At 59.9% G+C, this 53,488-nt stretch carries 49 protein-coding genes and 5 tRNA genes; 22 read left to right on the plus strand and 32 right to left on the minus strand.

The features are described 5' to 3' along the window. Positions 1-82: 82 nt before the first annotated feature. The 3 genes from PHW99_RS01645 to PHW99_RS01655 are packed head-to-tail and all read right to left on the minus strand — an operon-like array spanning position 83 to position 3,419. Positions 83-1,495: a sensor histidine kinase N-terminal domain-containing protein gene (locus PHW99_RS01645; RefSeq protein ID WP_300173135.1), complete on the minus strand. Its 1,413-nt coding sequence runs from the start codon at positions 1,493-1,495 to the stop codon at positions 83-85. After that, entirely contained in the window at positions 1,492-2,172 is a 681-nt protein-coding gene (locus tag PHW99_RS01650; protein WP_300173138.1) for a response regulator transcription factor, read from the minus strand. Before PHW99_RS01650 ends, PHW99_RS01645 begins: the two co-directional genes overlap by 4 nt. Next, on the minus strand, positions 2,169-3,419 hold the full coding sequence (locus PHW99_RS01655; protein WP_300173141.1) for a class I SAM-dependent methyltransferase: 1,251 nt from the start codon (positions 3,417-3,419) through the stop codon (positions 2,169-2,171). The genes PHW99_RS01650 and PHW99_RS01655 overlap by 4 nt, the downstream gene beginning before the upstream one ends. Positions 3,420-3,565: 146 nt before the next feature. On the opposite strand from PHW99_RS01655, the gene PHW99_RS01660 reads away from it, so the two are divergent. The 3 genes from PHW99_RS01660 to PHW99_RS01670 are packed head-to-tail and all read left to right on the plus strand — an operon-like array spanning position 3,566 to position 6,562. Further along, complete coding sequence (locus tag PHW99_RS01660; protein WP_300173144.1) at positions 3,566-4,525, plus strand: tripartite tricarboxylate transporter substrate-binding protein; 960 nt, start codon at positions 3,566-3,568, stop codon at positions 4,523-4,525. A gap of 19 nt (positions 4,526-4,544) precedes the next feature. Next, the gene (locus PHW99_RS01665; RefSeq protein WP_300173147.1) at positions 4,545-5,066 is read left to right on the plus strand and encodes a tripartite tricarboxylate transporter TctB family protein; all 522 of its coding nucleotides are present in this window, start codon (positions 4,545-4,547) and stop codon (positions 5,064-5,066) included. Next, positions 5,066-6,562: a tripartite tricarboxylate transporter permease gene (locus tag PHW99_RS01670; protein ID WP_300173149.1), complete on the plus strand. Its 1,497-nt coding sequence runs from the start codon at positions 5,066-5,068 to the stop codon at positions 6,560-6,562. Before PHW99_RS01665 ends, PHW99_RS01670 begins: the two co-directional genes overlap by 1 nt. 51 nt (positions 6,563-6,613) lie before the next feature. On the opposite strand, the gene PHW99_RS01675 is transcribed toward PHW99_RS01670, so the two are convergent. Further along, complete coding sequence (locus PHW99_RS01675; protein ID WP_300173152.1) at positions 6,614-8,179, minus strand: methyl-accepting chemotaxis protein; 1,566 nt, start codon at positions 8,177-8,179, stop codon at positions 6,614-6,616. A 197-nt stretch (positions 8,180-8,376) separates the two neighbouring features. Here PHW99_RS01675 and PHW99_RS01680 point away from each other — a divergent pair, with 197 nt between their 5' ends. The 3 genes from PHW99_RS01680 (at position 8,377) to PHW99_RS01690 (ending at position 12,078) form a co-directional block, all read left to right on the plus strand. Further along, positions 8,377-9,201: an HDOD domain-containing protein gene (locus tag PHW99_RS01680; RefSeq protein ID WP_300173155.1), complete on the plus strand. Its 825-nt coding sequence runs from the start codon at positions 8,377-8,379 to the stop codon at positions 9,199-9,201. An 87-nt stretch (positions 9,202-9,288) separates the two neighbouring features. Further along, positions 9,289-10,575, plus strand: a complete 1,287-nt coding sequence (locus PHW99_RS01685) for an HD domain-containing phosphohydrolase (RefSeq protein WP_300173158.1) — start codon at positions 9,289-9,291, stop codon at positions 10,573-10,575. Positions 10,576-10,623: 48 nt separating this feature from the next. Next, a complete protein-coding gene (locus PHW99_RS01690) occupies positions 10,624-12,078 on the plus strand; it encodes a bacteriohemerythrin (protein ID WP_300173161.1) in 1,455 nt (484 codons plus the stop codon). Positions 12,079-12,080: 2 nt separating this feature from the next. Here PHW99_RS01690 and hemH read toward each other — a convergent pair whose 3' ends face one another. Genes hemH through hpnC form a run of 5 tightly spaced genes read right to left on the minus strand, consistent with a single transcriptional unit; the run spans position 12,081 to position 18,704 of the window. Beyond that, positions 12,081-13,187 carry a ferrochelatase gene (gene hemH, locus PHW99_RS01695; protein ID WP_300173164.1) on the minus strand — a complete coding sequence of 369 codons (1,107 nt, stop codon included), beginning with the start codon at positions 13,185-13,187 and terminating at the stop codon, positions 12,081-12,083. 25 nt (positions 13,188-13,212) lie between these two features. Beyond that, positions 13,213-15,618, minus strand: a complete 2,406-nt coding sequence (locus PHW99_RS01700; RefSeq protein ID WP_300173167.1) for a penicillin acylase family protein — start codon at positions 15,616-15,618, stop codon at positions 13,213-13,215. A 23-nt stretch (positions 15,619-15,641) separates the two neighbouring features. Continuing rightward, on the minus strand, positions 15,642-16,955 hold the full coding sequence (hpnE, locus tag PHW99_RS01705; RefSeq protein WP_300173253.1) for a hydroxysqualene dehydroxylase HpnE: 1,314 nt from the start codon (positions 16,953-16,955) through the stop codon (positions 15,642-15,644). Positions 16,956-16,975: 20 nt separating this feature from the next. Further along, complete coding sequence (gene hpnD, locus PHW99_RS01710; RefSeq protein ID WP_300173169.1) at positions 16,976-17,815, minus strand: presqualene diphosphate synthase HpnD; 840 nt, start codon at positions 17,813-17,815, stop codon at positions 16,976-16,978. A 34-nt stretch (positions 17,816-17,849) separates the two neighbouring features. Further along, the gene (hpnC, locus tag PHW99_RS01715; RefSeq protein WP_300173171.1) at positions 17,850-18,704 is read right to left on the minus strand and encodes a squalene synthase HpnC; all 855 of its coding nucleotides are present in this window, start codon (positions 18,702-18,704) and stop codon (positions 17,850-17,852) included. A gap of 113 nt (positions 18,705-18,817) precedes the next feature. Between hpnC and PHW99_RS01720 the strand changes: the two genes are divergently transcribed. Together PHW99_RS01720 and PHW99_RS01725 are read left to right on the plus strand one after the other, a co-directional pair. Next, positions 18,818-20,017: an efflux RND transporter periplasmic adaptor subunit gene (locus PHW99_RS01720; protein WP_300173173.1), complete on the plus strand. Its 1,200-nt coding sequence runs from the start codon at positions 18,818-18,820 to the stop codon at positions 20,015-20,017. A gap of 7 nt (positions 20,018-20,024) precedes the next feature. Next, positions 20,025-23,201 carry an efflux RND transporter permease subunit gene (locus tag PHW99_RS01725; RefSeq protein ID WP_300173175.1) on the plus strand — a complete coding sequence of 1,059 codons (3,177 nt, stop codon included), beginning with the start codon at positions 20,025-20,027 and terminating at the stop codon, positions 23,199-23,201. Between the two features lie 16 nt (positions 23,202-23,217). Here PHW99_RS01725 and PHW99_RS01730 read toward each other — a convergent pair whose 3' ends face one another. Genes PHW99_RS01730 through PHW99_RS01750 form a run of 5 tightly spaced genes read right to left on the minus strand, consistent with a single transcriptional unit; the run spans position 23,218 to position 27,410 of the window. Beyond that, positions 23,218-23,856, minus strand: a complete 639-nt coding sequence (locus PHW99_RS01730; RefSeq protein ID WP_300173177.1) for a tetratricopeptide repeat protein — start codon at positions 23,854-23,856, stop codon at positions 23,218-23,220. Between the two features lie 3 nt (positions 23,857-23,859). Beyond that, on the minus strand, positions 23,860-24,663 hold the full coding sequence (locus PHW99_RS01735) for an SDR family oxidoreductase (RefSeq protein ID WP_300173179.1): 804 nt from the start codon (positions 24,661-24,663) through the stop codon (positions 23,860-23,862). Next, positions 24,654-25,325: an iron-containing redox enzyme family protein gene (locus PHW99_RS01740; RefSeq protein ID WP_300173181.1), complete on the minus strand. Its 672-nt coding sequence runs from the start codon at positions 25,323-25,325 to the stop codon at positions 24,654-24,656. Before PHW99_RS01740 ends, PHW99_RS01735 begins: the two co-directional genes overlap by 10 nt. Beyond that, a complete protein-coding gene (locus PHW99_RS01745) occupies positions 25,312-26,802 on the minus strand; it encodes an AMP-binding protein (RefSeq protein WP_300173183.1) in 1,491 nt (496 codons plus the stop codon). Before PHW99_RS01745 ends, PHW99_RS01740 begins: the two co-directional genes overlap by 14 nt. Beyond that, positions 26,799-27,410: a thermostable hemolysin gene (locus PHW99_RS01750; RefSeq protein ID WP_300173185.1), complete on the minus strand. Its 612-nt coding sequence runs from the start codon at positions 27,408-27,410 to the stop codon at positions 26,799-26,801. Before PHW99_RS01750 ends, PHW99_RS01745 begins: the two co-directional genes overlap by 4 nt. A gap of 170 nt (positions 27,411-27,580) precedes the next feature. Here PHW99_RS01750 and PHW99_RS01755 point away from each other — a divergent pair. From PHW99_RS01755 to PHW99_RS01800, 10 genes are all read left to right on the plus strand, one after another. Next, positions 27,581-27,667: transfer RNA gene (locus PHW99_RS01755), tRNA-Leu, on the plus strand. Between the two features lie 20 nt (positions 27,668-27,687). Beyond that, positions 27,688-28,998 (plus strand): trigger factor, encoded by a 1,311-nt coding sequence (tig, locus tag PHW99_RS01760; protein WP_300173187.1) that lies wholly within the window; start codon positions 27,688-27,690, stop codon positions 28,996-28,998. 124 nt (positions 28,999-29,122) lie between these two features. Beyond that, the gene (clpP, locus tag PHW99_RS01765) at positions 29,123-29,743 is read left to right on the plus strand and encodes an ATP-dependent Clp endopeptidase proteolytic subunit ClpP (RefSeq protein ID WP_300173255.1); all 621 of its coding nucleotides are present in this window, start codon (positions 29,123-29,125) and stop codon (positions 29,741-29,743) included. Positions 29,744-29,748: 5 nt separating this feature from the next. Next, positions 29,749-31,011, plus strand: coding sequence for an ATP-dependent Clp protease ATP-binding subunit ClpX (gene clpX, locus PHW99_RS01770; RefSeq protein ID WP_300173189.1), 1,263 nt, complete (start codon positions 29,749-29,751; stop codon positions 31,009-31,011). 121 nt (positions 31,012-31,132) lie between these two features. Beyond that, complete coding sequence (gene lon, locus PHW99_RS01775; RefSeq protein ID WP_300173191.1) at positions 31,133-33,574, plus strand: endopeptidase La; 2,442 nt, start codon at positions 31,133-31,135, stop codon at positions 33,572-33,574. A gap of 64 nt (positions 33,575-33,638) precedes the next feature. Beyond that, positions 33,639-33,714, plus strand: a tRNA-Gly gene (locus tag PHW99_RS01780). Between the two features lie 36 nt (positions 33,715-33,750). Continuing rightward, positions 33,751-33,826, plus strand: a tRNA-Gly gene (locus tag PHW99_RS01785). 46 nt (positions 33,827-33,872) lie between these two features. Then, a tRNA-Cys gene (locus tag PHW99_RS01790) sits at positions 33,873-33,946 on the plus strand. An 80-nt stretch (positions 33,947-34,026) separates the two neighbouring features. Further along, a tRNA-Leu gene (locus PHW99_RS01795) sits at positions 34,027-34,119 on the plus strand. Between the two features lie 15 nt (positions 34,120-34,134). Beyond that, positions 34,135-34,767 carry a DUF6806 family protein gene (locus tag PHW99_RS01800; RefSeq protein WP_300173194.1) on the plus strand — a complete coding sequence of 211 codons (633 nt, stop codon included), beginning with the start codon at positions 34,135-34,137 and terminating at the stop codon, positions 34,765-34,767. Positions 34,768-34,894: 127 nt separating this feature from the next. Here PHW99_RS01800 and PHW99_RS01805 read toward each other — a convergent pair whose 3' ends face one another. The 6 genes from PHW99_RS01805 to lexA form a co-directional block, all read right to left on the minus strand. After that, positions 34,895-36,169 carry an acyl-CoA dehydrogenase family protein gene (locus PHW99_RS01805; RefSeq protein WP_300173197.1) on the minus strand — a complete coding sequence of 425 codons (1,275 nt, stop codon included), beginning with the start codon at positions 36,167-36,169 and terminating at the stop codon, positions 34,895-34,897. Positions 36,170-36,217: 48 nt separating this feature from the next. Further along, positions 36,218-37,306 carry a phosphotransferase gene (locus tag PHW99_RS01810; protein ID WP_300173199.1) on the minus strand — a complete coding sequence of 363 codons (1,089 nt, stop codon included), beginning with the start codon at positions 37,304-37,306 and terminating at the stop codon, positions 36,218-36,220. Positions 37,307-37,321: 15 nt separating this feature from the next. Next, complete coding sequence (locus tag PHW99_RS01815) at positions 37,322-38,035, minus strand: Crp/Fnr family transcriptional regulator (RefSeq protein ID WP_300173202.1); 714 nt, start codon at positions 38,033-38,035, stop codon at positions 37,322-37,324. An 87-nt stretch (positions 38,036-38,122) separates the two neighbouring features. Further along, positions 38,123-39,130 (minus strand): D-2-hydroxyacid dehydrogenase family protein, encoded by a 1,008-nt coding sequence (locus PHW99_RS01820; RefSeq protein ID WP_300173204.1) that lies wholly within the window; start codon positions 39,128-39,130, stop codon positions 38,123-38,125. 110 nt (positions 39,131-39,240) lie between these two features. Next, complete coding sequence (locus PHW99_RS01825) at positions 39,241-39,558, minus strand: hypothetical protein (RefSeq protein ID WP_300173207.1); 318 nt, start codon at positions 39,556-39,558, stop codon at positions 39,241-39,243. A gap of 43 nt (positions 39,559-39,601) precedes the next feature. Next, complete coding sequence (lexA, locus tag PHW99_RS01830; RefSeq protein ID WP_300173210.1) at positions 39,602-40,276, minus strand: transcriptional repressor LexA; 675 nt, start codon at positions 40,274-40,276, stop codon at positions 39,602-39,604. Positions 40,277-40,378: 102 nt separating this feature from the next. Between lexA and PHW99_RS01835 the strand changes: the two genes are divergently transcribed. After that, positions 40,379-41,371, plus strand: coding sequence for an asparaginase (locus PHW99_RS01835; RefSeq protein WP_300173212.1), 993 nt, complete (start codon positions 40,379-40,381; stop codon positions 41,369-41,371). Between the two features lie 22 nt (positions 41,372-41,393). On the opposite strand, the gene PHW99_RS01840 is transcribed toward PHW99_RS01835, so the two are convergent. The 8 genes from PHW99_RS01840 to PHW99_RS01875 form a co-directional block, all read right to left on the minus strand. Further along, entirely contained in the window at positions 41,394-41,810 is a 417-nt protein-coding gene (locus tag PHW99_RS01840) for a hypothetical protein (RefSeq protein WP_300173215.1), read from the minus strand. A 16-nt stretch (positions 41,811-41,826) separates the two neighbouring features. Beyond that, the gene (locus PHW99_RS01845; RefSeq protein ID WP_300173217.1) at positions 41,827-42,246 is read right to left on the minus strand and encodes a hypothetical protein; all 420 of its coding nucleotides are present in this window, start codon (positions 42,244-42,246) and stop codon (positions 41,827-41,829) included. Positions 42,247-42,411: 165 nt separating this feature from the next. Continuing rightward, positions 42,412-43,068, minus strand: a complete 657-nt coding sequence (gene adk / locus PHW99_RS01850) for an adenylate kinase (protein WP_300173220.1) — start codon at positions 43,066-43,068, stop codon at positions 42,412-42,414. A gap of 131 nt (positions 43,069-43,199) precedes the next feature. Continuing rightward, positions 43,200-43,955: a 3-deoxy-manno-octulosonate cytidylyltransferase gene (kdsB, locus tag PHW99_RS01855; RefSeq protein ID WP_300173222.1), complete on the minus strand. Its 756-nt coding sequence runs from the start codon at positions 43,953-43,955 to the stop codon at positions 43,200-43,202. Next, positions 43,952-44,134 carry a Trm112 family protein gene (locus PHW99_RS01860; RefSeq protein WP_300173225.1) on the minus strand — a complete coding sequence of 61 codons (183 nt, stop codon included), beginning with the start codon at positions 44,132-44,134 and terminating at the stop codon, positions 43,952-43,954. Before PHW99_RS01860 ends, kdsB begins: the two co-directional genes overlap by 4 nt. After that, entirely contained in the window at positions 44,115-45,155 is a 1,041-nt protein-coding gene (gene lpxK / locus PHW99_RS01865) for a tetraacyldisaccharide 4'-kinase (RefSeq protein ID WP_300173227.1), read from the minus strand. The genes PHW99_RS01860 and lpxK overlap by 20 nt, the downstream gene beginning before the upstream one ends. 10 nt (positions 45,156-45,165) lie before the next feature. After that, entirely contained in the window at positions 45,166-45,591 is a 426-nt protein-coding gene (locus PHW99_RS01870) for a biopolymer transporter ExbD (protein WP_300173229.1), read from the minus strand. A 6-nt stretch (positions 45,592-45,597) separates the two neighbouring features. Beyond that, positions 45,598-46,224, minus strand: a complete 627-nt coding sequence (locus PHW99_RS01875; RefSeq protein WP_300173232.1) for a MotA/TolQ/ExbB proton channel family protein — start codon at positions 46,222-46,224, stop codon at positions 45,598-45,600. A 333-nt stretch (positions 46,225-46,557) separates the two neighbouring features. Between PHW99_RS01875 and xseA the strand changes: the two genes are divergently transcribed. Both xseA and PHW99_RS01885 read left to right on the plus strand, forming a co-directional pair. Beyond that, positions 46,558-47,880 (plus strand): exodeoxyribonuclease VII large subunit, encoded by a 1,323-nt coding sequence (gene xseA, locus PHW99_RS01880; protein WP_300173235.1) that lies wholly within the window; start codon positions 46,558-46,560, stop codon positions 47,878-47,880. Between the two features lie 48 nt (positions 47,881-47,928). Continuing rightward, positions 47,929-48,510, plus strand: a complete 582-nt coding sequence (locus PHW99_RS01885) for a Fe-Mn family superoxide dismutase (protein ID WP_300173237.1) — start codon at positions 47,929-47,931, stop codon at positions 48,508-48,510. A 111-nt stretch (positions 48,511-48,621) separates the two neighbouring features. On the opposite strand, the gene PHW99_RS01890 is transcribed toward PHW99_RS01885, so the two are convergent. Next, positions 48,622-49,023, minus strand: a complete 402-nt coding sequence (locus tag PHW99_RS01890) for a DUF192 domain-containing protein (protein ID WP_300173257.1) — start codon at positions 49,021-49,023, stop codon at positions 48,622-48,624. Between the two features lie 144 nt (positions 49,024-49,167). Further along, positions 49,168-49,386, minus strand: a complete 219-nt coding sequence (locus PHW99_RS01895) for a hypothetical protein (protein WP_300173240.1) — start codon at positions 49,384-49,386, stop codon at positions 49,168-49,170. Positions 49,387-49,596: 210 nt separating this feature from the next. On the opposite strand from PHW99_RS01895, the gene icd reads away from it, so the two are divergent. Beyond that, positions 49,597-50,850, plus strand: coding sequence for an NADP-dependent isocitrate dehydrogenase (icd, locus tag PHW99_RS01900; RefSeq protein WP_300173242.1), 1,254 nt, complete (start codon positions 49,597-49,599; stop codon positions 50,848-50,850). A gap of 87 nt (positions 50,851-50,937) precedes the next feature. On the opposite strand, the gene PHW99_RS01905 is transcribed toward icd, so the two are convergent. Then, positions 50,938-51,198 (minus strand): cupin domain-containing protein, encoded by a 261-nt coding sequence (locus tag PHW99_RS01905; protein WP_300173259.1) that lies wholly within the window; start codon positions 51,196-51,198, stop codon positions 50,938-50,940. 70 nt (positions 51,199-51,268) lie between these two features. Next, positions 51,269-53,386 (minus strand): glycoside hydrolase family 3 protein, encoded by a 2,118-nt coding sequence (locus PHW99_RS01910; protein WP_300173245.1) that lies wholly within the window; start codon positions 53,384-53,386, stop codon positions 51,269-51,271. Positions 53,387-53,488: the final 102 nt, after the last annotated feature.

Raw genomic sequence — 53,488 nt, forward strand, 5'->3', positions numbered from 1 at the left:
TTGCAGTACAACCGGGCGGCGGGGGCAAGCGGGACAAGACTTCATGGGGTGTCGGGGCCAACAGGGTAGGACAGGCACCAGTTTATCTGCTGGCCAACGGCAGCCGCACGGTGGCGTCCACCCCCACCACCTGGCCGTGATGGCTGCGGTTGACCAGTTCGATGCTGCCGCCCAGGGTGCGGGTGATCTCGGCGCAGATCGCCAGCCCCAGACCCGAGCCGCTGCCGGCCTGCCCGGCGGAAAAGGGTTGGAACAGGCGTTTTTGCAGCTCGGCGGAGATACCCGGGCCGTCGTTGCTGATGACCAGCGCTGCCGACTGCTTGTCACACAGCAGCCGGATGTGCAGCTGGCCATGCGGAGGGCTGTAGCGGATGGCGTTGTGCAGCAGGTTGCGCGACAACTCGCGCAGCATCCAGTCATGGGTCTGGATCGGGGCGGCCGTGGTTTCGATGTCAAAGTCCAGCTCGTGTTCGGCAATCAGTGGGGACAAGTCCAGCGCCACATCACGCAGCACGCTGGCCCAGTCAATGGTGGCGCCCGGGCTTTCGTGCGCCAGCTGGGCCACCTTGGCCAGCGACAACATCTGGTTGGCCAGGGTGGTGGCCCGCTCGACCGTGTGGCTGATTTCTTCCAGCGCCTGGGCTGGCTCGACATCACCGCGGCGGGCCGACTGCACCTGCACCTTGAGCACAGCCAGCGGCGTGCGCAACTGGTGCGCGGTGTCGCGCACGAACCGTTTCTGGTTTTCCAGCAAATGGTGCAGCCGGCTCATGGTGGTGTTGGTGGCGTCCATCAGCGGCAGCAGTTCCAGCGGTGCATCGGCCACCGCCAGCGGCGTCAGGTCATCGACCCGGCGCTCGCCGAGCAGACGGCTCAGGCGGCGTACCGGCCGGGTGGCCCGCTGCACCACCACCACCACCACCAGCGCAATGACGGTCACCAGCGCCAATTGCCGCCACAGGGTGTCAAACAGGATCTGGCGTGCCAGGGTGCGCCGCAATTCCAGGGTCTCGGCCACCTGCACCACGGCCATAACCCGTGCCCGCTGCATCGCCACGGGCTGCAGCAACACGGCCACTCGGACAGCGTCGCCGCGGTAGTGGTCGTCATAAAAATCAACCAGCGCGGCGTAGGGACCGAGTTTGGGCAGTTTGCCACGCCAGGCCGGGAGGTCTTCAAAGCCGTCGATCAGCGCGCCGGAAGTGCTGGAGATGCGGTAGATCATGCGGCTGCGGTTGTCGGCCTCGAACACTTCCAGCGCGGCATAGGGCACGGTGGCGCTGAGTTGCGCTGCATCGGCTTCACCCTGGGCGGTGATGTGTTCACCAATGGCCTTGGCTGAAGCCAGCAGGGTGCGGTCATAAGCGGTGTTGACGGCGGTCAGTGCCTGGCGGTACAGCACCACGGTATCCACCAGGATGAACAGTGCCACCGGCAGCAGGATGCCCAGCATCAGGTAGCTGCGCAGGGACAGTCGGCGCCAGAGTGGGCTCATGATGGCAGTTTGAGCAGATAACCCAGGCCGCGCAGTGTGGTCAGGGTGGCGCCGGTGTTGTGCAGTTTTTTGCGCAGCCGGTAGGCCACGACTTCAATGGCCTCGAACTGCACCTCCTGCTGGCCCGGAAACACCAGTTCAAACAGCCGCTCCTTGGCCACCGCTTGGCCGGGGCGTGTCAGCAGGGCCTTGAGAAAGGCCAGTTCCCGTGGCGCCAGTTCCAGCACCTGACCCGCATGGTAGATAGCGCCGCTCTCTTTATCGTAGCTAAGTTCGCTTTGTTTATGCGGGCTGGAGGCTGTTTTTTCATAATTTTCTGCCTTGCGCCGGTGCAGGGCGTGCAGGCGGGCTTCCAGCTCGTCCAGATCAAACGGTTTGGGCAGGTAGTCGTCGGCACCGGCCTTCAGGCCCACAACGCGGTCACCCACGGTGCCGCGGGCGGTGAGGATCAGCACCGGGGTGCTCAGCCCATCGTCGCGTGCCTGCGCCAGGATCTGCAGGCCGTCGCGACCGGGCAGGGTCAGGTCCAGCAGCACCACGTCGGGCTTGAGGGCGCGCCAGCGGGCCAGTGCGGCGCGGCCATCACTGCACACTTCAACCTCCCAGCCCAGCCGGGTGAGGCTGCGCGTCAGGGTGGTGTACAGGGCCACATCGTCTTCAACCAGCAGCAGCTTCACGCCCGGGGCTCTCCTTGGGTTGTTTGGGGGGGCGTGATCAGGGCCAGACGCCACAACGAGGTTACTTCCTGGGCGCGGGCGTGGTGCAGGGCGTCATTTTTGTCGCTGGCCTTGGGGTGCAGCGGTTTGGCATCAATGCGGCTGACCACCCGCAGGCCGTTGCGTGTGAACAGGTCCAGCAGTTCTTCGCGGCGGCGCAGGCCCAGCAGTTCGGCCAGGTTGGACAAAATCAGCCAGCCTTCTCCCTTGGGGGCCAGATGGGCGCGCAAACCCTGTACAAAGCCACTGAGCATGCGGCCGCCCTCGTCATAGACGGCGTGTTCCAGCGGTGAGCCCGGGCGCACCGGGAGCCAGGGCGGGTTGCACACAATCAGTGAGGCCTGACCGGGTGGAAACAGATCAGCCTGCACAATGTCCACCTGGTCTTGCAGGCCCAGCTGCGCGATGTTGGCGCGGGCACAGGCCAGCGCACGGGCATCCTGGTCGGTGCCCACCACGTGGCCGACACCCCGGCGGACCAAGGTCGCAGCCAGCACGCCGGTGCCGGTGCCGATGTCGAAGGCCACGAGCTTGTCCTGTCCCTTGGGTGGTTTGGGCAGGTGCGCCGTGGCGACCAGTTGGATGTATTCGCCGCGTATCGGCGAAAACACACCGTAATGGGGGTGGATGCGGTTGTTCGGCGCAGCGCCGAGCGCAGGGATTTCCACCCCAACGCGGCGCCATTCGTGGGCGCTGCTGATGCCCAGCAACTCGCGTAGGGAGGCCACCGATGTGCCGGTACCCGCTGGTGCACCAAGGTCAGCGGCGCCCCAGGCTTCGGTGCAGGCCAGCTTGAAATCGGGTGCCCGGCGCAGCGGGATGCTGTAGTCGGCATTCAATTCCATCAGCAACATGCCCAGCAGTCTGGCGCGTTGGGACTGCGCTTGCCGATGCTGGTTGAACGCTTCTGCCACGGCCACCGGCTGGCTGGTTGGACGGCGCTTGCGTCTGGGCAGCTGGTCAGCCCGGCGGGCCAGTGCCTGCAGCATTTGCCGGGCATTCTGAAAGTCGCCGCGCCAGAGCATGGCAGTGCCTTCACAGGCCATTTGGTAGGCCAGGTCGGCCGTGGTCCGGTCATCGACCAGCACCACCCGGCTGGGTGGCGCCGCGCCGCGTTCGCTGCGCCAGCGTGCGCAGTGCGCCTGCTCGGATTCCAGCCAGTGGATGTCGGCGGGCGCCAACGTGGCGGTTGTAGGGTGAGGGAGCATGGCAGCGGTACTGAAGTGAATGACAGGGTTGTAACAGATCGTGGCAAGCCCCGGGGACTTGGTAGTTTCCCTAGGATGAACGGACAGGCGTTTGACAGGCTGGCGGCGCACCATTGCCGGGTGTTCAAACCAACAGGAGATGTGTGATGCGTCGTGATACCTTTTTGAAATCGCTGGCAGCTCTGGCAGCCAGCAGCAGCCTGCCCATGTCAGCGTGGGCGGCGACCAATATCAAGATGATGATTCCGGCCAACCCCGGTGGTGGCTGGGACGCCACTGGACGTGCCCTGGGCAAGGCCCTGCTGGAAGCCAAGGCGGCTGACACGGTCACGTTTGACAACAAGGGTGGTGCTGCCGGTGCCCTGGGCCTGGCGCAGTTTGTCAACGCCAGCAAGGGTGACCCGAATGCCCTGATGGTGATGGGCGCGGTGATGCTGGGTGGCATCATCACGGGCAAGCCGCCGGTGTCGATCACGGCAGCGACCCCGATTGCCCGCCTGACCAGCGAGTACAACGTGTTTGTGTTGCCGGCCAATTCGCCGTTCAAGACCATGGCCGATGTGGTGGCACAGCTCAAGAAGGACCCCGGCAGCGTCAAGTGGGGCGGCGGTTCGCGTGGCTCCACCGAACACATCGCCGCAGCCATGATTGCACGTGAAGTGGGGGTGGACCCGGCGCGCATCAATTACGTGGCATTCCGTGGAGGTGGTGAGGCTACCGCAGCCATTCTGGGTGGCAATGTGACGATTGGCGGCAGCGGTTACAGCGAGTTTGCCGAGTACATCAAGGCCGGCAAGATGAAGGCCGTGGGAGTGACCTCGGGCGCACGCCTGAAGAGCATTGATGTGCCGACCCTCAAGGAGCAGGGCATCAATGTCGAGATTGGCAACTGGCGCGGTGTTTACGGTGCCCCTGGCATCACCCCCGAGCAACGCAAGGCATTGACCGAGGTGGTGCTGAAAGCGCTGAAGACCAAGTCCTGGTCTGAAGCATTGGTGAAAAATGACTGGACTGCGGCCGTGTTGTCGGGGCCGGCATTCGAGAAGTTTGTTGACGACGACTTTGCCTCGCTGCGCGCGACCATGGTCAAGTCCGGCATGATCTGACCCCGAGGAGCCCAAGCCCATGCGTCAACACGGTCCGGCGTCTCATTCGCCCTTTTTGCAGTCTTTGGTGGGTGTCGGGGTGGTGTTGCTGGCCCTGGGCTTGGGGGTGGGGGCCTACCTTATCCCCTCCAACGCGGGGTATGCCGGCGTGGGGCCAAACTTTTTGCCATGGTTGGTCACGCTGGCGTTGCTGGCGTGCGGTGTGCGGCTGGTGTGCAAGGCGCGCCGAGGTGGTTTTCGCAACATGGAAGAGCACTCCGGTGAACATCCCGATTGGCAGGGGTTTGCCTGGTTGTCTGCCGGGCTGCTGCTGAACGCCGCTTTGATCACCACCATCGGTTTCATTTTCAGTTGCGCCCTGTGTTTTGTGCTGGCCGCGCGGGGTTTGCGCCTGGCTGAGGGCCGGCCGCCGGGGCAGGGCTGGGCGTCGGTAGGTCAGGACACCTTGACCGGGCTGCTGATAGCGGCGCCGGTGTTTTGGGCATTCACGAAATTTCTGGGCATCAATCTGCCTGGCCTGACACAAAGCGGGTGGTTGTGATGGAAGTATGGGATTTGTTGTTGCAGGGGTTTGCCACGGCAGGCACCCCGGTCAATCTGTTGTGGGCGTTCGTCGGCTGTGCGCTGGGCACGGCCGTGGGTGTGTTGCCGGGCATCGGACCGGCCACGGCGGTGGCCATGTTGCTGCCCATCACCACCCAGGTGGAGGCCACGGCCTCGATGATTTTTTTTGCGGGGATCTATTACGGCGCCATGTATGGCGGTTCCACCACCTCGATCCTGCTCAATACGCCAGGGGAAACCGCCACCATGGTCACGGCCATGGAAGGCAACAAGATGGCCAAAAGTGGCCGGGCCGGTGCGGCCTTGGCGACATCAGCCATTGGTTCGTTTGTCGCTGGCACGATTGCCACCGTGCTGGTGACGCTGTTTGCGCCGGTGGTGGCCGAGTTTGCGGTCAAATTGGGGCCGCCGGAATATTTCATGCTGATGTTGCTGGCTTTCACCACGGTGAGTGCTGTGCTGGGGCAAAGCACGGTGCGTGGCCTGACGGCCTTGTTCATCGGGCTGGCGATCGGGCTGGTGGGCATGGACCAGATCACCGGCCAGGTGCGCTACACCGGGGGGGTGCCCGAGTTGCTGGATGGTGTTGAGATTGTGCTGGTGGCGGTGGGCCTGTTTGCCGTGGCCGAGGCCATGCATGCCGTGTTGTTCGAGGGCAAGGTGGTTGAGACCGAAAACCGCATGAGCCGGGTCACCATGACCTTGAGCGACTGGAAACGCTCAATCCCGGCCTGGTTGCGCGGTACCCTGATTGGGGCGCCGTTTGGCTGCATCCCGGCTGGCGGGACCGAGATCCCCACCTTTTTGAGCTACGCCACCGAAAAAAAGCTGGCCAAAGGCGAGAACCTGGCTGAGTTTGGTACCAAAGGGGCGATTGAAGGGGTGGCCGGTCCGGAGGCCGCCAACAACGCGACGGTGACGGCGGCGATGATCCCGCTGCTGACACTGGGCATTCCCACGTCGAACACCACGGCCATCTTGCTGGGGGCGTTTCAAAACTATGGCATCCAGCCTGGCCCCCAGTTGTTCTCCAGCTCGGCCGCCTTGGTGTGGGCGCTGATTGCCTCGCTTTACATCGGCAATGTGATGCTGCTGGTGCTGAATCTGCCGTTGGTGGGGCTGTGGGTCAAGTTGCTCAAGGTACCCAAGCCACAGCTGTATGCCGGCATTCTGATTTTTGCCACGGTGGGAGCCTACGGCATGCGCCAGAGTGCGTTTGACCTGTTTCTGCTCTATGGCATTGGTTTGCTGGGTCTGCTGATGCGGCGTTTCAACTTTCCGACCGCACCGGTCTTGGTGGGCATGATTCTGGGGCCGCTGGCCGAGGCCCAGTTGCGCAATGCCATTTCGATCGGCGAAGGCAGCGCCATGATCTTTTTGCAACGTCCGATGTCGGTGACGATTCTGGTGGTGGTGGTGGTGATCCTGTTGTTGCCGCGCCTGTTGAAATGGCACAGCGAGCGCTTGCGCTGAAGTCGCGCCGCGCCCTGTTGGGACCACCACAGGGCGCGAATAAATCAGCCCTTATGACTTGCCAATGAGGGCTTGTGTCCCGGCTTCGCTGACCTTGAATGTGCCAACCACCCGTTCCAGATGCGCGGCCTGGTCCTGCAGTGACTGCGCTGCGGCAGCGGCTTGCTCCACCAGGGCGGCATTTTGCTGGGTGACCTGATTCATCTCGTCAATGGCGTCACTCACACGTTCAATACCGCCTGACTGATTGGCACTGGCTTCGGCAATCTCGCCCATGATGTCTGTCACATGGCGGATGCTCTCCACAATGTCGTTCATGGTGCTGCCAGCCTGGTGCACCAGGCTGCTGCCGGCCTCGACCTTGCTGACCGAGTCGCTGATCAGGCCTTTGATTTCCTGGGCTGCATCAGCCGAGCGTTTGGCCAGACTGCGCACTTCGGCCGCCACCACGGCAAAACCACGACCCTGTTCACCGGCGCGGGCGGCTTCCACGGCGGCGTTCAGCGCCAGGATGTTGGTCTGGAAGGCAATACCGTCAATCACCGCAATGATGTCCACAATCCGTTTGGACGAGTCGTTGATGGAGGCCATGGTGTCAATCACGCCGGTGACTACTTGGCCACCGCGTACCGCCACTTCAGAAGCAGACTGTGCCAGCTCATTGGCACGGCGGGCATGATCGGCGTTCTGGTTGACTGCCGCCGTGACCTCGGCCATGGAGGCCGCTGTTTTTTCCAGGGAGCTGGCCTGTGTTTCAGTGCGGTTGGACAAGTCCAGATTGCCGCTGGCGATGTCGCTGGAGGCGCTGTAAATGGTGTCCGTGCCAGAGCGGACCTGTTCGACAATTTTGACCAGGCTGGTATTCATGTCGTGCAGGGCTTGCTGCAAGTGTCCCATTTCGTTGTGGGAACTTACCTGTACTCGTTGCGTCAGGTCACCTTGGGCAATATTGCGTGCGATGGTCACACAGTATTCCAGGGGTTGGGTCACCACCCGACGGATGAACGGGTAAATCAGCATCAATACCGGTATACAAGTGATCAGCGCGGCCAGAATGGATTTGAGCCGCTGGTCGGCCAGACTGGCGTTCACCTTGTTCAATGACACCTTCATGCTCACGGCGCCCAGAACGGTGCCTTCCGGAACCACGTGGCAGGTGGTGCAGTCCTTGCCCAGCGAATTCTTGAGCGCCAGTGCTGGACGCACCGCCCGCAGGTATTCACCCTGTTGGTCAGACTCGACCACGACCACCGGTTTGCCGCTGCCAAGTACCTGTTGTTCGATGGCGTCCGGCTTGCTGTCGTCTTTTTCGGTACCGGCGCCAAACACCTTGGTCACGGCTTCGGCGCGCAGCACCCGCATATCGCGGATGGAACCAAGCTGCTTGACCTGGTCCAGAAACACATCACGTTGACCAACGGTTCCGGTGACCATCATGCCGGTCAGTCCGGCCATGGTGGCGTCATGCATGCTGCTGGAAAAGTCGGTGGCCTGTTCCAGCGCTGCCTGTCTTGTCACGTGGCCTTGCCAGATGATGACACCCGTCCAAACCACCAGTAGCGCGGCAGCAATGGTCGCCAGGAGTTGAATCCAGATTTTGTATTTGCTGTTTTGCACAAAAGTTCCTTGGTGTCCGACAGTTGGCAATATACCTCCGATTGACTTGTTTTCAGTAGGGTTCCGGTCCACTTCCGCTTGGTTAAAAGTGGACAACTGAAGTAAAGTGCGTCGTGAATGGGCTGTTTCCTACCGGCCAGTGTTCTGGCTGGCGCTTGATGTAGAGGTGTATGAGTGTCCTGAGTCCGGATCTTTACATGCGACTGGTTGCTGCCGTGGACGGCATGCCGGCTTTTCCGAAAAGTGTCCAGAAAATCCTGGAACTGACCCGGAATATGGCTTGTTCACCCAAGGATCTTGTCGCCGTGATCGACAAGGACCCGGTGGTGACCGTCAAGGTTCTGCGGGTGGTCAACTCTGTCTATTACGGGCTGGCCACGCGCATCACCTCGATTGATCAGGCGGTGGTGTTCCTGGGGTTCAACACCATCAAGAATCTGGCGCTCAGCATCGCGGCCATTGGTATGCTGCCGGGACATCCCCTGGCCGGATTTGACGGGCAACGCTACCTGATGCATTCATTGACTTGTGCTGGCGTGGCCAGACAACTGGCGCATCGTTTGCCCGACGCGGACCCTCATGATGTTTTTATCGCCGGACTGCTGCATGATTTTGGCAAGGTGGTGGTGGCCCAGTTCATGCCGGTTGAATTTCGGCGGTCGCTGGAGATGAGTCTCTGGCGGGAAATCCCCCTGCATGAGGCTTTGTGTGAAGTGATTGGTGTTGACCATGCAGCGGTTGGTGCCATGCTGGCGGAAAAATGGCGCTTTGCCAAGGAGCTGGTGGATACCATCCATTACCAGCATGAACCACAGACTTGTGATACCGCCATGATGGCCTGTGTTTTTGCGGCCAACCAGATCAGCAAGCGGTTGGGGTACGACTATGGTGGCAGTCTGATGGTGCAGGAATTGCCACCAACGGTTTTACAGCGTTTGGGCGGTAAACTGGCAGACGTGATGGCCTCACTGGGAGACCTGACGGGGTTGGTGAATGAAGCCAGATTATTTGCAAAAAACTGACGTGATTTGCCCAGACGGAGCCATATGGATATGACCGAGACACCGGCAGCGGTTGCAACGGATGGCCTAGTTGGAACCATCTTGTGCGTGGATGATGAACCCAGCATTTTGTCGGCCTTGCGCCGGCTGTTTCGCGCCAAGGGCTTTCAGGTCAAGGTGGCTGAAGGTGGGCAGGCGGGACTGGAGATGTTGGAGAATGAGCCGGTTGACTTGGTGATTTCCGACATGCGCATGCCGGAGATGGATGGGGTGACATTTCTGGAGCAGGTACGCCAGCGTTGGCCCGATACGATGCGGCTGCTGTTGACCGGTTATGCGGACATCACTTCGATCATGGGGGCCATCAACCGGGGCGAGATTTATCGCTATATCGCCAAGCCATGGGATGACAACGACATCATTTTGATTGTCCGCGGCGCATTGCAGCACCATGCGTTGGAGCTTGAACAGAAACGCCTGCAGGCGCTGGTACAGCAGCAGAATGAAGAGCTGAAGACGCTCAACACCAGTCTTGAAATCAAGGTCGAAGAACGTACCGCCGAGCTCAAGCGGGCCAATACGGCCTTGCACGGTGCCAATGAACGACTGAAGAACAACTTCATCACCTCCATCAAGGTATTCACCAGCCTGATCGAGTTACGCAACAGTCATATTGCCGGGCATTCACGTCGAGTGGCTGACCTGGCGCGGCGACTGGCCATCCAGCTTGAACTGGATAACAAACAGGTGCAGGAAATCTTTGTCGCGGGTTTGTTGCATGAGGTGGGCAAGGTCGGTTTTGACGACGAGATGCTGGAGACACCGATCGTGATGCTCAACACCCGGCAACTGGTGGAGTTTCGCAAACACCCAGCGCGTGCAGCGCAATTGTTGCTGCCGCTGGGTGAACTCAAGGGGTCCGTGGAAATCATTGGTGCCCAGCTGGAACGGTTTGACGGTGCCGGGTATCCGAATCAGCTCAGTGGAACCAACATCCCCATCGGGGCCAGGATTCTCAGTGTGGCCTGCGACTATGACAGCCTGCAAATTGGTGTTTTGGCGCAACGTAAACTGGATGTGGTTCAGGCACAGAACGCGGTTGTTCAAGGCAGTGGACGCCGTTTTGACCCCGACGTGGTGGAAGCTTTGGTGGTACTGCATGGGGTGCAATCCCGCGAGCAGCTGAAGAAGAACCAACCTCAGGAGCGCACCATGAGTTTGTATGATCTGGAACCGGGTATGGTGTTGTCGCGTGATCTCGTGACACCCAGTGGTTTGCTGATGTTGACGGCGGGCCATGTGCTCGACGATCTGGTCATCCGCAAGATCCTTGAGTTCCAGCGCTCCAGCGATTTGAAACTGACCGCTGATGTCTGGCAGGACCCCAAGGTGTAGGCCATCACCAAGAAGTTGACGCTTGCCAATGACTCAAGGGGAAATCACATGGCACTTATGGCTTGGACGCCTTATTTCGAGACGGGATTGGACTTGGTTGACGCCCAGCACCACGCGCTGGTGGATATGGTCAACAACGCCGCCCCCCATCTGGCGCTCGATGATGAAGCAGCCAAACAAGCGGTTGGCCCCTTGTTGGACAACCTGACGCGTTATGCCGCCATCCACTTCCGTGACGAAGAGCGCATGATGGTACAAAAGGGCTTGGTTCCGGACTACTTGCGGCACCACCATCAAACACATCAGGCGTTTGTGGATGAGGTGACGCAGATGCGGCGTCAGTACGAGCAGGAAGGCAGCCTGCCGGGTGCCGATCTGCTGCGGTTTTTGGGCAGTTGGCTGAGCTTTCATATCCTGGTGGAGGACCAGCGCATGGCCAACCAGATGGCCGAAATTGACGCCGGGCAATCTGCTCAGCAGGCTTACGAGCATGTCAGTGAACCGCAGGATGCCGCCCATGCCGTGTTCAACAGCTCGTTGCTGGACATGTTCACGCTGCTGACCGAACGCAATCAAAAACTCGCACAGGCCAATGAAGAAGTGCACCGTGTCAAGGTCGCGCTGGAGCTGGCCAACCAGTCTTTGGAGCAGCGTGTGCAGGAACGCACCAGTGAACTGGCTGCCTCGATGGCACATCTTGAGCGCGCGCAAAACCAGTTGTTGCAGTCCGAAAAAATGGCTGCGGTCGGGCAGTTGGCTGCCGGTGTCGCTCATGAAATCAACAACCCGGTGGGGTTTGTGACTTCCAATCTGGGTGCCTTGTCCGACTATGTGACGCAATTGCTGGAGCTGTTGGACACCTACGAGCAGGTCGCTGCGACGCTGCCGCAGGCGCAACGTGAGCAGGTGGTTGCTGCACGGAAAAAAATTGACCTGGACTACCTGCGCGAAGACATCCCCAACCTTCTGCATGAATCCAAGGACGGGCTGGCGCGTGTCAAACGTATCGTGGGTGATTTGCGTGATTTTTCACACAGTGATGAGGGACACTGGGCGGCTGCGGACCTCAACCAGGCGGTGGAGAGTGCGCTCAATGTGGTTCGCAACGAAACCAAATACAAGGCGGAGATTGTCAAGGCATTGTCGCCCTTGCCACCCGTGGTGTGCATCGTGGCCCAAATCACCCAGGTGCTGGTGAACCTGTTGGTCAATGCGGCCCAGGCCATCGCGGTCAAGGGCGCCATCACGGTGCGCAGCGGTGTGTTGGGGGAACAGGTCTGGCTGGAGGTGAGTGACAGCGGGTCAGGCATGCCGGAGGAGGTCAGGAAGCGCATTTTTGAACCTTTTTACACCACCAAACCGGTTGGCAAGGGAACAGGTTTGGGCCTGTCCATCACCTGGGAAATCATTCAGCGTCACCATGGCTCGATTGACGTGCAAAGTGCGCCGGGACAGGGCAGCACTTTTCGCATCACCTTGCCGCTACTACAGCCGCAGGCCTGACGCTATTTTGTGGCGCCCAGCGCCAGTGCCCGGTCACGGCAGGCCGTGAGCTCTGCCATGTGGTCACCGGCTTGGGTTGGCCAGCCTTGCAGATGCTGCTGTGTGATGTCGGCCAGCGCCGTGATCCAGGCCGGGTCATCGTTCAGGCATGGGATGTAATGAAACTCCTGGCCGCCTGCCTGCAAAAACGCTGCACGCCCCTCCTGGTCGATTTCTTCGAGTGTTTCCAGGCAGTCACTGGTGAAGGCCGGGCACACCACATCCACCCGTTTGACACCGGCTTTGGCCATGGCAATCAGGGTTGGCTCGGTGTAGGGCTCCAGCCACTTGGCTCGTCCCAGCCGGGACTGGAAGGTGACCTGGTATTGCTCCCTGGTCAGTCCCAGGCGCTCGGCCAGCAGGCGGGCAGTCTTGAAACATTCACAGTGGTAGGGATCGCCCAACTGCAGGGTGCGTTGCGGAACCCCGTGAAAACTCATCACCAGCATGTCGGGACGTCCATTGTGCCGCCAGGCCTGATGCACCCGGCCCGCCAGCGCGGCAATGTAACCTGCATCATCGTGGTAATGGTTGACAAAACGCAGCTCCGGGATGGCACGTACCCTGCCGGCCCACTGGTAAACCGCGTCCCACAGGCTGGCGGTGGTGGTGGCTGAATATTGCGGGTAGGCCGGCACGATCAGCACCCGGGTGGTGCCAGCGGCCTTGAGCGCGTCCAGTTGTGATGCGATCGAGGTGCTGCCATAACGCATGGCGTAGCGCACCTGCACATCATGGCCGCGTTGTGCCAGCCAGCCTTGCAGCAGCTTGGCCTGCTTGTCAGTCCAGACCTTCAGGGGCGACCCGTCCTGGGTCCAGATGCTGGCGTATTTGGCTGCGGATTTGGCGGGTCGCAGACGCAGGATGATGCCGTGCAGGATCAGCAGCCACAGCAGTCGTGGGATTTCCACGACCCGTGGGTCGCCCAGGAATTCAGCCAGAAAGTGCCGAACGTCCGTCGTACTGGCGCTGTCCGGGGTGCCCAGATTGCAGTACAGCACCGCGGTACGTGCTGGCTGGCCATGGCTAAACGGGGGTTCTTTGGCGAAAGCAGAGGTGACTAAAGGCATGGTTTATTTTCGCCGACTGGCGTCGTCAGGGTGCCCCGGGCTTGAGGGTGAGTGTGTCACGCGTGTTGGCGACCACATCAGACTCCTTCAGGTACTGCTGCATGTACCCACCAACCACATAGGCCGCGGCCTGGTCGCTGTAGTGGCGATCAAACGGCACACCACTTTGGCCCACGGGGTTGATGCCCCGCGCCTGGCTGGCATCGGCAAAGTCGATGATGCGCCGGGTCGATGGGCCATAAATCACCGACCAGGGGGCCGGGCCAATCGAGATGGCCAGATTGTTGGGTACCTCGCGTGAGCCGGGTGCGTCAAAGGGGCCGACGTTGAACAACCAGTCAAACGGCTTTTGTGTCGCCATCGGGTGGCTGTGGGTCAAGCGGTGCGCCGGGCCCCAGCCCCAGTCGTTGGGGCTTTTCCCCAGCGCGGCTTTCAGGTGGGCGATGGCAGCGTGCCAGGCAATGCGCACCATGTCCCGGCGAGTTTCCACCGCTGGGGTTCTGGCATCGTCCCACCAGGGTGAGTGGGTGTCTGCCGCCAGACGCGGCAGGGCAAAATCCAGCGCCCGTGTTGCCAGCAGGTTCTTGAATTGCAGGCCACCGAGTTCATCGGACAGGGTGGCTTTGGCCAGTTCATACAAAAACTGGGTAAACACCGTGGGTGGGATGTTGGGCTTGGTGTATTGCCCGTCCCACTGGGTCAGGCTGTCAAAGACCGAACGCTCCAGCGGGTCGCGCACCACCTCGCTGAGATCTGGCAGCAGTGGCTCCAGCACCCGCCAGAAATAGGCCGTCTGGGTGCTGAGTTGCAAGGATTGGCTGTTGAGTGGGTTCCACTGGATGGCATCGTTGCCCAAGCGGTCTTCCAGCGCCTGGGCGCGGTCATACAAGTTGTAATACCCGGGGATGGGCAGGCCGCTGGCTGGCTTGGGCTGATGGTTGGCCGAGACGATGTAACCACGCGGCGGGTTTTCTTCCTGCGGGTTGTCGGTGAAACGGTAAAACCCCAGTTTGTCCGCTTCGGGTTCTGCGCCGTCCAGAATAAAGACTGGGTTGACCCCCGGCGGGCGTATCGGCAACCGGGCCGCCGCCCACCAGCCGATGTCACCACCCGCGCTAGCCCACACCACGTTGAGCCCGGGGGCGTGGATTTTGCTGGCGGCCTGACGCGCCTTGGCCAGCGTATCGGCGCGATTGAGTTCGTAAAAGGCCTCCAGCACCGGGTTGTCAGATTCCAGAAACGTCCACCACATGGCCACCGGAGCGTCGCCCAGGGTGTCGCGAAAGGCACTGGTGATGATGGGGCCGTGGGGTGAGCGTTGCAGTGTCAGCGTCACCGGCGCAGCGCCCTTGACCTTGATGATCTCCTGGGTGCTGGTCAGGTCGACCCACTGGCCTTGAAACCAGACCTGGTTGGGGTTCCCGGGGTTGACGCGTTCTGCCACCAGATCGATGTCGTCGTTCTGGAACATGGTCAAGGTCCAGCCAAATTGCAGGTTATGGCCCAGCAGGGCGGAGGCGTTGAGGGCCTGGAAATGGCCATAAAGTTCAAAGCCGGGCATGCTCAGATGTGCTTCGTACCAGACCGCTGGCACGGCAAAACCGATGTGGGGATCACCCGCCAGCAGTGGCTTGCCGCTGGAGCTGCGCTGGCCGGACACGGCCCAGGCGTTGCTGCCTTCAAACAGCGGTACACCGGCCAATTCCTGTGCCTCACGGCTGGCCTGGGCCAACTGGCTCAGGGCCTGCCAGTCGGGCTTGGCTGCTGCGGTGGGCGCCGGGCTGAGAACGCCCAGCGGGTTCCACTCCACGTCAAAAATGCGCAGGTAGTCCGGGCCCAGTTCATCACGCACAAAAGTCAGCACCGGTTCGGTCTTGAAGGCAGCGGCAAAGCTGTAAGCCAGATAACCGGATACCGCCACGGTGTCTTGCAGCGTAAAGGGTCGTTTGGGAATGCCCATCAGGTCAAATTCCATGGGGGCTGGGTGGCTGGCCTGAAACTGGTTGATCCCGTCCAGATAGGCGCTCAGCGCCTGGACCGATGGACTCTGCGGGTCCAGTGTGGCGGCTACCTTGGCCGCGTGCTCGCGCAGCCGCAGGGTGCGAAACAGCCGGTCGGTCTTGACCAGCTTCGGACCCAGGATTTCGGACAGTTCACCTTGTGCCAGACGGCGCACCATTTCCATCTGAAACAGGCGGTCCTGGGCATGGACATAACCCAGGGCACGGTACAGGTCACCTTCATGGCTGGCCTTGATGTGGGGCACACCACGTTCGTCATAACGCACGCTGACCGGCGCCTTGAGCCGGGACAGCGCCAGTTCGCCGGAGCGCTGGGGCAGCTTGGTGTTGACGTACCAGAAGGCGCCACCGCCAGCCGCCAACAGCAAGGTGAGCAGCAAGCCAAAGACGATTTTCAGGGCAAGTTTCATGGCGAAGTCGGGGAGGGGGCAAGTCAGGCGTGGTCAGTCATCATATCGGTGTTGGCCAGCACCGCGGCGGCCACACCGCTGCGCACCGCGCCTTCCAGCGTGGCGGGGTAGGGACCGGCCACGTAGTCACCACAGGCCAGCAGACCGGGCGCAATCCGGCTGCCGGGGCGCAGCAGATGAGGTACGCAGGCAAACGTGGCCCGCTTTTCCACGATGGTTTGCACGGTCTGCAGGTCCAGCTGCAACTGGTCTTCAGCCTGCTGCAGCACCTGGGCCTGCAGTGTGGCGCGGTCACTCTGGCTGGCGCTCACTACAAACGCCAGCAAACCTTGGGGGCCGCCCAGCTGCCCCCGGTCAAAGACAAACTGCGCAGGATGGGCGGCGTTGCTGCGCAGGGCCAGCATGGGTTGCGGCAGCCTGGCGGTCGGAGCCCAGGCATAGACCGTGGCAATCGCCTCGAAGCGCAGGGCACTGACAGTGGACACCCACGCCTGCATCTCATTTGCTATATATTTTATAGTTGATGAGAACGATTTGGTAAGGGCTAGCGCTGCATTTTCTGCAGAATTTGCCAGAATCACGGCGTCAAAAGACTGGCCGTTGACCTGCCAGGTGTTGCCGCCACTGGGCGCAAGTTGCGCCACCCGCGTGCCCAGGTGCAGTTGAGCGCCGCGCTGTTGCACCCAGTCGGCCGCAGCGGCTGGAAACAGGGTGCCGAGGTCGGTGCGGGGCAACAACAAGTGTGAGCCGCCGGCCACGCCAAACAGCGCGTCACGCAGCACCCGCAAGAAAACCTGGGCATCGGCTTGGGCGACGGGGGTGTTCAAGGCCGAGACACACAGGGGCTCGATCACATCAGCCGTCACACGGGTGCTCACGGTTTGGCACAACTCGGCCACACTGAGCCCGGCTTCACAGGTAAACCCTTGCCGTTGCCAGCGTGTGGCGGCGCATATCAGCGACCATTTGTCGGCCCAGGTCCAGCCGCGCGCGCCCAGGATGCCGCCCAATGCATCCAGCGGTGTCGGCCAGTTGGGCAGGTGAAGGCCTGTGCCGTCAGGAAACTGCAGCGTCAGGGGCAGATCCAGCAGCACATCGCGTGGTGCCAGGCCCACCAGGCGCATCAGGCGCAGCGTTTCGGTGTAAGCGCCAATCAGGATGTGTTGGCCGTTGTCCAGCATGACCGGGCGGCCGTCTGGCAGCGTGGCTGGCAAGGAGCGTGCCCGCCCGCCGAGGGTTCTGGCGGCTTCAAAAAGCGTGACATGATGACCATCCTGGCAGGCATGAACCGCTGCCGCCAACCCGGCCCAGCCGGCACCCACGATGGCGATGTCCAAAGGTCGCCTGGTCATGGCGACTAGAGCTGCCCCAGCGCCTGCACCTTCCAGGCCAGCCAGAGTTTGCGCAAGGGGGTCAGGCTGATGCGCTGGTGCAGCACCTTGAACTGCTCCTGTTCCATCTCACGCAGCAGGGCCCGGTAAATGCTGGCCATCATCAGCCCGGGTTTCTGGGCGCGCCGGTCGGCTGCGGGCAACAAGGCCAGCGCCTGGTCATACAGAGCGTGGGCGCGCTGCGCCTGAAATGTCATCAGCGCTTCAAAGCGCTCGGAGTAACTGCGGTTCAGAATCTCTTGCGCGGTCACACCAAAACGTTGCAGCTCGCTGACCGGCAGGTAAATGCGCCCACGCATGGCGTCTTCACCAACGTCACGCAGGATGTTGGTGAGTTGCAGCGCCTGGCCCAGGGTGTGGGCGTAGGCGGTGGTCTGGGTGTGGGTCTGGCCAAAAATCTGCGCTGCGACTTCACCAACCACGCCGGCCACCAGGTGGCAGTAGCGCTGCAGGCCAGGGTAATCCAGGTAACGGGTCTGGTTCAGGTCCATCTGGCAGCCTTCGATCACCGCTTGCAACTGGCGCTGCTCGATGCCATAAACCGGCGCCAGCGGCATCAGGGCCTGCATGACCGGGTGGCTGGGTTGGCCGGCAAACGATTTGGCGACTTCGGCCTGCCACCAGGCCAGTTTGGTGGCAGCCACTCCGGCGTCGCTGGTGTCGTCCACCACGTCATCCACCTCACGGCAGAACGCATAAAACGCGGTGATGGCCGCCCGTTTGGGGGCTGGCAGGAACAAAAAGGCGTAATAAAAACTGCTGCCGGAGGCGGCGGCTTTTTGCTGGACGTAGTCTTGGGGGGTCATGGGGGCAGCTTGGTTGCGCCTGAGTTTAAACAGGTCAGCTTGACCGCATCCACAAGGCCCGCCACAGCAGGACGGGCAGGTCCAGCAGGGTCAGCTTGGGCCGGGTCCGCCAGGTGGCGAAACCCAGGGCCTCGATCTTGTCCAGAATGCGCAGTCCACCCTGGACCACCAGGCGCAGCTCCCAGCCCGCACGGCCCGGTATCTTGTGTGCAAGATCAGCACCTTTCAGCATCATAGCCCGCGCATGGTTTGCATAGTATGCTACCAATTTTGAAGCATTTTCGGTGTGACTGGTCGGCTGCAGATCGGCCTCGCTGACCTGGAAGCGGGCCATGGTCTCCATGCTGGGGTACCAGCGGCCACGCGCCACGTCCACATGGATGTCCTGCCAGAAGTTGATGAGTTGCAGTGCGGTGCAGATCTGGTCACTTTGGGCCAGGGCGGCCGGATCGTTGATGCCGTACAGGTGCAGCAACAGGCGCCCGACCGGGTTGGCCGAGCGGGTGCAGTAGTCCAGCAATTCCGCATCTCGGGTGTAGCGGCGCCGGGCGGCGGTGTAGGCAACATCCTGCTCAAACGCGTCCAACAGGTCGGTCAACAGCGGCACCGGCAACCGGTGTGTCTGCAGGACGTGGCGCAAGGGGGTCAACACCTGGGACCAGCGTGCGCTGACCGTCTGACCGTTGGCCGCGGCCAGCAGGTCGGCGCGGTAGCTGCGCAAATCGGCCAGGCGGGTGGCGCTGTTGGCCGTGCCTTCGTCGGCCAGATCATCAGCGGTGCGGGCAAAGTGGTAAATGGCCGCGATGGCCGGGCGCAGATGGGGTGGGCACAGGAGCGAGGCCACCGGGAAATTTTCGTAATGGCTGATCGGGGGCGAGGCTGGCGACATGGCTGAAGGCACTGGGCAAAAAAGGGCAAGAAAGAGCGTGTTTGACAGCCGTTGGAAAATACCTAGAATTAATAACCGATTGGTCATTAATTTGTGTTCTTGAAAGTCCTGTTATGAATCTGCGGTCTTCTGTCATTCGTTCACTGGGGATGGGCTTGACTATAACGACAGCGGTCGGGTTGGTGGCCTGTTCCCGACCGGCGCCACCGCAGGAGCCGATCCGCTCGGTCAAGGTCATGACTGTCGGCACCGGGCCGCAGGTGGCCACGCTGGAATATGCGGCCGAGGTGCGTGCCCGGGTCGAATCGCGGCTGGGTTTCCGGGTGGGCGGCAAGGTGCTGGCGCGGCCGGCGGAGGTGGGGCAACGTGTGCGCGTGGGGCAGCTACTGGCGCAGCTGGACCCGCAAGACCTGAAACTGGCGGCCGATGCGGCACGGGCCCAAGTGGCTGCGGTGCGAACCAATCGGGATCTGGCTGCCGCGGATTTCAAGCGTTACCAGGCCTTGAAAGAACAGAACTTCATCAGTGGCGCCGAGCTGGAGCGGCGTGAAGCCACACTGCAGGCCGCCCAGGCGCAGCTGGATCAGGTGCAGGCTCAACTGGCGGTACAGGCGAACCAGACTGGCTACGCCACCTTGGCGTCCGATGTTTCAGGGGTGGTGACCGCCGTGCTGGCTGAGCCGGGACAGGTGGTGGCCGCAGGCACACCGGTGGTACAGGTGGCGCAGGATGGCGCACGTGATGTGGTGTTTGCCGTGCCGGAAGACAAGGTGGCGGGCATCCGGGTTGGCTCCGCCGTGCAGGTGCGGGCTTGGGCGGGTGCCGGGTCGCTGATGGCCACCGTGAGGGAGGTGGCGGCCAGTGCGGACCCGGTGACCCGCACCTTCACCGTCAAGGTGGCTTTGCCGGCGAACAGTGATCTGGCTTTGGGCCGCACGGTGTCGGTGTTGCCGGCCGGCCTGCAGCCCAGTGGCACCCAGGTCATCAAGCTGCCCACCAGCGCCCTGCGCCAGGACGGGCAGGCCACGGCGGTCTGGGTATTGGAGCCGGCCAGCATGACGGTGCGCCTGCAGGCCATCCAGGTGGTGGCGGCTGATGGCAACGAGGTGGTGGTGACGGCCGGGCTGACGCCCGGCATGCAGGTGGTGGTGGCCGGAGTGCATGTCCTGGCACCCGGACAAAAAGTCGTACTTTATAAGCAAAACAAGGCTCCAGCCCAGGAGAAACAAGCGCATATAGCTATAAATAATGTAGCAAATGATGCTTCCTCGGCGAGCCGGTCTGCTGTTGCCGTGTCGGCTGCTGGCCAGTGAGATGCGCATGAAAGACAAACACTTGCACCCGGAAAAGGGCTTTAACCTGTCGCGCTGGGCGCTGGATCATGCGCCACTGACGCGGTTTTTGATGGTGGTGTTGATGGTGCTGGGCGCCACCAGTTATTTCCAGCTGGGCCAGGATGAAGACCCGCCGTTCACGTTTCGGGCCATGGTGGTGCGGGCGTATTGGCCGGGCGCCAGTGCGCAGCAGATGGCCGAGCAGGTGACGGACAAGCTGGAGCGCACGTTGCAGGAAGTGCCTTACGCCGACAAGATACGCAGCTACTCCAAGCCAGGTGAGTCGCAAATCATTTTTTACATCAAGGAGAACGCCCGCGGCAACGAGGTGGCCAACGTCTGGTACCAGGTGCGCAAAAAAGTGGGTGATATGCGTGCCACCTTGCCGCAAGGTGTGCTCGGCCCTTTTTTCAATGACGACTTTGGGGATGTCTATGGCGTGATTTATGCGCTGGAGGCACCGGGATTCGGTTATGCCGAAGTCAAGACTTTTGCCGATGAGGTGCGCCAGCAATTGTTGCGTGTCCCGGATGTGGCCAAGGTGGAACTGTTTGGCGTGCAGGATGAAAAGCTGTTTGTTGAAATCTCGCAAAAACGCCTGGCCCAGCTGGGTCTGGATCTGAATGCGGTCTTGGCCCAGCTGGGTCAACAAAATGCCGTGGAGTCTGCTGGCGCGGTGCAAACCCCGCTGGATGTGGTCCAGGTACGGGTGGCCGGGCAGTTCAAGGCGGTGGAAGATTTGCGTGCCATGCCGATCCGTGGCAGCAGCGGTCACCAGCTGCGTCTGGGAGACATTGCCGAGGTCCAGCGTGGCTACATCGACCCACCGTCGGTGAAGGTCAGGTTCCAGGGCCATGAGGTGATTGCGCTGGGCGTGTCCATGACCAAGGGTGGTGACATCATCCGGTTGGGCAAGGCGTTGTCAGAGACCGTGCAGCACATTGAACGGACCTTGCCTGCTGGTGTGACGCTGGCGCAAATCCAGGATCAGCCCAAATCGGTGTCGACATCGGTCAACGAGTTCATCCGGGTGCTGATTGAAGCGGTCGGGATTGTGCTGGGGGTAAGCTTTCTCAGCCTGGGCCTGCACAAGCGTCCCGGCGTGCAGCCGTGGTTTCGGCGCTGGACGCTGGACATGCGTCCCGGGCTGGTGGTGGGCATCACCATTCCACTGGTGCTGGCCATGACCTTTCTGGCCATGAATTACTGGGGCATCGGTCTGCACAAGATTTCACTGGGCTCACTCATCATTGCGCTGGGACTGTTGGTGGACGATGCCATCATCGCCGTGGAGATGATGGTGCGCAAGATGGAGGAGGGTTACGACAAGGTGCGGGCCGCCACCTTTGCCTATGAGATCACCGCCATGCCGATGCTGACCGGCACCCTGATCACTGCGACGGGCTTTTTGCCCATTGGCATTGCCAGATCCGCCACCGGCGAATACACCTTTGCCATTTTTGCGGTGACCGTGATTGCCCTGGTGCTGAGCTGGATCGTGTCCGTGTATTTTGTGCCGTACTTGGGAGTACGTCTGCTCAGGACGCCTGCCCATGCTGCCCAGCCGGCGGCTGATCAGGGGCTGACGCCGGGTGAGGTTGCGCACGAGTTGTATGACACGCCGTTTTATGCCTGGTTTCGCCGTACGGTCCATGCCTGCGTGCGCCACCGCTGGATCACCATCGGGGCCACACTGGCACTGTTTGGCCTGGGCATCGTTGGCATGGGAAAGGTGCAGCAGCAGTTTTTCCCGGACTCGGCGCGGCCCGAAATCACGGTGGACTTGTGGTCACCTGAGGGCACGTCATTTACCCATACCGAAGAAATTGCCAAACGGGTGGAAGCACGTTTGCTGACAGAACCTGGTGTGACCTCGGTGACCCAATGGGTGGGCTCCGGTGTGCCGCGGTTTTACCTGCCGCTGGAGCAGATTTTCCAGCAGCCCAATGTGTCGCAATTGATTGTGTTGCCCAAGGACATCCCCACCCGGGAGGCTTTGCGCCTGAAACTGCCGACCTTGCTGGCGCAGGAATTTCCCGAGGTGCGTGGGCGGGTCAAGCTGTTGGCCAATGGCCCACCGGTGCCTTACCCGGTGCAGTTTCGGGTGATCGGGCTGGACCCGCAGGTGCTGCGTGCCCGTGCTGACGAAGTGACCGCGCTGATGCGCCAGAACCCGAATACCCGGGGTGTGAACGACAACTGGAATGAATCGATCAAGGTCATGCGACTGGAGGTGGACCAGACCAAGGCGCGGGCGTTGGGTGTCACCAGCCAGTCGATCGCCCAGACCACCAGAACCGTTCTGAGTGGCACCACGGTCGGGCAGTTCCGTGACGGGGACAAGCTCATTGACATTGTGTTGCGTCAGCCGCTGGAGGAGCGCCATGCCATCAGCGATATTGCCAATGCCTATGTGCCGACGGCCTCTGGCAAATCCGTACCGTTGTTGCAGATTGCCAAGCCGGTGTTCACCTGGGAGCCGGGTGTGATGTGGCGTGAAAGCCGGGACTATGCCATCACGGTACAAAGCGACATTGCCGATGGACTGCAGGGCGCCACGGTGACCCAGCAACTGTTGCCTCAGCTCAAGTCGCTGGAAGCCAAATGGGCGCAGGCCGGGCAGGGTGACTACCGCATCGAAGTGGCCGGCGCCGTGGCTGAGAGTGCCAAGGGCTCGTCATCGATTGTGGTGGGCATTCCAGTGATGTTGTTCATCACATTCACCCTGTTGATGCTGCAGTTGCACAGCTTCAGCCGCGCCATGCTGGTGTTCCTGACCGGGCCACTGGGGGTGGCCGGGGTGGCCGGGGCGCTGCTGTTGTCAAACCGGCCGTTTGGCTTTGTGGCGCTGCTGGGCGTGATTGCCTTGATGGGCATGATCCAGCGCAACTCGGTGATCCTGATTGATCAGATCGAGCAGGACCGCGCCCGTGGTGTGCCTGCCTGGGAGGCGATTGTGGAGTCGGCCGTGCGCCGTCTGCGTCCGATTGTGCTGACGGCCGCAGCGGCCGTGCTGGCCATGATTCCTCTGTCGCGCTCGGTGTTCTGGGGGCCCATGGCGGTGGCGATCATGGGGGGCTTGATCGTGGCGACGGTATTGACGCTGCTGGCGCTGCCGGCCATGTATGCCGCCTGGTTCCGGGTGACCCCGCAGAGCCGGTAACCAGGCTGCGGGTCACTCAGGGTTTGAGCTTCTTGAGCAAGGCCTCGATTTCCTGACGACGGCCTTTGTCGGCCAGCTCGCGCCCGGCGCGTGCCGGGGCTTTGAGTGCGGTTTGCAGATGGTTGATGGCTTCGGGCGCGCGTCCCTGGTCGGCCAGGAATTCACCATAAAAATAATTGGCATCAATGCCGGTCGGGTTGATCGCCAGGGATTTTTTGAACAGCTCTTCGGCTTTGGTCTGACTGCCAAAGCCCAGTGGCCAGCCTGGCACCTTGGCATACAGCGTGGCCAAACTGGTGTAGGCGGAGCCATCCAGTGCCTTGTCATTGAGGGCAATGGCTTCGTCAAAGCGTTGTTTGGCCTGCTTGGCCAGTGACAGGGCGCCCAAACCACCCTTGGCGCCGGCTTCGCTGGACAACGCAATGCCTTCCCACACCAGCGGTTCGGCTTGTTGGGGATGGGATTCCGCCACCTTGCGCGCTTCCAGCGCCAGCACGTGGTACAGCTCGCCGTGTTGTTTTTCGTCTTTCTGGTATTTGATGCTGGCCCACTGATCCTGAAGCGGGCGGATCACTTCGTCAGGGCTGGCCGCCAGTGTCCAGCCGCTGGACAGACAAATCGTGGTGAGGACGAGGTTGCGAAAGAATGGGGTCATGATTTACTGGGATGAGGTTGGTAGGGATGTGCGGGCGTGTTGTTTGATGATGGGGAGCTTGGCGGCCAGACCGCTGTCCACCAGCGATGGGGCAAAACCATTGAGCCAGGCAAACAGCCGTTCAGGAAAACCGATGTGATGATCGCCCCGGCCATGTTGCAGGGCTGTGATGATGCGCCGGGCCACGGCATTGGGGCTGTCGCTGTGGTTTTTCAGAGCCAGGTTGAGGGCATTGACGGCCGGTGTGTTCAGCGCCGTGTCAATGGCACGCGGGGCGACGTGGATGACAGCGACGTTGCTGTCAGACAACTCACGGCGCAGGCTTTGCGAAAACCCGCGCAAACCGGCCTTGGCACTGGAGTACGCGGCAAATCCGGCAAACGGGATGCTGCCAAAGGTGGAGCCGACGTTGATGATCGCTGCTTCGGGCTGTCCCTTGAGGTGGGCCAGCAAGGCGTGGGTCAGGCGCATGGGGGTGAGCAAATTGGTGGTCACCAACTGCTCGATCACGCTCCAGTGCTGCTCGTCGAACAAGCCGAATGCGCTGATGCCCGCGTTGTTGATGAGCACATTGGCCTTGAACGCCACGGCGGCTTGCACGGTGTGCGTGATGCCCGCTGCACTGTTGAGATCAGCGATCACATGGCTGGCGCTGGAACCCAGTTCGGTCTGCAGTGCCTCAAGCTTGGCGGCGTCACGGCCCGCCAGCAACACGCTGGCACCAGCCTGCGTCAGTTGTCGGGCCAACGCCTGGCCCAGCCCGCCGCTGGCGCCAGTGAGGAGGATGCGTGCCTGCTTCAGTTGCATGGTGTGCCCTCGGGGGTGGCGCCGGGCAGGGCACGGAAGATGTCGCCATACAGCTTGTAGAAAATCCTGGCGCAGCGCAGCACTTCCTGCTGATCTTCGGGGGTCATTTTCTCCAGCAATGTCGCCAGATGCTGGGTGTGCTCCTGATCAAGTGTGCCGTGTGAACGCAAATAGGAGAACGCGTTGTCGGGCAAGCCCAGGGCCTGCTGGATACGGTCTGCCGCCATCAGCGCCAGTGCCACGCTGGTGCCTTCCAGCACAAACACCATGCCAAAAAAGCCGGCTGGATTACCACGTTGAATCAGGTCGTAGGCGTAGGCCACCATCACTTCGGCAGGGAGCTCGGGTTGACTGGCCCGAACGGCCTGGGCATCGCCACCGGTGGCGGCAATGTCGTTCAAAATCCATTCTTCGTGGCCAATTTCCTCTTCAATGTATTCCGCCACAGCGCGGCGCAGCCAACTCAGACGTTCTGGCAAGCGACCACCCAGGGACATCAGCAACGGTGTGGTGTGGCGGACATGGTGGTAGGCCTGGCTCAGAAACGCCTGGTAGCCGGCCAGTTGCACACGTCCATGCAGGCAGTCGGCAATGATCGGGATCGCCAGAAGCTCAAGACGTTCGGTGCTGGTGTTGGCAGTGAGTTGGTCATAAAACGTCATGGGTTGGTTCCTTTTGGGTGTAGAGCGCTGCCAGGGCGGCAGCGTGGTGTTGCGCAATGGCAGTGCGCACCGGGCGACCGTTGCCGGTGGCCATGGTGTTTTGCAGGGTAAAAGGTTCGCTGCTTAACCAGCCGCCAATCCGTGCGTAATCGGGCAGGGTGGCATTGGCCTGTGTCACGGCGGCGCTGATTTGTTCCGGTGTGGCGCCGGGCATGGGAACCAGAACCGCACACAACCAGGGTTGCGCTTCTCCCGTCACGACCGCTTGGGCAATGGCGGGTTGTGCCAGCAGGACAGATTCCACCCATTCGGGGGAAATGTTGCGGCCAAAGGCGGTGATCAGCAGGTTCTTTCGCCGTCCAGACAGGTACAGGTGACCGTTGTTGTCCAGGTAACCGAGATCACCGGTGGAGAAATCAGCTGTTGGTGTGACTCCAGATGATGCCGAAGGGCTGTTTACATACCCCAGGAATGCCGGGGTTGTGAGATGGATCTCTTGGTTTTCTACCCGCACCTGAACATGGGGCAGCGGGCGGCCAACGCCCTGGCCCTCATCACCAGGGCGGTTCAGGCTGACGACGGAGCCGCATTCGGTCAGACCATAACCTTCATAGGCAGGGATCCCGACGGCTCGTGCCTGAGCAAGAAGTGCATGATCAACCCGGGCACCACCAACCGCCACGTACGCCAGGCTGGTACTGGCTTGTTGTCTGGTTGCGGCCAGATAAAGGGTCCAGGCTTTGAGCAATTCGGGCACCAGAATCAGGCTGTGGGGTGCATGGGTGGCAACAGTCTGCTGCAGTGCGGCCGGGTCAAAACCAGTCATGCCGCGCCAGCCCATGGTGGACAGACTGGGCAGATGTACTTGGGCGCCACTGAGCAGGGCAGCGTAAATACCAGCGGTGTTTTCCAACAGCAAGGTCAGCGGTAAAACGGCAAGGTGGCGGGTGATATGCAGTGGGGCCAGTTGGGTTTGCAGCGATGTGGCTGTGGCCATCAGCCCAGCCGCACTCAAACAAACGCCTTTGGGGTTGCCGGTGCTGCCGGATGTGAACGAAATTTTGGCGGTGCCTGCCGGCAGCGTGGCTGCCGCTGATGTCCGTCGCATTAAGGTGAAAGTGCGCCATGTTCCTTCTGCCACGAAACCGAGTCGAAGGGCTTCAACCCGATTGGGCTGGTCGGTCAGGATGGCATCGGCAGCGGTTTGCTCCAACGTGTGGACCATTTGGGCCGGACTGAAAAAAGTCGGAATTGGCAGATGGACTGTTTGCGCATGCAGGGCTGCCAGGTCGGCCAACACCCAATCGGCGCCATTGTCAGCCAGTACCGCCAGTACCCGGCATGGACGCAACTGCTCGGCCAAAGTGTGTACATGGGCCAGCAGTGAAGACGCGCTCAGGCATTGGGAACTGTCTTGCAGAACGAGGTTGTCTTCTGGGTGGGCGCATAGCGCATCCAGTAGCAACGCGGCGCTCACGCTGTGGCGTCCATGCGTTGCAGGGCCAGACGAATTTTGCCAGCCACCACAATGGGTTGAGTGTCATAGTAGCTGCCCCAGTGTCTGGCTTCATCACGTAAGCGGGCCGGGTTCGCAGCGGTGAGCGCCAATAATGGCAAACCCAGCTTGGCGAAAATCCCGATCAGTTCCTGGGTGGCGGTGAAGACCACCCATTCAAACCCTTGTGCACTCAGGTGGTCGGCCAGGGCGCGAATGATGTGCACACTGCCGCCAGCTTTTTGTGAAGCCAGGTGACCAACTTCCACAATCCGTTCGCGCTTGACGTGCTGGTGGGCCAATTGCGCCATGGCTTGTTCGATGGGCAGGTCCAGATAGTGTTCCAGATAGAGTTTGCTGGTCTGAGCGCTACGCCAGCCGGTGGCGGCAATGATGGTTTGATTGCGTTCCAATACCATCAGATTCGGGGCAAATGAGGGGATATTGGCACCGTATCTGGATGCAAAGATGTCATGAATGAATTTTTCCGCAACCAAACGGTGTGGCGAACCCAGTGGGGCGTGGAGCGCTGATAGGGCAGACATCGGTGTTTGCAGTACCTTGCGTTGGGCGTTGGTTCGGATGGACATGACGGTCAGTTCTTGAAGTGTTTGAAACTGGACTGAAGTCTAAAAATGCATTCTTAAACTCCTCTTAAGTGTTGTGGAAAGATCGGCGCCGTCGGGATGGAGGCTGCAACGGGTTAAAATCCGCGGCTGACCAATTTTGGGGGGCGGGGTTTTTCCGCCCCCTTTAATTTGCGCGGGTGGCGAAATTGGTAGACGCACCAGGTTTAGGTCCTGACGCTGGCAACAGTGTGCGGGTTCGAGTCCCGCCCCGCGCACCACACTTTTTTGGAGAAAAAACATGGCCGCAGTTGTAGAAACACTAGAAAAGCTGGAACGCAAAATGACGTTGAGCTTGCCCGTCGACACCATCCAGTCCGAAGTGGCTGCACGCTTGAAAAAGCTGGCGCGCACCGTCAAGATGGACGGTTTCCGCCCGGGCAAGGTACCGATGAATGTGGTGGCGCAGCGCTACGGTTATTCAGTGCAATACGAAGTCATGAATGACAAGGTGGGCGAGGCGTTTTTTAATGCGGCCAATGATGCTCAACTTCGCGTGGCCGGCCAGCCAAAAATCAACGAAAAAGAAGGTGCGCCTGAAGGTGAACTGACTTTTGAAGCTGTGTTTGAGGTCTACCCGGAAGTCAAGATTGGTGACCTCTCCACCGCTGAAGTTGAAAAAATCACGGCTGAAGTGTCTGACGCCGCCATTGACAAGACGCTGGACATTTTGCGCAAGCAGCGTCGTACCTTCTCGCAGCGCCCGCATGACGCTGCTGCTGAGAATGGTGACCGCGTCACGGTTGATTTTGAAGGCAAGATTGATGGTGAAGCGTTTGCCGGAGGCAAAGCCGAAGGCTTTCAGTTCATCCTCGGTGACGGCCAGATGCTCAAGGAGTTCGAAGAGGCTACTCGCGGTCTGAAGGCCGGCGAGAGCAAGACTTTCCCGTTGGCATTTCCCGCTGATTACCACGGTAAGGACGTGGCTGGCAAGACGGCTGACTTCATGGTTACGGTCAAGAAGATTGAGGCAGCCCACCTGCCGGAAGTCAACGAGGCCCTGGCCAAGTCCCTGGGCATTGCCGACGCCACCGTGGACGGTCTGCGTGCCGACATCAAGAAGAATCTGGAACGCGAAGTCAAGTCTCGTCTGCTGGCGCGCAACAAGACTGCGGTGATGGATGCCTTGGTGGCCAAGGCTGAGCTGGATTTGCCCAACGCCGCTGTGCAGGCTGAAATGGCACGTCTGCTCGAAGGCGCGCGTGCTGACCTGAAGCAGCGTGGGATCAAGGATGCTGATAAGGTGGAGATTCCTGATGACGTGTTCCGTCCTCAAGCCGAACGTCGTGTGCGTCTGGGCTTGGTGGTGGCAGAGTTGGTGCGTGCCAATGCCCTGCAGGCCACGATGGAGCAGATCAAGGCGCATGTCGAAGAACTGGCTGCCAGCTACGAAAAGCCTGCCGAGGTGTCGCGTTGGTATTTCAGTGACAACAAGCGCTTGGCTGAAGTAGAGGCGATTGTTCTTGAAAACAATGTGACTGACTTTGTGCTGTCCAAAGCCAAGGTGACGGAAAAAGCCATGGCATTTGATGAGTTGATGGCACAAAACTAAACGCTGACTGATTCATGTCGTTCAAATTGGGGCTTGTGCCTGACTTGTTGTCAGGCAATCAAGCCCCATTTGTTTGGAGTCTTGCTTTTTTGGCTACAGTAAGGCCAGTTTATTTGGAGTCAACATGAACCCTTGCAGGAGTGCTATGGACATACAGAATCTGGGCATGGTGCCCATGGTGATTGAACAGTCGGGTCGTGGTGAGCGCTCATATGACATTTATTCGCGCTTGCTGAAGGAGCGCGTGATTTTTCTGGTGGGGCCTGTCAATGATCATGTGGCCAATCTGGTGGTGGCGCAGTTATTGTTTCTGGAAAGCGAAAACCCTGACAAAGATATTTCGTTTTACATCAATTCGCCCGGTGGTTCTGTGAGTGCCGGCATGGCCATTTATGACACCATGAACTTCATCAAGCCTCAGGTGTCAACGCTGTGCACAGGTATGGCGGCCAGCATGGGGGCCTTTTTGCTGGCGTCTGGGGCCAAGGGCAAGCGGTTTTCGCTGCCGAATTCCAAGATCATGATCCACCAGCCATCAGGGGGGAGCCAAGGGCAGGCCACTGAAATCGAAATTCAGGCCCGGGAGATCTTGAAAACACGGGAACAGCTCAACAAGATATTGGCTGAACGTACCGGACAACCGCTGGAGCGTATCGAACGCGATACCGAGCGTGACTATTACATGTCGGCTGAAGAATGTAAGGAATATGGTCTGATTGACCAGGTTATCTCAAAAAGGGCGTAGTTCTCATGGCCGAAAAAAAAGGCTCCTCAGGCGAAAAAACGTTGTACTGCTCGTTTTGCGGTAAAAGCCAGCATGAAGTCAAGAAACTGATCGCCGGCCCATCCGTTTTTGTCTGCGATGAGTGTATTGACTTGTGCAATGAAATCATTCGTGATGAGTTGCCGGCAACAACGCAGGCCGTTGGCAAAAGTGACTTGCCCACACCTGGCGAACTCAAAGCCAATCTCGACAACTATGTCATTGGTCAAGAGGCGGCCAAGCGAATCCTCGCGGTAGCAGTCTACAACCACTACAAACGGCTCAGGCATCAGGGGCAGTCAGCCAAGGACGATGTGGAGCTGTCCAAAAGCAATATTTTGCTGATTGGCCCCACGGGCTCAGGTAAAACCTTGCTGGCGCAGACATTGGCGCGTATGTTGGATGTGCCTTTTGTCATGGCTGATGCCACGACGCTGACGGAAGCTGGTTATGTGGGGGAGGACGTTGAAAATATCGTGCTCAAGTTGCTGCAAAGTTGCAACTATGAGGTTGAGCGGGCACAACGGGGTATTGTTTATATTGATGAAATTGACAAAATTTCGCGTAAATCGGATAACCCGTCCATTACCCGCGATGTCTCGGGGGAAGGTGTGCAGCAGGCCTTGCTCAAGTTGATTGAAGGCACCATGGCCAGTGTGCCACCACAGGGTGGGCGCAAGCATCCCAATCAGGATTTTGTCCAGGTAGACACCACCAATATTCTGTTTATTTGTGGTGGCGCTTTTGCTGGGCTTGAGAAGGTCATTGAAAACCGTACCGAATCGTCCGGCATCGGTTTTGGCGCTGCAGTTAAGAGCAAGCAAAATCGCAGTCTGACGGATGTCTTCAAGGAGGTGGAGCCTGAGGACTTGATCAAATTTGGTCTGATTCCTGAACTGGTCGGACGCATGCCCGTGGTGGCGACGCTGGGGGAGCTCAGTGAAGATGCCCTGGTTCAGATTCTGACCGAGCCCAAAAACGCCTTGGTCAAGCAGTATGCCAAGCTGCTTGCCATGGAGGATGTTGAACTGGAAATCCGGCCCTCAGCCTTGAAAGCCATTGCCAGGAAGGCGCTGGCCCGAAAAACGGGTGCCCGAGGGCTACGTTCCATTCTGGAGCAAGCGCTGATTGACACCATGTTTGAACTGCCCAATTCGTCTAATGTTGAAAAGGTGGTAGTTGACGAGTCCACCATTGACGAAAACAAACCGCCGTTGCTGGTTTACCGAGAAGCAGCCAGGAAGGCCTGATTAGGTCTGTCTTTGTGGGCATATTGCCCTCATTGGGATCAATTTGCTTATCCATAATGGCATGACCGCTTGAAATGCGGTCATGCCGCTCCATATCTTCCGGGTAACTAAAGGATGCTTTATGTCTGGTCACACCCCTTTACCTGCTATTCCGTTTGATTTACCGCTGTTGCCTTTGCGCGATGTGGTGGTATTTCCGCACATGGTCATACCGCTTTTTGTCGGTCGACCCAAAAGCATCAAGGCGCTGGAAGCCGCCATGAGTTCGGATCGGCGCATCATGCTGGTGGCACAAAAAGCAGCAGCCAAGGACGATCCGCTGGTAACCGACATGTTCAATGTGGGCTGTATTTCGACCATCCTGCAAATGCTTAAGCTGCCAGATGGCACCGTCAAGGTGCTGGTGGAAGGTCAACAGCGCGCATCAGTGACAAAGGTTGAAGATGGCGAGTCGCATTTCTTGGCCAGTATCACGCCAGTGGAGGCAGAGTCCGAACCGGAAGCGAAGTCACGCACCAAGACCAGTGAAATTGAGGCATTGCGGCGCGCTGTGATGCAACAGTTTGACCAATATGTCAAACTGAACAAAAAAATCCCGCCGGAAATACTGACTTCCATTTCCAGCATTGATGATGCCGGACGGTTGGCAGACACCATTGCAGCCCATTTGCCCTTGAAGCTGGAAAACAAGCAGGCGGTGCTGGAACTCGCCGACATCAAGGAACGTCTGGAAAACCTGTTCGAGCAGATTGAACGTGAAGTCGACATATTGAATGTGGACAAGAAAATCCGTGGCCGGGTCAAACGGCAGATGGAGAAAAACCAGCGCGATTTTTATCTGAATGAGCAAGTGAAAGCCATTCAGAAGGAACTGGGCGAGGGTGAAGACGGCGCCGATATTGAGGAGATTGAGAAAAAGATCAAGGCCGCCAAAATGCCCAAGGAAGCGTTGAAAAAGGCCGAGGGTGAGCTGAAAAAGCTCAAGCTCATGTCACCCATGTCCGCCGAGGCGACGGTGGTGCGCAATTACATTGATGTGCTGACAGGTTTGCCGTGGGCTGCCAAAACCAAGATCAAGCACAACCTGGTCAATGCCGAGCAGGTCTTGAACGAAGACCACTATGGCCTGGACAAGGTCAAGGACCGCATCCTGGAATATCTCGCTGTCCAACAGCGTGTTGACAAGGTCAAGGCCCCCATTTTGTGTCTGGTGGGTCCGCCGGGCGTGGGGAAGACTTCGCTGGGGCAATCGATCGCCAAGGCCACTGGACGCAAATATGTCCGCATGGCTTTGGGCGGCATGCGTGACGAGGCTGAGATTCGCGGTCACCGGCGTACCTACATTGGCGCCATGCCGGGCAAGGTGTTGCAGAGTTTGTCTAAGGTGGGCACCCGCAATCCGTTGTTCTTGCTCGACGAAATTGACAAGCTCGGGACCGATTTTCGCGGTGATCCGTCAAGTGCGTTGCTTGAGGTGCTGGATCCGGAGCAAAACCACAAATTTGGTGATCACTACGTGGAAGTTGATTACGACCTGAGTGATGTGATGTTTGTGGCGACATCGAATTCGATGAATATTCCACCTGCCTTGCTGGATCGGATGGAAGTGATCCGGTTGTCAGGTTATACCGAGGACGAGAAAACCAATATTGCCATCAGATACCTGCTGCCCAAGCAACTCAAAAACAATGGTGTCAAAGAATCAGAGCTGGTCGTTACCGAAGACGCAGTTCGCGACATCGTGCGTTATTACACCCGGGAGGCCGGTGTGCGCTCTCTGGAGCGTGAAATTTCCAAAATCTGCCGCAAGGTGGTCAAGGGGATCCAACTCAAGAAAATGATCGGACAGGTGGTGGTGTCAGGTGACAACCTCAATGAGTTTCTCGGGGTACGCAAGTACGACTATGGTCGTGCCGAGAAGAAAAATCAGGTCGGGCAGGTGGTCGGTTTGGCATGGACTGAAGTAGGTGGAGATCTGCTCACCATCGAAGCCGCCATGATGCCGGGTAAAGGGGTGATCACCCGAACCGGTTCGTTGGGCGATGTGATGAAAGAGTCTGTGGAGGCTGCTCGCACTGTGGTCCGCAGTCGTTCGCACCGGCTGGGCATCAAGGACGAATTCTTTGAAAAAAAGGACATCCACATCCATGTGCCCGATGGCGCCACTCCGAAAGATGGCCCGAGCGCCGGTGCCGCCATGACAACGGCTTTTGTGTCGGCCATGACAGGTATTCCTGTGCGCTGTGATGTGGCCATGACGGGTGAAATCACCTTGCGCGGAGAAGTGACGGCTATTGGTGGGCTCAAGGAGAAATTGTTGGCGGCCTTGCGGGGCGACATCAAGACCGTGTTGATCCCCGAAGAGAATGCCAAAGACCTGCAGGACATTCCCGAGAATGTCAAGAATGGCCTGGAAATCGTTCCCGTGCGCTGGATTGACAAAGTTCTGGAAATCGCCCTGGAACGTATGCCAACGCCGTTGTCAGAAGTGGAGCCGACGGCGGTCACTGCGGCAGACGCTGCCATTGAACAGCCCTCGTTGTCGGGTACGGTCAAGCATTGACGAAGATTTTTGATTGTTGATGCAGAAGAAGGAAGTTTTTACTTTATAATCTAGGGCTTACGACGCGGGAATAGCTCAGTTGGTAGAGCGCAACCTTGCCAAGGTTGAGGTCGAGAGTTCGAGACTCTTTTCCCGCTCCAGTTTTTTTATTGATGCAAGCTCTGGTTTGCGTCTACGCGGGAATAGCTCAGTTGGTAGAGCGCAACCTTGCCAAGGTTGAGGTCGAGAGTTCGAGACTCTTTTCCCGCTCCAGATTCCAAAAAAGGGAAGCAGTGCTTCCCTTTTTTGTAACGGTTTTGGCGCGATAGCAAATCGGTTATGCAACGGATTGCAAATCCGTGGAGCCCAGTTCGACTCTGGGTCGCGCCTCCAAAAAATCCCGGTTCCAATTTGTGTATGCAGGCCCTGCAAGTTGGTTGAGCCGGGTGTTTTTTGTTTCACAATACGGTCATGCCCGAGTGGTGAAATAGGTAGACACATCGGACTTAAAATCCGCCGCTTCGTGAATAACGGGCGTACCGGTTCGATTCCGGTCTCGGGCACCACTACACTTTCATCTCATGGCACGTTATAACGCCCCCTTTGAAATTCACGTCCATGGTCAAGTGGCGCTGCGCGCTGATGTCACTTTTGATCATCTGCAGGATGCCCTCAAACCCTTGTGGAAGTACGCGGGTGCCAAATCCCTGTCGGCCGCTGCCGGTAGCTACTACGAGGATGAGCCGGGCATCCAGTTTGATGCCAAGGACCGCCTACTGCAAATGTGCTGGACGGTGGAGGGGGATGACGATTTTCGTCAGGCGCTCGACGAAATGTGCATGAACCTCAATGACGTGGCATTGTCCGGTGCAGCCATTGAAGTGACTTTTTACGATACCGAATTTGACGATGAAGACGAAGAGGCCTCGTCGGACGCTGAGTCTCGTGACGATTTTGTCATGCTGTTTGTCGGTCCTGATCCGGCGTCCATCATGCAAGTGCAGCGTGATCTATTGGTGCAGGATGTCGTCAATCTGATGGAGCGCCACTTTGACGGCGCCGAACTTGGTGGCGTGGTCGCTGCCATTGACAGCCTGTTCAGCCAACGTTTTGATGATCTGGTCAACTCGTTGCAGCTTGGCAAACCGCCTCGCGGCTCGGGTGGCAGTGGTATGGGGCATGGTGGTGGCCGCAAACCACGTCATCTGCATTGACCTTTTTGAGCGTAGCATGCCGGTTTTCTGGTAACCTTTTCTCGATAAAAACACCTTCTATCCCGCGTATTCATTGCCTCAATAGCTACTAATAACATAGCTATTGAGTTGCAGGATGCCGCTTCCGTTAACAACCGCGGGTGACCGGCATATCGACTTTTGCAGGTGAAGGCATGTATTTGCGCAGTTCCAGTTTGGCAATGGCATTGCGGTGCACTTCGTCCGGCCCATCGGCAAAGCGCAACGTGCGTGCGCAGGTGTAGGCGTAGGCCAACGGAAAGTCGTCGCACATGCCCGCACCGCCAAACGCCTGCATGGCCCAGTCAATCACCTCGCAGGCCATGCCGGGCGCCACGACTTTGATCATGGCGATTTCATTCTTGGCGAATTTGTTACCCGCCACATCCATCATCCAGGCTGCCTTGAGTGTCAGCAGGCGGGCCATGTCGATCTTGCAGCGGGCTTGAGCAATCCGCTCCTGGGTGACGGTTTGGGACGCGATGGGTTTACCAAAGGCAATGCGGCTGGACGTGCGCCGGCACATCAGTTCCAAGGCCCGTTCCGCCAGACCAATCAGACGCATGCAGTGGTGGATGCGTCCTGGCCCCAGGCGGCCCTGGGCGATTTCGAAACCGCGGCCTTCCCCTAGCAGGATGTTGCTGACTGGCACCCGCACATTTTTGTAGCTGATTTCCATGTGGCCGTGGGGGGCATCGTCATAACCCATGACATTCAGAGGGCGCAGCACGGTCACCCCCGGGCTGTTGGCTGGTACCAGAATCATGCTTTGTTGGGTGTGGCGGTCGGCCTCGGGGTTGGTTTTCCCCATCACAATGTGGATGGCGCAACGCGGGTCACCGGCGCCGCTGATCCACCATTTACGACCATTGATGACGTAGTCATCACCTTGGCGTTCCATGCGGGTCTCAATGTTGGTGGCATCGCTGGACGCCACGTCAGGTTCGGTCATGGCAAATGCGGAGCGGATCCTGCCTTCGAGCAGGGGTTTGAGCCACTCGGCCTTATGGACGAGGGAGCCATAACGCGCAATGGTTTCCATGTTGCCGGTATCAGGGGCTGAGCAGTTGAACACTTCGCTGGCCCACGGCACGCGGCCCATGATTTCAGCCAGTGGCGCGTATTCCTGATTGGTGAGGCCGGCACCGTCAAATCCGGCAGCCTGCGCACTGTCCAGCGGCAGAAAAAGGTTCCACAACCCTTGCTCCTGGGCTTTGCGTTTGAGGTTTTCGATGGTTTGCAACGGTGTCCAGCGTTTGCCGGCAGCGGTATTGGCTTCGACCTCTGCGTGGTGATTCCCTTCGGCTGGATAAATGTAGTCATCCATGAAGCGCAGCAGTTTGGCCTGCAATTCCTTGGTCTTGGGGGAGTAATCAAAATCCATGGCAGTCTTTCGAAATCAGAGTTGGAATGTTGGCGAGGCGCTGTTGGCTCACGGTGTGGTGTTGGCAAATTGCCAGGCCAGTTGTGCCAGGGGGCGGGCACCGGCAGCGGCACTCACGGCCTGGGCACTGGCGGCGGTACCGGCCTCAACCCGTTTGGCAATACCCTGCAAAATGGCAGCCATGCGAAACAGGTTGTAGGCCATGTAGAAGCTCCAATCGGCGGTCAGCTGTGTTGGGGTGACTATGCCGGTGCGCTCACAGTATTGGCGGATGTACTGCGCTTCCGCCGGAATGCCCAGCGCAGCCAGATCTAGTCCGCCAATACCACGAAAGGCGCCGGGAGGAATGTGCCATGCCATGCAGTGGTAGCTGAAGTCAGCCAGTGGATGTCCCAAAGTGGACAGTTCCCAGTCAAGCACGGCGATCACACGTGGCTCGGTTGGGTGGAACACCAGGTTGTCCATCCGGTAGTCACCGTGCACGATGCTGACCATGGTCGGGTCGCGCGCCATGTCCGGGATGTGCGTGGGCAGCCAGGCCATGAGGTGATCCATTTCAGTGATTGGCTGGGTGATGGACGCTTGGTATTGTTTGCTCCAGCGCCCAATCTGGCGTTCGAAATAATTTCCCGGCTTGCCATAGTTGCCTAAACCCGCCTGGGTAAAGTCCACGCGGTGTAGTGCGGCGATCACACGGTTCATTTCGTCGTAAATGGCACCGCGTTCCTGGACCGCCATGCCGGGCAGCGACTGCTCCCAGAAAATGCGGCCACCCATGAACGACATGATGTAGAAAGCTCGTCCGATGATGGATTCATCTTCACACAGACACAACATTTCGGGCACCGGCACGTCTGAGCCACGCAGACCGGTCATGACCGCAAATTCGCGTTCAATGGCGTGTGCGGACGGCAACAGTTTTGCCACCGGGCCAGGTTTGGTCCGCATCACATAAGTCTGAGTCGGGGTGATGAGTTTGTAGGTGGGGTTTGACTGCCCCCCCTTGAATGACTCGACCTGCAATGGGCCGGCAAAACCAGCCAAGTGGCCTGTCAGCCACTGCGTCAGCGCGGTCTGGTCAAAGGCCTGTGCAGCGGGAACGGCACGCGTGCCAGAGAAATCGTCAGAGTTGTTCATAAGTGCTTGTGCTGGTCAAAGTTGGGTGATACCCATCAAGGCGTCCCGGTTGCGGATGACCACACCACCCGGCTCGATGCGGATGGTTTCCTCGCGCTCCAGGGTTTTGAGCTCCTGGTTGACGCGCTGGCGTGAGGCTCCCAGCAGCTGGGCCAATTCCTCTTGCGCCAATTGCAGGCCAATGCGCACCTCCGCCGCGTCACTGAGCGAGGGCACACCATAAGACCTGGCCAGATGCAACAGCTGTTTGGCCAGTCGGGCACGCAGAGGAAGGGTGTTAAGGTCTTCCACCAGACCATACAACTGACGGATGCGACGGGCGTGCAGCCGCAGCAGGGCTTCGTACAGCTCGGTGTGCTGGGCCAGGATTTTGGTGAAATCGGCCCGCGCGACACACAGAATGGTGGTGTCGCCATGGGCGTAGGCATCGTGGGTGCGCCGGTCGCCGTCGAAGATGGCCACATCGCCAAACCAGATGCCGGGCTCCACATAGGTCAGCGTGATTTGTTTGCCGGAAATCGCGGTCGAACTGACCCGCACCGCGCCTTTGGCGCAGGCAATCCACTCCTGAGGCTGTTCGCCACGGGCCGTGATCAACTCGCCGTCGTGATAACGCTTGACGTAAGTGCATCGCAGAATGTCATGCCTGAGTGAGGGGGAAAGACTTGCAAACCAGCGCCCGGCGTTGATCGCCGCGCGTTCGTCAATGGTAAGGATGGGGTCGCTCATGGCCTGTCATGTAGGTGACTGAAAACCATGCCATTGTCACGCTGGTGACGCAGCGCCTGGGCGCCGACCTGTCACCTGAGTGTCTTTTCAGCGCCGGACTTGCAGCGCGCCGGGGTTGACGATATTGGACGGCCGACCCTTGATGAAATTCACCACATTGTCAAAAGCGGCGTCAAAATACATTTCATAACTGTCCAACTCCACATAACCAATGTGGGGCGTGCAGATACAGTTTTCCAGGCGCAGCAAGGCGTGCCCTTGCAGAATCGGCTCGGATTCATAGACGTCAATGGCCGCCATGCCGGGACGACCACGGTTGAGGGCACTCAACAGGGCATCGGGTTCGATCAACTCGGCACGGGAAATGTTCACCAGCAATGCAGTTGGTTTCATACGGGAGAGATCATCCAGTGTCACCAGACTCTGGGTGGCTTCGGCCAGACGCAGATGCAGTGACAACACATCGGACTGTTCAAACAGCTCTTCGCGGGTGCTGGTAACCTCAAAACCATCCAGGACGGCCCGTTCGCGCGAAGCGGCCTGTCCCCAGATCAGAACACGCATGCCAAAGGCTTTGCCATACCCTGCAACCAGTTGGCCGATGCGGCCATATCCCCAGATGCCCAGCGTGCGACCTCTGAGGGTGGTGCCCAGGCAAAAATTCACGGGCATGCTGCTGGATTTCAGTCCGGACTGTTGCCAGGCACCGTGTTTGAGGTTACCAATGTATTGCGGCAGGCGCCGGGCTGCCGCCATGATGAGAGCCCAAGCCAATTCCGCAGGCGCCACTGGTGAGCCTACGCCTTCGGCCACGGCGATACCCTGTTCGGTACAGGCATGGACGTCCACATGCGACCCCACACGGCCAGTTTGGGCCACCAGCTTGAGTTTGGGCAGCTTCTCAATCAGGGCGCGAGGCAAATGGGTGCGTTCGCGGTTGAGCACAATCACATCAGCGTCCTTGAGCCGGACCGACAATTGCCCCAACCCCTTGACGGTGTTGGTGTAGACCTTGGCCTGATAGGGCTCCAGTTTGGCGGCGCAGGCTAGTTTGCGGACCGCGTCCTGATAATCATCGAGGATCACAATATTCATACCGCTCATTGTGCCTTGATGGAGATCAACCAGCCCGGAGGGAGGCTGGCGACTTACCAATTTTTACCAGGCAGGCATACCTGGCTGCGGCATGGACACAGAACGGCAGGTCAGTGCAACAGCGCTTCACGAGCTGCCAGACGATCCAGCTCGGCGCAGACGTCGGCCATGCGTCCCGAAATACGCAAACGCCCCATTTGGCTGGAAGTCTGGCCGGACTCCAGCACCTGCAGCACCCGGACCGGCTTGCCGTGGCCAGCGCTGCCAGCCTGCGACGGCGGGGTGACGGTTGTACCGGGGGCAGCGATGGTGGCTGGGGCAGGCTCGTGATGGGGCGCAGCTGTCGTCTGCCCGGGCGCTGCCATCAGCCAATGCCAGAGCGCCTTGAGCGATGTCATAACGGGAAAAGTGTTGGGCGTGGTGTTCATGGACAGGCTTTCGAGTAGGATGCAGAACGGGTGGACAGCAGGTTCACATCAGCATGGTGTTGCGGATCAGGCCAACCGCCAGGCCTTCAATTTCAAACGGCTCGCCCGGTTCGACCACGATGGTCTGATAGTCCGGGTTTTCCGGGTGCAGTTCAATGACGTTTTTATGGCGCATGAAACGTTTGACGGTGACTTCATCACCCAGCCGCGCCACCACAATCTGGCCATTCTTGGCATCCCGGGTGGTTTGCACCGCCAGCAGGTCGCCGTCCATGATGCCGGCGTCACGCATGGACATGCCGCGCACCTTCAGCAAGTAATCGGGTTTGCGCTGAAACAGACTGCTCTCCACGTAGTAAGTCTGGTCAACGTGTTCCTGTGCCAGGATCGGTGAACCAGCCGCCACCCGGCCAACCAGCGGCAGGGCCAGCTGCGCCAGTGTCTGCAGGGGGGATGCCAGCTGTGTCTGGCGGGATTCGTTGATGGAGCGCAGCGCGTCGCTGCGCAGACGAATGCCGCGTGAAGTGCCACTGACCAATTCAATCACCCCTTTGCGGGCCAGCGCCTGCAAATGCTCTTCAGCGGCGTTGGCCGATTTGAAGCCCAGCTCGGCCGCGATTTCGGCGCGGGTCGGGGGGGCGCCGGTGCGGGCGATCGCACTCTGGATAAGATCGAAGATTTGCTGCTGGCGATCGGTCAATTTGGGTCTGGTGAGCATGGTGACTCCTGATGATGGCTGGGTGGCAAACACAGCTGGCTATAAAAACACTGTTTTCATATCCAGTAGCTGTATTTTTAACCAGTTTTAAAGAGAGCGCAAGTGGCATCTGATCAAATTTCCAAAAAATTGGTGGTATTGGGTACTGGCGGCACGATTGCCGGCACGGCTGAGAATGCCAGTGACAACATTGGTTACACCGCCGCGCAGGTGGGGGTGGCGCAGTTGCTTGATGCTGTGCCAGGGTTGCCGGCATTGCTGCATGGGCACCAACTGCTGAGTGAACAGGTGGCCCAGGTGGACAGCAAGGACATGCGTTTTGACATCTGGCAGGCCTTAGCCCAACGGGTGGTGCAGCATCTGGCGCAGCCCGATGTCAGCGCAGTGATCATCACCCATGGCACCGACACGCTGGAAGAGACTGCCTACTTCCTGCACGCGGTGTTGCCCCGTGAGCAGGTACGACACAAACCGGTGGTGCTGACCTGTGCCATGCGGCCGGCTTCGGCGCAGAACCCGGACGGTCCGCAAAACCTGATGGATGCCGTGACCGTGGCGTTGACACCCGGTGCTGGTGGTGTAGTGGCGGTCTGCGCCGGCACGGTGCATACCGCACTGGACGTGCAAAAAGCCCACACCTACAAGCTCGATGCCTTCAGCTCGGGTGACGCCGGCGCCTTGGCCTATGTCGAGGAAAATCAACTCAGATTATTGAGAAATTGGCCTCTAGCCCAGGAGAAATATAAGCATATAGCTATTGAAAATATAGCAAAATTGCCAACTTGGCCACGTGTTGAGATTGTGATGAGTTATGCCGGTTGCACGGGTGAGGTGGTGGATGCCTTGTTGCGCCCGGGGGCTGACGGCACGCTCGTGCGCGGACTGGTGGTGGCTGCCACCGGCAACGGCACGATCCACCAGGCGCTGGAAGCCGCGTTGCGCCGTGCCGAACAAGCTGGTGTCCGGGTGGTGCGTGCCACCCGTTGCGCCAATGGCCGGGTGCTGCCTGCGGTTCACAGCGAGTTTGCCCACTCGCAGGGGCTGTCTCCGGTCAAGGCCCGGATTGCGCTGATGCTGGAACTCATCAACCCCTGATGCACTCAGGCCTCAGCCTGCTTCAGGTGCCATGGGGTGCCGCGCGGGCCGTCAGTCTGGATTTTTTCAGAAGCCAGGCCAGATAGGCCGCGGCCATGACATCGTAAGCCAGGCAGAACATCGGCCACCAGGTGGGAACGCCGGGGTTATGGACGATGTGAGGATGGAAAAAGTCGAAGACACCATGGGCCAGCAGGGCCACCACGACCAGCCAAAGATTACGCTTGAAGCCCAGAACTGCTGCCACCAGAAATGCCAGCATCACCAGGGATTCGATCCCCATGGCGTTGATGGAACCACCCATCACCGCAAACAGACCGTAGTAAGAGGCAATGACGGCCAGCACGGTGGGATAAAACACCCGCTCACGGTCAAAGTGAACGGCGCTGGCCGCCAGTGAGACGACGATGGCCATGATGGCGCCGATGAGATAAGCCATGTCTTCCTTCCTGCGTTCAGTCGATCCGGACCTGCAGTTTGTACTCGGCATTGCCGCGGGTGCCGGCCACCAGGATCAGGTATTTGCCGGACTCGGGCAGGACCCCGCGCCAGCTTGTCACCTCTTTGTCCTCGGTCGCACCGGGCAGCGCCTGTCCGCGGATTTCCTGGATGCCGTCGTTGGTCACCTTGCGGTAACCGGGCCGGTAGATGGCAAAAACCGCATTGTCTTCGGCTGAGCTGATGCGCACGGTCAGCTGCTGTTGCGCCTTGGCACGAAAGACATGATGATCCCGCTCACCGCGCAAGACGGCACCTTCAAAAAGTGCCTCGCTGGTCCCCGGGCGAAAGCGCAGCTCCTGTTCGGCGCCCATGGCCGCAGCCTGGGACAGGCAGCCTAGCAACACGAGCCAACGGGCCATGGATTTCAGTGACATGACAAACCCTTTCAAAGATGACGACCAGCGCCATTTTGACCCAGGTGGCGGTTTGCCTGCTACCGGTCCGTGGCGGGCTACCAGTGTCGGTGGACCCATGTACGGACCCAAAAAAAGCCTGACACCTTGTCGGCATCAGGCTGGGTGAGGTGGCTGCGTCAGGCGTCAGCTGGCCAGCGCGGCAAACGCCCGGGCGGTGATCTCATCGACGCTGCCGGTGCCACTGATGGCGCGGTATCTGGGCGCTGCAGTGGGCTCGGCCTTGGCCCAATTCGAGTAGTAGTCCACCAGCGGGCGGGTCTGGGCGCTGTAGACGTCCAGCCGCTTCTTGACGGTTTCTTCCTTGTCGTCATCGCGCTGCACCAGCGGTTCGCCAGTGACGTCATCCACGCCGGCCACCTTGGGTGGGTTGAACTTGACGTGGTAGGTGCGGCCCGATGCCGGGTGTGAACGACGGCCACTCATGCGCTCGATGATGGCGTCAAACGGCACATCGATTTCCAGCACATAGTCCAGCTTGACGCCGGCCGCTTTCATGGCATCGGCTTGCGGAATGGTGCGTGGAAAGCCGTCAAACAGGAAGCCGTTGGCGCAGTCAGCCTGGGCGATGCGTTCCTTGACCAGGTTGATGATCAGGTCGTCGCTGACCAGGCCGCCAGCGTCCATCACCTGTTTGGCCTGCACGCCCAGCGGGGTGCCGGCCTTGACGGCGGCGCGCAACATGTCACCGGTGGAAATCTGCGGGATGCCGTATTTCTGGCAGATGAAGGTGGCCTGGGTGCCTTTACCAGCGCCGGGGGCGCCCAACAAGATGAGTTTCATGCGTGTCCTCGGGTTTTTATTGAAAAAAGTGCAAACCCATGCAGCTGCCGTGCCTGGCGGGGCGCCATGGGTCCTGTCGGTTGACTTGGGAGAATAGCATGTGTGAGCTGTTCAATCGCTTACAGCCAGGCTCAGTGACCGAGCAATTGGCGCACGCGTTCCAGGTCCTGGGGGGTATCCACACCGGCGCCGGGAATCTGCTGGGTCACATGCACCGCGATGCGGTAGCCGTGCCAGAGGGCGCGCAGTTGTTCCAGTGATTCGGTCAGCTCGATCGGGGCCTGGCTCAGTGCCGGAAAGCGCCGCAAAAAGCCGACCCGGTAGCCGTAGATGCCGATGTGGCGCAATGGCGCGGGTTGTGGCAATTGCTGTGGCGTGTCGCGTGGGTAGGCGATCGGGGCGCGGCTGAAGTACAAGCCCATGTTCTGCGCGTCCAGCACCACCTTGACGACATTCGGGTTGTGAAAATCAGCCACCGAATCTATCGCGTGTGCCGCCGTGCTCATGTGGGCCTGCGGCGTTTGCTGCAACAGTGTGGCGACGGCGGTGACCAGTGGCGGATCGATCAGCGGCTCGTCACCCTGGACATTCACCACGATCTCGTCGTCGGCCAGTCCCAGCAGGGTGCAGGCTTCGGCCAGCCGGTCACTGCCGGACGGATGATCGTCGCGTGTCAGCACTGCCTCAATGCCATGCGACTGGCACGCCGACACAATTTGCAGGCTGTCGGCCGCCACCACCACGCGCGGCAGCGGCTGTGACGGCGCCATCGACAACACCCGCTGGGCCACCCGCACCACCATCGGCACGCCGCCAATGCTGGCCAGCGGCTTGTTGGGCAGGCGGGTCGAGGCCAGGCGTGCCGGGATCAGGACGGTGAAGTTCAAAGCCCGAGTTCCTCATCGGTCAGGGGACGGGCCTCGTTTTCCAGCAGGATCGGGATGCCGTCACGCACCGGGTAGGCCAGCCGGGCGCTGCGTGAAATCAGCTCCTGGGTCTCGCGCTTGTACTCCAGGGGGCCTTTGGTGACTGGGCAAACCAGCAATTCAAGTAGTCGTGTGTCCATGGCGCGATGATAGCGGCTCAGGCGTGGGCAACAGACGCGCCAGACGCCCGTCAAGTGCCGCCCAGAACGCAGCAGGCAGGCCCAGCTGCAGCGGCACGGCCAGAGCGTCGGGCCGCAGGGGCCACAGCTTGACCGCATCTTTTTCAGTGCAAATCAGGGTGTAGCCCGGATATTGATTGCCTGAGTAGCTATAAAAATCATAGTGATCAGGGAGCGCCAGGGTGTCAGCCAGTGTCAGCCCGCGTTCACGCAGCATGGCAAAAAAAGCCTCGGGCTGGGCAATCGCCGCCAGGGCCAGCAGGGGCGGGGCGCCGGGTCTGGTCAGTTCTTCCAGCGCCACCCGGGAGCCATCCGCGCGCACAGCATGGTCGGCCAGCTGGCGTTGCGCCTGAAAACCGTCGAAGGCCGGATGGCGGCCGGTGTGCAGCACCAGATCGAGGGGGCGTGGCCAGGGTTCCCGCAAGGGGCCGGCCGGCAGCACAAAGCCGTTGCCGATGCCACGGTCGTCAAACACCCCGATCTCCAGGTCACGCTGTAGCGGCAGGTGTTGCAGTCCGTCGTCGCTGATGATCAGTTGGGTGTCCGGGTGGCGCGCCAGCAGCGCCTGCGCGGCTTCGATGCGCCGCTCGGCCACAAACACCGGTGCGCCGGTGCGCTGATGAATCAGCGCCGGTTCGTCCCCCACCGCCTGCGCGGCGCAGTCACGTGTGACCTCCAGGCAGCCTCGGGTGCTGCGCCCATAACCGCGCGAGATCACGCCAACACGGATGCCGCGCTGCTGCCAATGCGCCACCAGCGCCATCACCACCGGGGTTTTGCCGGCGCCACCCGCCACCACGTTGCCCACCACCACCACCACCACGGGCACCGGCAAACGGCTGGTTTTGAACAGACCGGTGCGATAAGCAAGCCGGCGTACGCCCAGCAGCAGCCGGTACAGCAGCGATACCGGCCACAACAGCCAGGCCAGCAGGCCACGCCGGGTCCAGGCATGGAGCAGGGTGGCTTGCCAGGCGGGCATCCGGCGAGGGTCAGCGGGCGGCGGCGCTGGACGACTGGGTGGCGAAGGTGATCTGGGTCAGGCCGGCGCGTTTGGCGGCCTCCATCACCGTGATCACGGCCTGGTGGCGGGCGGTGGCGTCGGCATGGATGATGACCACCGACTCCTTGCCGGCCTTGGCGGCGGTCTGCAGCGCGCTGGCCAGATCGGCCACATTGCGCCCGGCCACGGCCTGTTTGTTGACGCTGTAACTGCCGTCGCTGCTCACCGACACCAGCACCTCCTTGGGGTAGTCGCGCTGGGCTTCCACATCGGCCACTGGCAGCTTGAGCTGCAGTTCGGTGAACTTGCTGTAGGTGGTGGAGAGCATCAGGAAGATCAGGATCACCAGCAGCACGTCAATGAACGGGATCAGGTTGATCTCCGGCTCTTCCTTGGTGCGGGGACGAAAATCCATGGGCGTTCAGCCTTGGCGGCGCAGCACGGCCAGATGGCGGGCCAGATGTTCAGCGGCCAGTTCCAGCGTGAGCAGATAGGCGTCGACCCGGGCGCGGAAATAGCGCCAGAAGATCAGTGACGGAATCGCCACGATCAGGCCAAACGCGGTGTTGTACAGCGCCACCGAAATGCCGTGCGCCAGTTGGGCCGGGTTGCCGCCGGTGGCGGTGGTTTGGGAGCCAAAAATCTCGATCATGCCAACCACGGTGCCAAACAGGCCCATCAGCGGCGCCGCCGAGGCAATGGTGGCCAGGGCGCTGAGGTAACGCTCCAGCCGGTGCGCCACCAGGCGGCCGCTGCCTTCCATGCTGGCGCGCAGTTCATCGTCACTGCAGCGCGGGTTGACATTGAGGGCACGCAGACCGCTGGCCAGTACCTCGCCGAGCGCTGAATTTTTCTCCAGCTGATTGACCACGTCCGGCCCGGGCACGGTATGGCGGGTGACGGTCAGCACCTCCTCAAGCAACTGGGGCGGCGCCACCTTGGCGGTTTTGAGGCTGACGAAACGTTCAATCACCAGCGCCAGTGCCAGGATGGAGCAGGCAATCAAGGGCCAGATCGGCCAGCCTGCGGCTTGTATGATGGAAAACAAAGTGGAACTCCGCTCAAGGAAAAAAGTGCTGCGTGATTATGGCGCAGCCCTTGCACGGCCTGGGGCACGGGCTACGCACAATTTCTGTGGATAACTTTGTGGAGAACCCTCTGTCAAAGTGCCTGCAGGCCGCATGGCGCCTGTGTTGTGATGCTTTGATGATAAATTAGGCAGTGAAAAACTCAATGAAATCAACAATCTTTTACCAAAATGCGCGATTCGGTGCTATTTTTTTGGAGGTCCAGGTAGTTTCACCAATCTGTGGAAGACTTGATTCGGCCATCGCGCTGTCCGGCGATTTGTCAAGGGGGTTTTCACGTGTTTGAGGCCAAAGTGACCCCATCCGAACCTCGGATCTGGCAGGTGGGCGCCTTGTGCCGCGCCATTGCCGACGCGTTGCAGGCGCGGTTTAACCCGGTGACGGTGGCGGGCGAGCTGTCGGGTTTTTCACGGGCCGCCAGCGGGCATTGTTATTTCACACTGAAAGACGCCAGTGGCCAGCTGCGTTGCGCCATGTTCAAGCGTGCCGCCACCGGTCTGGCCTTTGCCCCGCGCGACGGAGAGCTGGTGGAGGTGAGCGGCCGCCTGGGGGTGTATGAGCCGCGTGGTGACTTGCAGCTGATTGTGGAAGGCATGCGCCGGGCCGGGCAGGGCAGCTTGTTTGAACAGTTTCTGCAGCTCAAGGCCAGGCTGGAGGCTGAGGGCCTCTTTGATGCCGCCCGCAAACGGGCGCTGCCGGTGATGCCGCGTGCCATCGGCCTGGTGACTTCACTCGGTGCCGCTGCGCTGCATGATGTGGTGACGGCCTTGCAGCGCCGGGTGCCACACATTCCGGTGGTGCTGGCACCGGCGTCGGTGCAGGGCAGCCAGGCCCCGGCGGAGTTGATCAGTTCGCTATCAAAACTGTATCAATACACGCAGGAAAAACGTGGGCTAGAGCCTGTTTTTGCTGATAAAAATTCGGTGCCCATGCCGGTGATTGATGTGATCCTGCTGGTACGCGGCGGTGGCGCCATGGAAGATTTGTGGGCTTTCAACGACGAACAACTGGCGCGGGTGCTGGCGCAAAGCCCGGTGCCGGTGGTTTGTGGGGTCGGGCATGAGACGGATTTCACCATCGCCGACTTCGTCGCCGACCTGCGGGCACCGACACCCACGGCGGCGGCTGAACTGGTGGCGCAGCCGCGCGAGGCCTGGCTGGGGGCGCTGGACCAGGCGCAGCGGCGTTTGCGCGATGCGCTGGAGCGACAGCTGGACCGGCACAGCCAGCGCCTGGACAGTGCCGCCAGCCGACTCGGGCGGCCTTCGGCCCGGCTGGCCACGCAGCGATTGCGCCTGGCCGCCTGTGCCCAGGGCCTGCCGTCTGCGGCGCGGCACCATGTGCAGCGCAACCAGCAACAGCTGGAGCGACTGGCGGGACAACTGCCGCTGGCCTTGCAACGTGGCCTGCAGGCGCACACGCTGCGGCTGGACCGGGCGGCGCTGCGCCTGGGCTTGCTTGATCCCCATCTGGTGCTGGAGCGTGGTTATGCCTGGCTCAGTGATGCGCAGGGTCAGGCCATCACCCGGGTTGGGCAGACCCATCCGGGGCAGGTGGTGAAAGCTACCCTTGTTGACGGCGCGGTTGATTTGACCGTGATCAACTCGGCAGGCTGAAACTTCCTACAATCCCGCCCTTTACCACGCTACCAATGAGAGGACTCCATGGAACACACTTTGCCCGCACTGCCATTTGCGATTGATGCCCTGGCCCCCCACTATTCCAAGGAAACCCTGGAATACCACCACGGCAAGCATCACAACGCCTATGTGGTCAACCTGAACAATCTGCAAAAAGGCACCGAGTTCGAGGCCATGGCACTCGAAGAGATTGTCAAAAAGGCCAGCGGTGGTATCTATAACAATGCGGCGCAAATCTGGAACCACACTTTTTTCTGGAACTGCCTCAAACCCAATGGCGGCGGTGAACCCACGGGTGCTTTGGCGGCTGCCATCACCGCCAAATTTGGCTCCTATGCGGCGTTCAAGGAAGCGTTTGTGAAATCGGCCGTGGGCAACTTTGGTTCGGGCTGGACCTGGCTGGTGAAAAAGGCCGACGGCTCGGTTGACATCGTCAACATGGGTGCAGCCGGCACGCCGTTGACCACTGGCGACAAAGCCTTGCTGACGGTGGACGTGTGGGAACACGCCTACTACATCGACTACCGCAACCTGCGCCAGAAGTTTGTCGAAACCTACCTCGACAAGCTGGTGAACTGGTCGTTTGCCGAGAGCAATTTCGCCTGAGGCGCGCGCTTTGGTCTGACAAAAGCCACCCGATGGGTGGCTTTTTTTATGGGCATGATTTGACGCTAGCCCGCAATAAACGGCATTATTACGCTACGTAAAATGTAGCAATTATGGTGCAGTGAAAGGCTGGCCGGTCAGCTTGAAACCGGCCTTGATGCCTTTTTTGGCAAACCAGCCCTGGTTCATCTCCAGCACGTAGCGCACCGGCTTGGCCGAGCAGTGGGAATCGGTGGTCAGGGGTTTCATATCGGCCAGATTGACGATGGTGCCGTCATCAGCGACAAAAGCGGCCGTCAGCGGCAAGGGCGTGTTCTTCATCCAGAAACATTGTTCGCTGGGGACATTAAACACAAACAGCATGCCTTCGGACTGCGGCATCTGGTGCCGGAACATCAGGCCGGTGGAGCGCTGTGGCGCGGTGGCGGCCACCTGGGTGTCGATCACATACATGCCGGCCGTGAGTTTGATACGGGGCAGGTCCAGCTGGGGGGCACTTTGAGCCAAGGCCATCTGACTGCAGGCAGCAGCCAGCACAAGGAGGAGGGTGGCAAAAATCTTCATCATGTCATTCTGACGTAGTCAGGGCAGGGCTGGAACAGACAGGCAAAAAAAAAGCCCGCAACAGCGGGCTCTTGAATCATGCCAAAGGCCTGATTAGTTGGCGGCAGAAGCCTTCTTGGCAGGCTTTTCCTTCTTGGCAGCCTTTTCTTTCTTGGCGGGCTTGGCAGCAGAAGCAGCGTCAGCCTTGGCTTCGGCCTTCACTTCAGCCTTGGCTTCAGCTTTAGCGGGAGCAGCAGCGGCGGGAGCCGAAGCAGCGGCGAAAGCGCCAGTAGCGAAGAGACCAGCAACCAGAGCGGCGAGCAGTTTGTTCATTTTAAAATTTCCTTGAAATAACGTTAAGACAGAAAACCTTCAGAATTGCAGAAGGTGCCACCATAACGCCGGTCCAGTCCAGTTGGTTGACAGGAATCAGTCAAATATTCAGACTAGAATCAAAAAGTTTAGGGCAAACCCCGGGTCGTACGCCCAGCTCTTGGCCGGCTCAAAACACGATCTTTGATCAACTAACGGAGACTCTAGTCCATGTATCAGCACATCAAGGTGCCTTCTGAAGGCCAAAAAATTACCGTCAATGCAGACATGTCACTCAACGTGCCTGATCAGCCGATCATCCCGTTCATCGAGGGTGACGGCACTGGCTTTGACATCACGCCAGTGATGATCAAGGTGGTGGACGCTGCGGTGGCCAAGGCTTATGGCGGCAAGAAAAAAATTCACTGGATGGAGGTGTATGCCGGTGAAAAATCGACCAAGGTATACGGTCCCGATGTGTGGCTGCCCGAAGAAACCCTGAAGGCCTTGCGCGAGTATGTGGTGTCGATCAAGGGCCCGCTGACAACCCCGATTGGCGGCGGCATCCGTTCCCTGAACGTGGCTTTGCGCCAGGAGCTTGACTTGTATGTGTGTCTGCGCCCGATCCAGTACTTTGAGGGCGTGCCCAGCCCGGTCAAAGAGCCGCACAAGACCAATATGGTGATCTTCCGTGAAAATTCCGAAGACATCTATGCCGGTATCGAGTTTGAAGCCGAGTCCCCCAAGGCGCAAAAACTCATCAAGTTCCTGCAGGACGAAATGGGCGTCACCAAGATCCGTTTCCCGAACACCTCCGGCATCGGCATCAAGCCGGTGTCGCGTGAAGGCACCGAGCGCCTGGTGCGCAAGGCCATTCAATACGCCATCGACAATGACAAACCCAGCGTGACCATCGTGCACAAGGGCAACATCATGAAGTTCACTGAAGGTGGCTTCCGCGACTGGTCTTACGGTCTGGCACAGAAAGAGTTTGGCGCCGAGCTGATCGATGGCGGTCCGTGGTGCAAATTCAAGAACCCCAAGACCGGCAAGGACATCGTCATCAAGGACAGCATTGCCGACGCCTTCCTGCAGCAGATTCTGTTGCGCCCGGCTGAATACAGCGTGATTGCCACCCTGAACCTCAATGGTGACTACGTGTCTGACGCGCTGGCTGCTCAGGTCGGTGGTATCGGCATTGCCCCCGGAGCCAATCTGTCTGACTCCGTGGCCTGCTTTGAAGCTACCCATGGCACAGCACCCAAGTATGCTGGCAAGGACTACGTGAACCCCGGTTCTGAAATCCTGTCAGCCGAGATGATGCTGCGCCACATGGGCTGGTTTGAAGCTGCTGACGCCATCATCAAGTCGATGGAGCGCTCCATCAAGAGCAAAAAGGTCACCTACGACTTTGCCCGCCTGATGGACGGCGCCACTCAGGTGAGCTGCTCCGGCTTCGGCCAGGTCATGATCGACAACATGTGATCGTGTTGTGCACCGCTGTTGGCGGTTGTCACCAAGCCTCCATGCGCCTTTGGCCATGGGGGCTTTTTTCATGGTCTGGCCGTGGGGTCAATAAAACACGGCGAGCCAGACCGTGTCCTGATCGGGCGTGGTCCAAGTCACCCGGTGCTTGCAATGGGCCGGGATGTTGACATGGTCTCCGGCGCTCAGGTGCAGGATGTGGTCTTCAAACTGCAAGCGGGCCTGCCCTTGCACCAGCAGCACCCATTCATGTTGGGCCTGGTCATACCAGTCGTCCGGGGCGGATTGGTGGCCGCGTGAGACGATGCGTTCGATCCGGGTGGTGCCGGATGCGGCAAGGGTTTCCATCAGCTCCTGCGGCAGCTCGGCCGGGATGTTTTTCAGCAAATTGGCCGGTTCCATGGGATCAGCCAGTGGCCTACTGCAGTGATGCGGCTGGTGTGCCGGTCTGGCCTGTGGTCAGTCGCAAACCGTGGCCGCGCGGGTACAACACCGTCTGGCCATCCAGTGCGGGGATGTTGATGGGCAGATGCCCCTGGGGAACCAGGTCACCCAGAATCAGGCGGCAAAACGCCTGGTAGGCCACGCCAACCTCCAGACCCTGGGCATTGATATAGGAGTTGCCGTTGTAGCTGGCCACCATACTGTCGCTATAGGGTGCAAAAGCCGCGGTTTCATACGGCGCTGCCTGGCTCACAAAGACCGAAGGCACGTTGCGCGTCTTGGCCGCCTGCAGGGCCTGCAGCATGACCTGGGCCTTTTCCTGATCAGTCCGGGACAAGGCAGCGGCCTTCAAGCCGGGCGCAAGGGGGGGCGCTGGCTCAGCATCAAACACCAGACTGCCGGACCTGGTCAACACCGCCAGGGTGGTTTCATAAGTTGATCCTGCCGGGCTGGCTGCGTTTTTGGCGGTGATGCTGGCCAGGTTTTCCACCGGGGTGACTTTGTTGGCGTCGTTGGAGACGATCAGCAACTGGCTGCGGTCAAGTTCACTGGCCACGGCCACCGGGTCCAGCGTGTTGGTGACGAAGACGGTCACCACCAGGCTGGTATTGCCATGGGCTGCCGCGGCGAGTTGCAGGCTGTTTTGGAGCGCCAGGCCTTGAAAGGCTTTGGACGCCAGCACCGTCACCCGTTGCAGCGTGGTGGCATTGAGCGGCAGCGCGGGGGCGAAGCCATTGTGATTTTTCAGCAAGGTCACGGACTGTTCGGCCAGCTGGCGTTCGACGTCCGTGTGGGCGCCGCTGCCCACGGTCTGGCGTGCCGTCTCGATCCGGGTTGCGACGGGCGTGTGGTCTGGCTGGAGCAGGCCGAGCTTCTTCTTGAGCGTCAGAATCCGCAGCACCGAGGCATCCACCTCGGCTTCACTCAGCGCCCCCGAGCGCACCGCCTGGACCGCCGCCAGGATGAAGCGGTCAAAGGTCTGCAGCATGGCAGGTGAATTCAGGCTGACCGGCATCAACGCGATGTCGGCGCCAGCGGCAAAGGTCTTCAACACCGCGTCTTCTGGCGTGAAAAAGGCGGCAATGCCAGCCATCGTCATGGCATCGGTCACCACCACACCCTGGTAACGCATGTCGCCACGCAGCAGATCGGTCAGGATCTTGCGCGACAAAGTGGCCGGGCGAATCATCTTCTGGCCCAGGTAGTCCGGCTGGCTGCCGTCCAGTGTGGTGTTGTCAAGCGCCGGATACTGGATGTGGGCGGTCATGACCATGTCGGGTGGCTGGTGGTCAAACACATACTGAAACGGAAACAGGTCGATGTATTTGATGGTGGTCAGGTCATGGTTGACCAGCGGCAGCCCGTAATGGGAATCCACCTGGGTATCCCCATGCCCCGGGAAATGCTTGACGGTGGCGGCCACCTGCTGCGACTGGATGCCGCTTTGCAGGGCCAGGCCCAGCTGCGCGACCATTTCCGGCGAATCGGAAAAACTGCGCACGTTGATCACCGGGTTGTTGGGGTTGATGTTCACGTCCAGCACCGGGGCGTGGTTCACGTTGATGCCCAGCACGGCCAGTTCGCGGCCCAGAATTTCGCCGGCGGCGCGGGCAAAACGGGTGTGGTTGCCTAGGTAGCTGGCGCCGATGGACATGTTGCCGGTGAAGCGGGTGCTGATGTCGCGTGGCGTGCGCAACACCGTGCCGCCTTCCTGGTCGGTGGTGATCAGGCTGCCAATACCCAGCCGGCCGGCAAAGGCTGCAGCCTGGATGTCGTGGGTCAGTTGCACGGTCTGCGCCACATTCTGGAGGTTGTTGGCAAACAGGATCACACCACCGAGCTGCTGGCGCTGGAGAAAGGCGCTGATCTGCGGCTGCATCTGTGTCCAGGCTGTGGTGCAGCTGGCGCTGGGCTGTTCACAAAAATAGCGGAAATCCACCACGAATTTCTGCGCCAGTTTTTCCTCCAGCGTCATCTTGGCCAGCAGGTTTTGCACCTCCTGGTCGGTGGGGTTGCCGCTGCCGCCACAGCCGGCCAGTGTCGTGGCCACCAGCACGGTCATGGCCCCGGTCAGTCTTGTCAGTCTGTTCATGAAGCGTCCCTCGGTTTGTCGCCTTTGCAGCGGCGGCCCAGTAAAAAAGCCCTGATGCGGGTGTGTCATCAGGGCTTGTGTCTGGAGCGGGTGAAGGGAATC

Origin of the sequence: Rhodoferax sp. (genome assembly GCF_028689305.1) — a bacterium.
Classification (GTDB): domain Bacteria; phylum Pseudomonadota; class Gammaproteobacteria; order Burkholderiales; family Burkholderiaceae_C; genus Rhodoferax.

What these genes read in the sequence shown, in the direction of transcription:
- PHW99_RS01645 (WP_300173135.1), bottom strand. Translation starts at nt 1,495, where the DNA reads ATGAGCCCACTCTGGCGCCGACTGTCCCTGCGCAGCTACCTGATGCTG.
- PHW99_RS01655 (WP_300173141.1), bottom strand. Translation starts at nt 3,419, where the DNA reads ATGCTCCCTCACCCTACAACCGCCACGTTGGCGCCCGCCGACATCCAC.
- PHW99_RS01660 (WP_300173144.1), top strand. Translation starts at nt 3,566, where the DNA reads ATGCGTCGTGATACCTTTTTGAAATCGCTGGCAGCTCTGGCAGCCAGC.
- PHW99_RS01665 (WP_300173147.1), top strand. Translation starts at nt 4,545, where the DNA reads ATGCGTCAACACGGTCCGGCGTCTCATTCGCCCTTTTTGCAGTCTTTG.
- PHW99_RS01670 (WP_300173149.1), top strand. Translation starts at nt 5,066, where the DNA reads ATGGAAGTATGGGATTTGTTGTTGCAGGGGTTTGCCACGGCAGGCACC.
- PHW99_RS01680 (WP_300173155.1), top strand. Translation starts at nt 8,377, where the DNA reads ATGCGACTGGTTGCTGCCGTGGACGGCATGCCGGCTTTTCCGAAAAGT.
- PHW99_RS01690 (WP_300173161.1), top strand. Translation starts at nt 10,624, where the DNA reads ATGGCACTTATGGCTTGGACGCCTTATTTCGAGACGGGATTGGACTTG.
- hemH (WP_300173164.1), bottom strand. Translation starts at nt 13,187, where the DNA reads ATGCCTTTAGTCACCTCTGCTTTCGCCAAAGAACCCCCGTTTAGCCAT.
- PHW99_RS01700 (WP_300173167.1), bottom strand. Translation starts at nt 15,618, where the DNA reads ATGAAACTTGCCCTGAAAATCGTCTTTGGCTTGCTGCTCACCTTGCTG.
- hpnD (WP_300173169.1), bottom strand. Translation starts at nt 17,815, where the DNA reads ATGACCCCCCAAGACTACGTCCAGCAAAAAGCCGCCGCCTCCGGCAGC.
- hpnC (WP_300173171.1), bottom strand. Translation starts at nt 18,704, where the DNA reads ATGTCGCCAGCCTCGCCCCCGATCAGCCATTACGAAAATTTCCCGGTG.
- PHW99_RS01720 (WP_300173173.1), top strand. Translation starts at nt 18,818, where the DNA reads ATGAATCTGCGGTCTTCTGTCATTCGTTCACTGGGGATGGGCTTGACT.
- PHW99_RS01725 (WP_300173175.1), top strand. Translation starts at nt 20,025, where the DNA reads ATGAAAGACAAACACTTGCACCCGGAAAAGGGCTTTAACCTGTCGCGC.
- PHW99_RS01730 (WP_300173177.1), bottom strand. Translation starts at nt 23,856, where the DNA reads ATGACCCCATTCTTTCGCAACCTCGTCCTCACCACGATTTGTCTGTCC.
- PHW99_RS01735 (WP_300173179.1), bottom strand. Translation starts at nt 24,663, where the DNA reads ATGCAACTGAAGCAGGCACGCATCCTCCTCACTGGCGCCAGCGGCGGG.
- PHW99_RS01740 (WP_300173181.1), bottom strand. Translation starts at nt 25,325, where the DNA reads ATGACGTTTTATGACCAACTCACTGCCAACACCAGCACCGAACGTCTT.
- PHW99_RS01750 (WP_300173185.1), bottom strand. Translation starts at nt 27,410, where the DNA reads ATGTCCATCCGAACCAACGCCCAACGCAAGGTACTGCAAACACCGATG.
- tig (WP_300173187.1), top strand. Translation starts at nt 27,688, where the DNA reads ATGGCCGCAGTTGTAGAAACACTAGAAAAGCTGGAACGCAAAATGACG.
- clpP (WP_300173255.1), top strand. Translation starts at nt 29,123, where the DNA reads ATGAACCCTTGCAGGAGTGCTATGGACATACAGAATCTGGGCATGGTG.
- clpX (WP_300173189.1), top strand. Translation starts at nt 29,749, where the DNA reads ATGGCCGAAAAAAAAGGCTCCTCAGGCGAAAAAACGTTGTACTGCTCG.
- lon (WP_300173191.1), top strand. Translation starts at nt 31,133, where the DNA reads ATGTCTGGTCACACCCCTTTACCTGCTATTCCGTTTGATTTACCGCTG.
- PHW99_RS01800 (WP_300173194.1), top strand. Translation starts at nt 34,135, where the DNA reads ATGGCACGTTATAACGCCCCCTTTGAAATTCACGTCCATGGTCAAGTG.
- PHW99_RS01805 (WP_300173197.1), bottom strand. Translation starts at nt 36,169, where the DNA reads ATGGATTTTGATTACTCCCCCAAGACCAAGGAATTGCAGGCCAAACTG.
- PHW99_RS01810 (WP_300173199.1), bottom strand. Translation starts at nt 37,306, where the DNA reads ATGAACAACTCTGACGATTTCTCTGGCACGCGTGCCGTTCCCGCTGCA.
- PHW99_RS01815 (WP_300173202.1), bottom strand. Translation starts at nt 38,035, where the DNA reads ATGAGCGACCCCATCCTTACCATTGACGAACGCGCGGCGATCAACGCC.
- PHW99_RS01820 (WP_300173204.1), bottom strand. Translation starts at nt 39,130, where the DNA reads ATGAATATTGTGATCCTCGATGATTATCAGGACGCGGTCCGCAAACTA.
- PHW99_RS01825 (WP_300173207.1), bottom strand. Translation starts at nt 39,558, where the DNA reads ATGAACACCACGCCCAACACTTTTCCCGTTATGACATCGCTCAAGGCG.
- lexA (WP_300173210.1), bottom strand. Translation starts at nt 40,276, where the DNA reads ATGCTCACCAGACCCAAATTGACCGATCGCCAGCAGCAAATCTTCGAT.
- PHW99_RS01840 (WP_300173215.1), bottom strand. Translation starts at nt 41,810, where the DNA reads ATGGCTTATCTCATCGGCGCCATCATGGCCATCGTCGTCTCACTGGCG.
- PHW99_RS01845 (WP_300173217.1), bottom strand. Translation starts at nt 42,246, where the DNA reads ATGTCACTGAAATCCATGGCCCGTTGGCTCGTGTTGCTAGGCTGCCTG.
- adk (WP_300173220.1), bottom strand. Translation starts at nt 43,068, where the DNA reads ATGAAACTCATCTTGTTGGGCGCCCCCGGCGCTGGTAAAGGCACCCAG.
- PHW99_RS01860 (WP_300173225.1), bottom strand. Translation starts at nt 44,134, where the DNA reads ATGGACACACGACTACTTGAATTGCTGGTTTGCCCAGTCACCAAAGGC.
- lpxK (WP_300173227.1), bottom strand. Translation starts at nt 45,155, where the DNA reads ATGCCCGCCTGGCAAGCCACCCTGCTCCATGCCTGGACCCGGCGTGGC.
- PHW99_RS01870 (WP_300173229.1), bottom strand. Translation starts at nt 45,591, where the DNA reads ATGGATTTTCGTCCCCGCACCAAGGAAGAGCCGGAGATCAACCTGATC.
- PHW99_RS01885 (WP_300173237.1), top strand. Translation starts at nt 47,929, where the DNA reads ATGGAACACACTTTGCCCGCACTGCCATTTGCGATTGATGCCCTGGCC.
- PHW99_RS01890 (WP_300173257.1), bottom strand. Translation starts at nt 49,023, where the DNA reads ATGGCCTTGGCTCAAAGTGCCCCCCAGCTGGACCTGCCCCGTATCAAA.
- PHW99_RS01895 (WP_300173240.1), bottom strand. Translation starts at nt 49,386, where the DNA reads ATGAACAAACTGCTCGCCGCTCTGGTTGCTGGTCTCTTCGCTACTGGC.
- icd (WP_300173242.1), top strand. Translation starts at nt 49,597, where the DNA reads ATGTATCAGCACATCAAGGTGCCTTCTGAAGGCCAAAAAATTACCGTC.
- PHW99_RS01905 (WP_300173259.1), bottom strand. Translation starts at nt 51,198, where the DNA reads ATGGAAACCCTTGCCGCATCCGGCACCACCCGGATCGAACGCATCGTC.
- PHW99_RS01910 (WP_300173245.1), bottom strand. Translation starts at nt 53,386, where the DNA reads ATGAACAGACTGACAAGACTGACCGGGGCCATGACCGTGCTGGTGGCC.